The organism is Ruegeria sp. AH12 (genome assembly GCF_056541465.1).
In genome coordinates, this window is record NZ_JBQFYL010000018.1 from 1 (window position 1) to 57,671 (window position 57,671).

A 57,671-nucleotide genomic window follows, 5' to 3' on the forward strand; every position below is an offset into this window, starting at 1 on the left:
CAACGCCAGAAAATCCCAAACAGCCCGCATCTCTACAAACAACCCACTGGATCAATCGCTGAACGATCAAACATCGGCGTTAGCAGGGTTTGTATGCACGTGATCGTAAGACTCGACTCTGCAAAGGGAGAAACTTAAAAAGAACAAAAAGAGAACGCGGAAGCTAAAATGTTCGATGAGATGCAGCGGCGCATCATTTCATTGTGGTTTCCCCGGTTGGCGACTGACCGGGTTTTGCGTCAGTGCTCGATGGACGGACCTTTTGTTCTGACCCTCAAGCAACGGAATGCCAATCGCATTTACTGCATGAATCTCGCGGCGGCAGAGCAAGGGCTGCATAAGGGTATGGCGTATGCGGATGCGCGTGCTTTTTGCCCGACCCTGCAAAGCGGTATCGCTGATCCTCAATCAGACTTGCGCTTTTTACATATTCTGCGCCGATGGGCGACGCGATATTGCCCTTGGGTGGGGCTGGAAGGTGACGACGGGCTGGTGCTGGATATCACCGGGTCGGCGCATCTGTTTGGCGGTGAGACAGCGATGCTGGCCGATATACGCGGGCGGCTGGCACGCGCGGGGCTGTCGGTGCAGATCGGGGTCGGCGATACGCGGGGTGCGGCTTGGGCGCTGGCTCATTACGGTGAGGGGCAGGCACCTGTCGGTGATATGTTGGGGGCTTTGGCCCTATTACCCGTGGCGGCTTTGCGTCTGAATGAAGAGACATCGGTTACTTTGCAGCGTATGGGATTGCGTACAATCGGCGCGCTGGTCGCTGACCCGCGCGCACCACTGGCGCGCCGCTTTGGGGCCGGAGTGCTGCTCCGGCTGGATCAGGCCTTAGGAGCGCAGCCGGAAGAAATTACACCACTGACCGAACCGTCCCGTTATGCCGTGCGCATGACCCTGCCAGAGCCGATCGGGTTGCTGACCGATGTTATGGCCGGGGCCGAACGGCTGTTGGTGCAGCTCTGCGCCAAGCTGAATGCGCAAGAGATGGGCGCGCGCAGGCTGTGCATGACATTGCGTCGGGTAGATCAGGGGTATCAGCAGGTTGAGCTACGTTTGGCCCGACCCTTACGTGACCCTCATCGTATCCTACCGCTGTTCGAACGCGGGCTAGGGGAAATAGATGCGGGGTTTGGCATCGATCAGCTGCGGCTGGAGGCTGTGGAGGTCGAAGACCTACCCGTGCAACAGCTCAGCCATGCTGTGGGGTGGGGGCAGGGTCAGTTAGAGGACCTGATCACCCGGCTGGGCACTCGGGTTGGGCTCGAGAATATTCAGCGGTTTTTACCGGCGGACAGCCACATCCCCGAGCGTAGCTTTATCATTGCGGCAGCCGCCTATTGTGAAGCCTCAAGGGGGTGGAGCAGCCAGCACCCGCGCCCCCTTTGCCTGTTCCCACCCGAGCCGATTGCTGCAACAGGTCCACAGCCACCCAGGCGTTTCCGCTGGCGGCGCATGTCGTTGACAGCAAGCCGCGCGACTGGACCAGAGCGCATTGCCCCTGAATGGTGGTTGGCCGATGAAAACTGGCGCTCTGGCCTGCGCGATTACTGGCGGGTGGAAACCCTGCAAGGGCGCAGGCTCTGGCTGTTTTATACGCCGCAGAATCCGGGATGGTTTGTGCAGGGAGAGTTCGCATGATCGAAGTGAACCGCACCCACCGCCCGGTAGAGGCCTTTCGCCGTGATATGCTGGAGGCCCATGCGCAGGGCGCCGGGTATGCCGAACTGTGCGTCACCACGAATTTCACTTTTCTGACTGGGGCGTCACATCCCGAAGAACTGGTGCTGCGCGCGGCTGAACTGGGGCTGTCTGCGATTGCTGTGACAGATCACAATTCTCTGGCAGGTGTCGTTCGCGCGTGGTCTGCACTGAAAGAGTTGAAGCGGCAGACGGGGCAGCCGTTGCAGATTCAGTCTGAGCAATGTGTGGATTCATCGTCGCGGCAGGCAGTTGGGCACAGGCAAGCCCTTGCTCGGCCAGACTGCACGGTATTGCCTAAGCTGATCGTTGGCTGCCGGCTGGTGCTACGGGACAGTTCATTGGACTGGGTGGCGCTGCCCTGTGATCTGGCAGCTTACAAGCGGCTCAGCCGATTGCTGACCTTGGGCAAGCGACGCGCGGATAAAGGGGACTGTGAGCTGTATACGCAGGATCTGCTGGCAGCGTGCAAGGGCATGATGCTGATTGCGCTGCCTCAGAGCAGCTTGCAGAAGGCTGCAGCGGATATACAGACCATGCGGCGGCATTTTCCCAATCACGTCTTTCTGGGTGCGGTGCCACGCTACGATGGCAGCGATCAGGCCTATTTGGCCGAATGCGCCCGGCTGGCGCTAAGAGCCTGCGCGCCGATGGTGGCGGTGGGGGATGTGCTGATGCACCGCGCCAGCCGTAGGCAATTGGCCGATGTGCTGACCTGTATGCGCGAACATATTACGATTGATCAAATAGGAACGCGCGCCTTGCGCAATGGGGAACGGCGGCTGAAGGCAGGCGCCGATATGGCGCGTGTCTTTCGGGATCATCCTGCCGCGCTGCACCGCACATTGGAGATTGCAAGCCGCTGCAGCTTTGATCTGAGCGAACTGTCCTACGAATACCCGGATGAGATCGCAACGGACGAGCCACCTCAAACCCGGTTGGAACGGCTGGCGCGCGAAGGGCTAAAACGCCGCTATCCCGATGGGCCGCCCGATACGGTGGTCGAGCTGATGAACAAGGAACTGGCGGTGGTCGCTGATCTTCAGTTTCCCGCGTATTTCCTGACCGTGCATGACATTGTGCAGTTTGCCCGCTCACAAGGCATTCTCTGCCAGGGGCGCGGGTCGGCGGCCAATTCGGTGCTGTGTTACCTCTTGAGGATTACAGATGTTCCCCCGGGCCAGATTGCCATGGTTTTTGAACGGTTTGTGTCAAAATACCGAGGCGAGCCGCCGGATATTGACGTCGATTTCGAACATGAGCGGCGCGAAGAAGTGATCCAGTGGATCTATGAAAAATACACTCGCCATCGCGCTGGCCTATGCGCCACCGTGATCCATTTCCGTACCCGCGCGGCGATCCGCGAGGTTGGAAAGGTGATGGGGTTGTCGCAGGATGTGACCGCAGGGCTATCCGGTCAGATCTGGGGCATGACCAATGGCGGCGTTGACCTGGACCGTGTGCGAGAGCTGGGGCTGGACCCTGACGACCGCCGCCTGATGCAAACGCTCCGCCTGATAGGCGAGATCATCGGCTTTCCGCGCCATTTGTCCCAGCATGTCGGCGGTTTCGTGATCACCAAGGGGCGTCTGGATGAGCTGTGCCCGATTGAGAATGCCGCGATGGAGGATCGCACTGTCATCTGTTGGGACAAGGATGATATTGACGCGCTCAACATCCTGAAGGTCGATGTTCTCGGGCTAGGCATGCTCAGCTGTCTGCGTAAGTCCTTCGATCTTTTGCAAGCGCATGAGGGTGAGGACCTGAGCATCGCCAAGGTGCCGCAGGGCGACACGGCCACATATGACATGCTCTGCCGCGCGGATGCGGTCGGCGTTTTTCAGGTCGAAAGCCGGGCGCAAATGAACTTTCTGCCCCGGATGCGACCGCGCGAGTTTTATGATCTGGTGATCGAGGTTGCCATTGTCCGTCCCGGACCCATTCAGGGGGATATGGTGCGGCCCTACATTCGGCGGCGCAACAAGCTGGAAAAATCGGAACCCTTTGGCCCGGAACTGGAACAGGTGACAGCACGCACATTGGGGGTGCCCCTGTTTCAGGAACAGGCGATGCAGATCGCGGTGGTCGGGGCAGGCTTTACAGCGGAAGAGGCTGACCATTTGCGCCGTTCTTTGGCGTCGTTCCGGCGGATGGGTACAATCGGCACATTCCGGGATAAATTTATCAAGGGGATGCTGAACAAAGGCTATGACATGGAGGTGGCAGAGCGCTGTTTCTCGCAGATCGAAGGCTTTGCCGATTATGGGTTTCCCGAAAGTCACGCAGCCGCTTTTGCCATGCTGGCCTATGTTTCGGCCTGGCTGAAATGTCATCACCCGGCGATCTTTGCTTGTGCGCTGCTGAACTCTCAGCCCATGGGGTTTTATGCCCCTGCCCAGATCGTGCGCGACGCGCGTGAGCACGGGGTCGAGGTGCGGCCCATCTGCGTCAATCATTCGGAATGGGACAATATTCTGGAACGCCGCCCCGATGGCGCGCTGGCCCTGCGGCTGGGGTTCCGCCAGATCAAGGGGTTCAGGAAAGAAGACGCAGGTTGGATTGTGGCCGCGCGTGGCAATGGCTACCCGGACCCAGAGGCACTTTGGCTGCGTGCCGGGCTTCGTCCGGATGTGCTGACGCGGCTGGCCGAGGCGGATGCCTTTTCTGATATGGGCCTGACCCGGCGCGATGCACTCTGGCAGGTCAAGGCGATTCAAAGCCCGAAACCTCTGCCGTTGTTCAACGATCCAATTGACGGAGAAATGGTTCACGAACCGCAGGTCAATCTGCCGGTCATGCAATTGGGTGAAGAGGTGGTCGAGGATTATGTCTCAACCCGTCTGACCTTGCGGGCGCATCCTATGGAACTGCTGCGCCCCTCATTGCCGGGATTGGTCACACATGCCTCTTTGCAACAGGTGCCGCTGGGGCGGTACAGCGTGTGTGGCCTTGTCATCACCCGCCAGCGGCCCGGCACGGCCTCGGGTGTTATTTTCCTGACGTTGGAGGATGAGACCGGGGTCAGCAATGTGGTGGTCTGGCCCAAGGTTTATGACCGCTTCCGTCGTATTGTGATGGGGGGGCGTTTGCTGCGGGTGACAGGATATCTGCAACGCGAAGGGATCGTCGTGCACTTGATTGCTCAGGACATTGAGGACTTATCGCATAAGCTGTCCGAATTGGGGCATCCACAGCCAGAGGCCCTGAGCACCGAAGCTGCCCGCACGGATGATACGCTCAAACGATCCCGCTATCCCGCGCGGGCAATGCACCCAAGGGATCAGGCAAAGCGATTGTTCCCAAGCCGGGATTTTCATTAATCGGCCATTTGTAGCGACTGTGGTATTCAGCACTTCTTTTGCATAAAGCTTGGAGGAAGGGAAAATTGTTGCGAAATTGAGAACAATTCCGGCTGTGTTTCACATTCCATGTAGAATTTTGAAAGCACAGGTGATCTTAAGGCAGCTCTTAATCAAGGCAAAAAACGGTGAATTTCCCGCTGCCTGAGATGCGTGACAAACAATCACAGATTGAGCACCCAAGTGGAATTGCGAAGTGTGTTAACACTTAATTAACTTGATCCTTGGAAAAGCGCGGCTCACTGGCTAGGGTTAGACAGTAACCAGTCCAAAGAAATTGTCTCCCGTGCCCAAAAATCAAAGCCTGTTGGCTCCGCTTCGCAAATCTAATCTTCTTTTGACCTCATCCATGGCGCTTGCCGTCGTCGGCGCATATGGCCGCGCTGCGTATGGCGGCAGTTGCACGCCGTCGGGGGGTGGAACCTATTCCTGCTCGGGTCCAGCAACCGGTGGTGACGCAACCATTACGCTGAATTCAGGCGCATCCCCTCTGACAGTGACAACGCAGCCAGGATTTGGGCATACGGTCTCTAGCGGGAATGCGCTCAATCTGCGTTCCAGTGAGAGCATTTCGTTTACGGATGCAAATAGCTCGGTCATCACGGGGTCGAACTTGGGGATTTACTCGCGCAACACGGGAACGGGCGCGATGACAATCACGGTCACAGGTGTTGTGACCGGGACAGGCGGTACAGGGGTGTACGCGAACAATGCCGGAACGGCGACCGATATGACAATTTCTGCCGTTGACACAAACGGTGGAAGTTTCGGCATCACGGCGCGTAACAATGGCACAGGCGCTTTGACGATCACGTCCACAGGCACGGCTTCAGGCACCTCTCAGGATGGGATCAATGGGCGGAATGCGGGGACTGACCTAACAATTACCGCAGTCAACGCCAACGGCGGGCGCACGGGTATATTTGCGCAGAACACGGGCTCGGGTTCGATTGCCATCACCACATCAGGCGCAGTAACTGGCGGCACAGGGGCGGGCATTGCAACGCAGGCCGGTTCTGGCACCGCAGTCAATATCACCCTGAATTCTGGCAGCACCGTCAGTGCCACATCTGGTACGGCGATCACCAATGACCAATCTGACGCCACAGTGACCGTAAACTCGGGCGCTGCGGTCACCGGGGCTATAACCTTGGGCGATGGCAGCGACACGTTAGACTTCACCGGCGGTGATTTCAGCGGCGTTACCCTGTTTGACGGTGGCGACGACTCCTCAAGTGGGGACGGCTTTGTCGACACTTTGCGCTTTGGCAGCAGCGGTGCATTGGCTGGGGCAAATGTGACCAACTTCGAAGTGATCGAGATTACCAATAATTCCACGATCACACTGACCGACAACAGCCTGACTGCGGGTGATGGCGGTGCCGGAACCGGGCTTACAGTTCAATCAGGCGGCAGCTTGCGTCTGAACACCGGAGCGACCAGCCTGACCGGGAATATCACCAATGGCGGTATGCTCTCGGCACAGAACGGATCGGTGGGCGATGTCATCACTGTCAGTGGTAACTTTGTCGGCACAGGCGGAACGATCCTGCTGGATGTCGAACTTGGTGGTGACGGGTCGGCCACAGACATGCTTCAGATCGCAGGCGACACCTCGGGCACGACCTTTGTGTCGGTCAACAATATCGGTGGTGCCGGGGCAGAAACCATCAATGGGATTGAAATTATCCAAGTCGGTGGAGCGTCAAATGGAATCTTCACGCTGAATGGAACGTCTCAGACAGCCACCGGCGAACAAATTGTGGTTGCGGGTCCGTTTGGCTATCGTCTTGTCGACACTGGCAGCGGCAGTTTTGTGCTGTCCAGCCTGGATGCGTCCGGCAATCCGATCCTTGTTGGATCTAGCATCGCCTCATTTGAGGCTTTGCCTTCAATCCTGCAATCAGTGAACCGTGTCCGCGGTTTTCAGGCGCGTACTGCCGCAAGAACCGCTGTAGCACCTTCTGGGGACGCGACCAGACAGCGGGTTCGTGATTTTGGCACCGATGGCGATGTCTTGTCCTACCCGGATACCCCGGTCTGGCTGGAACTCACCGGACGACGTAGCGAAATCGCGCCGGTTCGGTCGGACGCAGGGATCAACACAGTGCGGACGGACACCTATACGATAGCGGTAGGGGCAGATACGCTGCTGTCCGAATTCGCCAATGGGGCGCTCTACGGTGGGGTGGCGATCAGCTATGACGATGTCTCAAGCACGGTGCGGACCGATCAGGGCAACAGTGATATCGACACGACATCGCTGGGCCTGACCCTTAGCGCCACCTGGCTGGACGCGCGTGGCTTTTATGTCGACACACAGCTTCAGTACAACGACAACTCCAGCGATACGCGCGACCCTGCCACGGGGCTAGAACAGAACGACATCGACTCGGATCAGTACGCGATTTCGGTTGAGGTTGGTCGCCCTTACGAGTTGAAGCCGGGCCTCGTTCTGATTCCTCAGGCGCAGCTGACCTATGCCTCGCTGGATGTGGACGACTTCACCGACAGTTCGGGCAACAATGTTGTCTTTGACGATGCCGACAGCGTACTGGCGCGGCTCGGCCTGTCCGCAAACAAATGGTTTGCCAACAGTCGCGGCACTGGCAGCTATTTTGGTGTCGTAAACCTTTATCACGAGTTTGACCCGACCACCCGGATCTCAGCCGGAGGGATGGAGTTCAACGAGGAGATCGACGATACCGGCATTGAACTGGGCCTTGGCGCGCGTATGATCCTGAACGAACGTTACGAGCTTTCTGGTTCGCTGAACTACCTGACGGGTCTTGATGATCTTGGGGATAGCTACGAACTGGAAGCCACATTGGGTTTGCAGGTTCGGTTCTGAATGATCAACATATCCAGGGTTCTGGCGTGGGGCGGGGCCGCTCTTGTTACGGTGTCGGGCATGGGCTCGGCACAGACGACAGAAACAACATCCACGCAATATCAAAGCTGGACAGTGAACTGCACCCAAGAGGCGGATCAACGGCAATGCGCCATGAGCCAAAGCCTGAACCTGCAGAACCAGTCCGGTCTATTGCTGCGGGTTGAGCTGCAACGAAACGCCGAAGGCGCGGCCTCGGGTATTGTGATCGTGCCATTTGGGTTGGACATCACCAAAGGTATTTCGCTGTCGATCGACGGCGGCCCCCGGTGGAATCTTCCGATGCGAACCTGTCAGAATTTCGGGTGTGTGGTACCCCTGACACTTGGGCCGGGGATTGTGGATCAGATGAAACAGAGTAACACGGTGCAAATCTCGCTCTATACGCTGGATGGTGGACAAACGCTTGAAGTACCTGTTTCATTAGCGGGTTTCACGGCCGCCTTTGATGCGCTTTGATCCGTTGTAGCTGACGCCAATCAATCAGATACGGATCCCCTGACACTTCTTCAGAGCCCTATATGATCATGAGGCGTGACGCATAGTTCATCGGCGGCATCCTTGAAACTCAGATGCCGGCAGGCCGCTTCGAAGGCCTGAACGCTCTTTAACGACGGTATCTTCGCCATGACGCGCGGCTTTGCTCTCCTGATGCGACGCTATTTCGTCGCTCTACTCTAACCCGATTGCCAGTTCATATGTGGGCGAAATTCTCAGCCGTGAGGTGAAAACATCTAATTTGAGAAGATAGGCGGCCAAGGTAGAGCATTCGGTTCTTCATGTCTGAAATCTCCTGCGTGCGGACTGTGTCAGCAGTGCGGGACAAAGCGAAACTTCGCCGCACGCGCACCAACGACCGATTTGGTGCTGCAGCTAATCCAGAAAATGGATTGCAAAAGAAGAGGGAGATGCGCCGTGAAGGTCCGTGGAATAAAGCAATGCGATTTACTCACTTGCTTATCTTCACTTCGGAGACCAAGCCACCTAAACGTTTCGATGTTCCGAGTTCTAACTTCGCGCCGTAGGCGGCCAATAAATCCACGCAAATAGAGAGGCCCAAACCAGTTCCCTTTACAGAAGTGTCCAAGCGACTGCCGGAACGAAGAATCTCAAGCCATTGGTCTTCTGGAACTCCGGGCCCGTCATCTTCAACGCAAATTTCGATACCCCTATCTGTGCGTTTTGCTGTGATTTGGAATGTTTTTCGGCTCCACTTGAGCGCATTGTCGAGGAGATTTCCGATCACTTCCTCAATGTCCTGAGGGTCAATTCGGACGTGAAGACCGGTCTCACAATCTGAAATAAGCGTTTTTCCCTCGCGTTCGGCCATAACCGAGAACAGACGGGACAGTCGTTCGACTGAGTTCGACAGGTCCGTCCTGGAATGCGTTAACTCTCCAGTGTTTGATGCACGCATGCGCGCGAGTGAACGGCCAAGCTGAGCGTCAATTCGGGACAACGCCTCTTCTGCAGGCTCTGTGTGTACGCCGGCGTCAGACAGATCCGCCAATTCGTTTCGTAAGATGGCTGTCGGCGTTTTCAGAGCGTGCGCCAAATCCGCTGCCTGCCTTCGCGAACCGGAGACGATCTCTCGGTTTCGATGCAGCAGTTTATTGAGATCTTCTACTAGAGGCGAAACCTCATCCGGGTAGTCTGCGGGCACCAATTCATCACCCCGATCCCAGCGATGAGCGACATCGGCACGCAACTTCCTGAGGGGGCCAATAATGGCGGACATCAACAAAAGTGAACTGGCCACTCCGATCAAACCGATCAATCCGAAAACCGAGAGCAGGTATCTTTGTGCGGCACTGCGTTCGTTGATCAGTTGGCTCCTGCTTTCGGCGACAGTTACACCCCACTCCGTTCCGTCTTCGAACGTAATTTTTTGATAGGCGCTGCGAACGGCCTCGTTGTCCGGACCTGTAGTGTTCCAAATGATTGTTTCGCCACTTGCGCGCGGAGGTTCGGAAATCGTTTCGTCAAAAAGCGAGGCAGAGGTATAGATGGCGCCAGTACCGTCTGTTACTTGCCAATACCGCCCTGAGTAGGGCGTACCATAGGCCGGGTCGAATACAAACTGCCGCAAGGTTTCAGGGTCATCCGTGGTCGCACTTAGGCCAATGACAACTTGCGTATGATGGTCTTGCAGCGCACGGTCGAACTGATCCAGAACGCGCGTATTGATATAGGAAAACACCACCAGCGTACCAACGCCTACAGACAACGCAGCCGAGGCGATACCTCCGAGCAAGGCCCGTTGGCGTAACGACAGCATTAGGCAGGATCAATCATATAGCCGCGTCCCCTGACGGTTGTGATCAAATCAGAGCCCAGTTTTTTGCGCAGACGCGTAACAAATACGGCGATCGTGTTGGAATCCCTGTCGCCGTCATATTCGTAGATGTGTTCGGACAATTCTGTACGCGACACCATCCGACCAATATTATGTGCAAGATAAGTGAGCACCGCGATTTCTTGCGCAGTCAGATCGACAGGGATGCCTCCGACGCTGACCCGACCGTTTCTGGTATCTAACACCACATCCCCCATTTCGATTACAGGGTTCAGCTGACCGCTTTGCCTGCGCAAGATCGCCCGCACCCGTGCGGCCAGTTCAGGCATGTGAAATGGCTTTGTCATATAGTCATCTGCGCCCGCATCCAGACCGTCGACACGTTCGCTCCAGCCATCTCGGGCCGTCAGGATCAAGACCGGGGTTTTGACGCCCGCGTTACGCCATTCCCGCAGGACCGAGATACCGTCGCGTTCGGGCAGGCCGATGTCGAGGATAATCATGTCATAAGGTTCAGTCGACCCAAGATGCAGGGCATCCGTACCATTGTTTGCCACGTCGACCACGCGGCCCTCGGAGCCCAGAAGCTTTTTGACTTGTTCACAAAGCTGGGGTTCATCTTCAGCAAGGAGAATTCGCATATTCGGAGACTATAGTTAAAACTCGATCAGCTTCACTCTATTTTTTATCGGCTATTGCCGTTTCCGCCGCCGTTGCCATTGCCATTGCCGCCACCGTTGGCATTGCCGTTGCCGCCACCGTTGCCATTGCCGTTTCCACCGCCATTGCCATTGCCGTTTCCACCGCCGTTGCCGTTACCGCCACCGTTGCCGTTTCCACCGCCATTGCCACCGCCGTTTCCGCCACCGTTGCCGTTTGCAACGGTGTTAGAAACGCTTTGACCAACACTGTTATTGGTTTTGGCGGCTTCAGAGATTTCGCGTCCGATGCTTGAATTGTTCGACACGACGGTGCCGGTTTGGGCATTCACAATCACACTGACGATCTTTCCGCCCGGCTTTTTGACCAGAATGCGATAGTAAATCTTGTCGGCTTGGAATGCGCGTGCATCAACGGGGGTCCCACCGATGGCTTTTTCCACACCTTTGATGACGCGTTTCAACCGGATTGCGCTTCCCGACAGAGTTGCCATACGCAGTTCAGACTGTTTGAGTTCGCGCGCATCGGCCGCCGCTTGTCCTCCGGACAAGGCGCTCAGCAACGCAGCAACCAACAATAAAGTTTTGGTCTGCATGGAACCCTCATACTCTTGGGCCAAGACTACAAGGCCGGATGTGAACCGACGATGAACAAGCAGTTAGCCCTGCGTTCAAGGGCGCTCAAGTTAAATGAAGTCCAGCCTTGTTGATTCGAACATGGATCAAACGGCCAGAACACGGCGTCTAGGTTCAGTTTTTCGATAGCTGTTGCTGTGGGTTTTTTAGGAGATTGAGATGAACATCACCAAGTGCGGACTGTTGAAAGCCTCGAAAATAGCGATTGCCCTTTTGGGTTCGACGGCCATTGTGACCACTGTTGCAGCTCCTGATTTTGCCTATGCCCAGCAAGGCAATGGCAACGGCAATGGTGGTGGGAACGGCAACGGTAATGGCGGTGGGAACGGCAACGGGGCGAAGGGATCTGGCGGAGATCACAGCGCGGTTGGCAAGGACGCCAGCGGAAGCAAGGCCGGAAAATCCAGAGCAGGAAAAACAAAGTCTCGCTCTGCCGGGGTTGGTCAGAAAAAAGGCGGTGGGTTCTCTCTGAAAGATCTGTTCAGTGGGAAAAAGAAAGCCCGTAAAACAGAAGCCGCCGCGACGGGTGCTAACAAAACGCACGGGACCCGTAAGACCAAGGCACCAAAATCCGCAGCGCAGACTGTCATTGTGGACGTGTCAAAGCGCCCCGTATCTCGTGCCAAGGGCAATCGTATGGCCGCGTTGCTTGGTGCCCATCCATCGGAACTGGGCGCTCTGAATGCGGCCAATGCCAGCCCCACTGCACTGGCCAATGCTGCGCCGAATTCGCGCGTTGGTAGAATAGCCACCTACCGAGACACGGTGTTGGCCGGTGAACCCTTGCGTGAGGATCTGGTCGAGCAGCTAGAGGTTTTAGCAGGGCTGGAGCCACCGGAGCGCCCGTTGCAAGATATAGAAGATGATTTGGAGACTGCGCTGACTGAAGTTCAAGAAAACCGGGACAAAGTACAAGAGCTTGAACAGGCCTTGGCTGACGCAGGCGGAGCAGATCCCGATATCGAAGCGCAGCTTGAAGAGGCTCAGGCCGCTTTGGATGCCTCAATTGATGAAGCGCAAGATCTGGACGACGAAAGACAGGCTGCCATCGACTACAATGACGCGGTCGAAGAGGTGGAAGAACTGACAGAGCTTGTTGAAGAACAGGACCTGGCCGAGCGCGAAGCGTTGGAAGCGGCGGCCAACAAACCTGTAACTGACGCCGTCGAAGAACAGGTCAAAGCCCTGTTGGGATTATAACCCGAAGCCTTTAGGCCCTTGTTGATCTACACTTTGGGCGTGCCGACCGCAGGCGCGCCCAGGGATGTTTTGACGATTTCTGAAGCTGAAACTCGTTTTCTGGTGATAGCGTCGCCCATCCAAAACAAATCCCACCCCAAATGATGGGGTGGGATCGGGGGACAATTCTGATGTTTAGGGTGAATATCGAGAATTGTTCGGGGGGGTCAACTGATCTGCCTTCAGGCGTTCTGACGAGCCTCGGAGAGTCGCAAGCTTTTGGTGATCTCGACTAGTGCATTTTCGATAGGAGGGAAGCGACCACTGCTCGAATTGATCAAGGTTTGCAGACGCTCGTCGGCAGCTTTGCCGGAGGTCTGCATCGCAGCTGGTTTGCCACTGTCTTTAGTCACAAAGGCAGGCTTGACCATGTTGTTCCCCTTGTTTTTGCCAAACGATACACATGTCGTTCGATCTAATTCAGGGACTATGACTCAGCGTGGTTGAACGCACCGAGAATATGCTGTTCACGTTCGGTTAATGTTGTTTACGGAATAAAAACAAATGAATTCTCTGGTCGTGGGACCGTTCGATTGCCACCTTTTAACTTGACGGTTTGGAAGGTCGCTAGGTGAGGATGACGCATCAGTCGAACCATCGCCTCAGATCCGAAGATGCTAGCCGCAAGCCAGTCTCCGCCTATGGGTTAGGCACACCGTGACCGGAAGCATACTTAAAATTTGAAAGCAAATGAGGCCCCAAAAGATGAAAACAACTTTAGTAATCGCAGCAACACTATCTGCCATTCAGACTGCGCCGGTTGCGGGTGCGAGTTTTGACTTACAGACCCTTGGGCTTGGACAACTTATCAATTCACATAGAGCAGTGCAGCCTGTTCTCGTGAAATCGAAGGCGGGACATTGTCCACCTGGCTTGGCCAAAAAAGCAATTCCATGCGTGCCGCCAGGCCAAGTAAAACGATATCGGGTTGGGGACTACATCTACGATGGGTACGTACCTATCGACAATCCCAGCCGATATGGACTGCGGCGAAACGGCTACTATGTGCGTGCTGGAGACTATGTTTATCAGGTGAACCAAGAGACGCACGAGGTGTTGAACCTGATAGGCGCCATAGCTGATATTCTTAACTAGCTACCTTCATCATTGACAAAGCATCGCTCGGTTTTCTGCCGTTCGGACGCAAATCGTAAACGGGGCAACAGGGCTCACAAAAGCCGTTGGACGTCGGTCGGCGGTTGTGTCAAGTTCTGGCATGACAGGTCTAACAAAGGTGCAGTGCGCAGTTTGCGGGAAGAAGTGAACCTTCGCCGCGACTGCACCGATAACTGGTTTTTGGAAGCGACAGAAACTCGGGGCTAGCTCTCCATCCAGTTTTCCAGCAAACTTTGCACCACCAGCCTCTACCGCTCATGCATCCACAGTCGGAATAGCTTTACCGCTCTCAATACAAGACACCCGCACGTTTGGCGGCGTCTCGGAAGGTCCGGCCAACCGGTATGGTGCTACCATCTGTCAACCGTAACCGCGTCGCGCGATCCACCGTGAGGCGGCCTATGACGGCATCTCTGGCCACCCAGTGTGACCGATGCACCTGAGAACCGGCGATGGGGGCGGCCTCTGTGATCGCATCACGCAGTCGCATGGCCACCAGCGCACGACCGTGATCAGTCACTACCTCAACATAGTGATCCTGCGCCGTCATCCTGATCAGGGTACCGCGGCACGCACCGGGCAACCGGTTCATCAACAAAGTGGCTTGGTGTTCCCGGTCCTCGGCCGCAGGTGCCCCCGATGCCAATTGTGCAATTGTCGTAATTGCAAGTATCACCAGAGAACACTGCAGATAGAGCTCGCCCACTGCCGTTAGTTCGATTTGCGATCCGAATATGCGAGATACCATGTAGACCACAATCGTTGCCGGAACCGAGGCACTTAGGCAGGCAAGGGATGTCCACGCGATGTACCTGAAACCGCGCGAAACCGCATAGCGATCGAACGCGGCAAGCACGAAGTGGACCGGCATCACCGTGGCGAACACGATCAGCGTCCAATAGACGAGGCGGGCCCAGATGTCATAGCTGATCGCGGTGCCGAACGGGCCGGTGAGTCCCGCCAGAAATGCGATTGCAACAAGGGCAGCAAGGCTCCTGCGTGTGCTCAGCAGTTCAATCGAGGAATCCAGCATTCCGGATTTGGCGACGTTGTTGACGAGGAATATGCGCATTTCACGAAACCAGACTTGCAGACAGTATGAGCGACAATTCATGCCGAAGTGACCAGACCAATGAAAGCGGCCACAAAGCGAGTATATCATGGAGATCAGCGAGCGCAGTAAACCCAGAAAAACATCGCGTTTATGGACGCTGACAACAGCAGCTTGGGCTCTGCCTGCCGCAGCAATTGCCTGCTCAACATTGGCGATTGGACCAGGAGACGCTCCAATGATCGCCTACAGCTATGACACATCCGCGACAGGCGCAGGCTATGTCGTTATCAACCCCGTAGGTGCGACGCGTGCGTCAATCGTGGACCTCAGTACGGCAAGCTGGAAGAGCCGTTATGGAAGCGTCAGCTTCAACCAGATGGGGCCGGGTATGCCGACTGCGGGCATGAACACCGCCGGGCTGTTCATTTCGCTGATGTGGAATGACGCGGTCCAGTTTCCAAAAGCGGCGGACAGTGACATCGTCAATGAACTCGAACTGATCCAGCGTGTGCTTGACCAGACAGCAATGGTTGAGGATGCCGTGCGCCTCGTTCAGAATGCAAGTGTTCAAGCCTGGAGCCGCATTCATTACTTTATTGCGGACAGTACCGGACGGACTGCCGCCCTCCTGCCAACAGCCAACGGCCTGGTCGTCCGCGTTGATGAGAATATGCCGATACGCGCACTCACCAATTCCAGCTATGACGACCTGCTGGAGGCATTATCCAACTATGCGAGTTTCGGCGGGACGGAACCGCTACCAACGCGTGTGGAAACGCCAAATCCCAACAGCCTTGAACGGTTCATCTTTGCGGCGTCGGCGTCCCGGAATAACGCGCCGGTCGACACCCGGGACGGGTTTGCGGCCCTGGAGGCTGTAGAGAACCCGGAAACACGCTGGCAGATTGTCGGCGAACCGGGCAAAGGCGTGATTGCGTTCCGACTGCCCGGCGGCGATCAGCAGTGGCGCATTAACACGGCGGAGATCGACTATTCCTGCATGCCAACGCCACTCGCGCAGAGTCTGGGCAACCTTTCGGCCTCGGACATGGAAGTACGTTTCCAACCGCTTGATAGGGATCAGTTGACGGAAACGCTTGCTGAAGTGTTGGAGGGTTTCTCGGACACAATTGGCTTACCCCTGGAACTGGCCCGGCCCATCGCTAATGCGCAGTTCAATGCGTTGGTTTGTAGCGACTGAGGAGACAGAACGTAGCAAGGCAGTCGAGATCAGTGACGGGTTGTCGAAGGCGCACTCTTGGTAGTGCAGCCATTGACACAACTTGCAGTATCGGTCACGTCGGGCTCTGAGTGGTCGCTGGGCCAACTGCAGCATCGCCTTCACCACGCAGTCTATCTTTCGACCCATTGACGTAGTCGTCTCTATGACAACGGAGACTTGGACCAATCACTGGTCTTCCGACAAACCTATTGCCGCGATCAATGCGATAAGCTTCCACTTATCGCTTTGGAATATTGAACGTCCGCTTATCGGCTGCCTAGTGTGGGTCTCGCCTGCGCAGGCGAAGCCGGGCTCGCACCTGGTTTGGGAATGGAATGGGCGCACCTATCAGGTTGAAGTGATCGACGGTGGCTATGTCATGGATGGAAAGGTGTGGCGGTCCCTGTCTGCCATAGCCCGGCACATCACAGGCGCCCGGTGGTCTGGGCCGCGCTTCTTTGGGGTTCAGTGATGCGACGGATCCGCTGTGCCATCTATACCCGCAAGAGCTCGGAGGACGGGCTGGAGCAGGACTTCAACTCGCTGGATGCCCAGCGAGTGGCGTGTGAGGCCTATATCGCCAGCCAGAAACATGAGGGCTGGGAATTGTTGCCGGATCACTATGATGACGGAGGCATATCGGGCGGTCATCTGGAGCGCCCGGCGCTTCAGCGTCTGATGCAGGCTGTGGACGGGAAACGCGTCGATCAGATCGTGGTTTACAAGATCGACCGCCTGACACGTTCTCTGGCCGACTTTGCCAAGCTGGTTGACCGACTGGCTGCGGCTGAGACATCTTTCGTATCTGTCACGCAAAGCTTTAACACCGCCACCAGCATGGGGCGCCTGACCTTGAACATGCTGCTCAGCTTTGCCCAATTTGAGGTCGGATATAGAAAGCCTCCTAAAAACACGAGGCTCAGAAAGGGACAATCAGGCAACCCCAAAGGCCGTCCAAAGGGGGCGAGGGGGCTGAAAACCGATCTCAGAGCAGAGCTGTCCGAGCGCGTAACAATCACAGAAGACGGCCGCCGTAAGACCCTGACCAAGCAGCAGCTGGTGGTCAAGCAGCTCACTGGCCGGGCCGTCAAAGGGGATATACGGGCAATCAGCAAACTGGCGGAACTGGCCATTGCATTGCTGAGTCCGGAGGATGACGCCTCTCAGGCTGAAGACAAGCTTTCGGAGGAAGACGAGGCTATTCTTCAAAGCTTTTTGGAGCGAAACGCGGGGGAGCAGGGCAATGAGCAGTGACAGGGCCGTTTTACATGCCGCTTTGCGACAGAAATTCCCGAGCTTCTTGAAGAAGGCTTTCCCAACAGTCTCCGGGGGAGAGCAGTTTGTTGAGAATTGGCATCATGACGCGATCGGACATCAGCTACAGCGCGTGGCTGACGGTGAGAACAGACGCCTCATCGTGACAATGCCGCCGCGCTATCTGAAATCCATCACGATCTCGGTGGCCTGGGTGGCCTGGATTCTGGGGCGGGATCCGACACTGAAGTTTGTATGCGTGAGCTATTCAGGTGATCTGGCGCAGAAGCACGCCAGCGACTGTCGCGCCATCATGCAATCTGAATGATACCGGCGTATTTTCTCGAACACGCGCATTCAGCGGGGCGGCAACTCCGAAATGGATTTCCGGACAACAAAAGGTGGGGGCCGCTTGTCGACATCCGTCGGTGGCACGCTGACGGGCCGTGGTGGCGATATCATCATCATCGATGATCCCATAAAGCCGGAAGATGCGATGTCGGAGACCGTCCGAAAACGTGCAATCAACTGGTATGCGAATACCCTGTCGTCGCGCCTGAACGACAAGGCGAAGGGTTCAATTCTTCTGGTGATGCAAAGACTGCATGAAGATGATCTGGCCGGCCATCTCCTTGCTTCAGGAGGGTGGGAACATCTCAGCCTGCCTGCAATTGCCGAAAACGACGAACGGGTTGCGCTGAGTAATGGCAAGACCCACGAGCGCCGGCGCGGTGAGGCGCTCCAGCCGGAACGGGAACGCGTTGCCGATCTCGAACTCCTGAGGTCCGTAATGGGGACTGCCGTGTTCTCTGCTCAGTATCAGCAATCCCCGGTGCCTGCGGAAGGGCTCCATATCAAGACGGCATGGATCAAACGGTACTCCAACCCACCCGAGAAAATCACCGGAGACCGGATCGTTCAAAGCTGGGACACGGCCAGCAAGGACGGCGTTTTTAGCGACTATTCCGTCTGTGTCACAGCTTTGCTGCGCAAGCGGGATGTCTATATACTGGATGTTTTTCGGGACAAGCTGCAGTTTCCCGAACTTCGGCGCAAGGTGATTGAGCAGGCCCACCGCTATGACATCAATGCGTTGCTGATTGAGGACGCCGCCAGTGGCCAGCAGCTCATTCAGGTCCTTCGGGACAACGCGCCCAATCACATGCCGAGGCCTATTGCGCGCAAGCCTCAGGGAGACAAGCAAACCAGGTTTTTGGCACAGAGCCACCGTATCGAGGCCGGAGAATTGTGGTTGCCAGAGGCGGCCCCTTGGCTAGCCGAGTTTGAGCGCGAACTCCTTGGCTTCCCCAATCTGAAACATGATGATCAGGTCGATGCACTGACCCAACTGCTTGGCTGGTCCCTGCCAAACTATGGTAACAGACCCTACATACCGGGTGACATTCCCGGAATAATGGGGCCGGGTCTGTACAATGGTTATGGACGTATTGAATGAAGCCGCTCGGGTAACAGTGAAGGCACAGCTCTTATTCGTCTGATGTTTTCTGTGATCCGCGTATAGACGTGTCGGTTTGGCGAGAGAGTGTCTTCAGCATCTGAAGTCGGGCCTCAGCGTGGGTCAGCAGGGCCTCAATCGACACTACAAGCTCATCGGTTTCCGCCGGGTGCTGCCACCGGTTCTGGCCCTGCACGGCCAGAGTTGTTGCGTCCTCCAGCGTGCCCGTGAGCTTTGCAAAAACAAAACTGAGCTGTTCCCGGGTTGTGTCGTCCATACAAGCAGTACTGCTCGACAGGATAAGGAAGTCGAGCGAATTCGGTGATGCCTTCGGAAGCGCCGCCAAATTCGCCATTGCGGGGCAATTTCCCAGTTGTCTGGCATGTTATGTCGGCCCATAGCCGACCTTGAGCAGGGTTTTCAAGTGCTGCAGTTGCAGCCCAATTAGCTGCCGTTAGCGCAGCAACTTATAATACGCGAAGGCACTCCCCCGCTAACGAAAATTCGACAGCTGGTGCGACTTGGATTATCGAGTGCCAGAAGTGAAATTACGGCCTCTCGTCAGCGCCCAAACGGTCCGGCGGGCGTAACTGGAGATAACGAATAATGGACATCGATCCACGAGACATATCGAATGACGCTTCACATCGGGCGATCAATTTTGGTCCGCCAGATTTTGAAATCAGGACTGCGGATGACATAAATCGATATCTCGACTACCTCTTGTCGCTCATTAAAGGCGCAGAAGCTCTTTTTGCTGCGGGGCATTTTAATCTCGCGGCATTCGCATCAATCACTGCCATCGAAGAAACCAGTCGCGCGCATCTGACTGCGTTTAGGAATGCGGATGTGGACCGGAAGAAAGGACGTGATCCGCTTCGAGATCATCATCTCAAGCAAAAAGCCGCGGTAACCGTTGTGTTCATGGGAGAGAGAATACACGAAATACTGGGCGGCGAAGAAGCAGCCAAGGATTTCCATCAGAAGATCAATGATGGGTACCTCAACGAGGTGCGAGAGAAGTGTCTCTATTGCTTCGCTGGTGATGAAGGCTTCGTCCGGCCCACAGACTTCGTGGACATTGAGACGGCACGCGTCATTTTGCTAGTCGCCATTGAAACCGTCGATGACACATTTTGCGGAATGACTAACCACAGCTATCAGGTGTCCAAGGAGTTCGATGCAATGTTTGAAGACATTCGCAGCGACGGATAACCATTTCCTGCCGCGCAAACGGGTATCCACAGTATGCAAGATCCAGAGCCGTCAATCTGCGTATCTCAAATGGCAACGTCACAGCATGGTGTAAGCGGACGTTCCCTAGGCGGATTGGACTTCGAGGCGCCTCAGAACTTTTGGTTTTGATCAGTCACAATTGGCACTGAACTCAAAGTGATTTGAGTTATGATTTTCGTCAAACGGAGGCAGTTGTACATGTACGATCCACATGACGAAGGAGGACATGAGCTTGACGCCAAGTTTTCCGTCGAAACGGTAGGAAGTGGTTTTGACCTGATCATTGAATCGCAGGGCGGAGCATCTGGCGGCCGACCGCCAAGGAATTCCGACTATCCGAAAGCTCTAGTGATGCATCTAAGGCGGATGGCAGATCTAGGCATGGTGCTGGAAGATCTTCAGGTTGCCAGTAGCAATGCTGTGCAACTTCCAGAAATCGATCGCCAGATTCGCCCTGAGGGCTATCGAATTCCGCTGGAGCTTTCAGCGGTCGCGGACTTTGAAGAACTTAGGCTTGCGATTGGACGGGTCTGCGCCGCTTTCGGAAGACATGGCAAAACCGGGGGCAACCCAACCAAGAGACTGAGGTTTCGAATCCGCTGGCCAGATTCATCCGGTATGTCGGCCGATTCAATAGCCAACCTGCTGGCGCATCCAGTACGTTTGGAAAAACCTACAGCCGATCCAGAAGAACTAGCCGAACGGGTTGAGCGTGCACGCAAACGGATCGGTAAAGGACAAGCGATGCCGCCGAAAGGGAAAGATATGCCTCTAAGGTCGTCCGCCCAGACTGGCCGCTTTGTGCGCGATCCGGAGGTTATTGCATGGGTGCTCGAGAACGCTGCTGGGAGATGCGAGCATTGCAAAAATCCGGCACCTTTCAAAGGGAAAGGCGGATTGCCGTTTCTCGAGGTGCATCATGTCAGATCACTTGGAGAAGGAGGACCAGATACAATCGAAAACGCTGTGGCTTGCTGCCCAAACTGTCATAGGCAGTTGCACCACGATCAAGCCAGGGAAAGCTTGCGTCTAACGTTGATTTCATCAATCAAACGGCTGGATGACTTCCCTCGAAGAGCGTAGCTCGGCAGGTACTCAAGTGTGTTGTAGACGAGCGTTCTCTATCAATGGGATCTATACCTAAAAGGCGCCGCCTTGGTTTGTCCAAAGCAGAACTGGGGCTTGCAGCCAACCCCAACGAAACTTAGCCTGACGCTGTTTTTAAGGTATGCAATCCGCCGCTCAGACTGTAGTGTCTTCACTACGTGCTACTATATATAACCGTTTTTGAATTAAGTGCCACAAAATATGGATGAAAGCGACCATCTCGTCTCGGCCACACCCTTATGTGCTGAAATGCTGAGTCTGTTTTGTGGCTGTGGCGGCCTCGACCTTGGTTTCGCTCAAGCGGGCTTCATCACGTCGCTAGCATACGATCGGCGCACTTCGAGCTTAGCATCTTGGAACCACAATTTCGTTGAGGGCAAGGCGTTAAACCGCGACATCGAAGAGTTAACACTCGAACAGATGGACTCTGATTTCGGCGGTGAGTTCCGCCCTTCGGCTGTTATCGGCGGACCGCCATGTCAGGGATTCTCGTTGGCAAATCGTTCAGGCGCAATTAACGATCCTCGGAACCGACTTGTCGAGCGCTTCATAGATTTGGCGATCCAGCTTGACGCACGATCGCCACTTGACTTTGTGGTAATGGAGAATGTTCCGGCAGTCGTTGGTAAACGTGGTGGCGAAATCATCGCCAACCAGACAAAGAAATTGAAGCGACAAGGCTTCCAGGTCTCGCAAGTAGTTCTCGATGCTATGCACTTTGGCGTGCCACAATCGCGTCGTCGTTTCTTTCTGGTGGCAATCAAGGAATCCAGATTGGCGACCAGCTCATGGTCTGAACCCAAACCATGGAATACTACTGTCTCTGTAAAGCAAGCAATTGGAGGGCTGCCCGGCCCCACCTACTTTGATCGTAAGCTGAAACGGAGCGATATTCATTTTCATCCAAACCATTGGTGTATGCAGCCTAAATCACCCAAATTCACATCCGGGGAGTTGCACCAAGGATACGTACAGAAGCGTAGCTTCAAGACACTGAAGTGGGACGAGCCAAGCTACACAGCGGCCTACGGGAACCGCGAAGTACACATTCATCCAGATTGCACGAGACGCCTTAGTGTGCTGGAAGCCATGATAATCCAAGGCTTCCCGGTGAGCTTTGAGCTACTTGGCACATTGTCCGAGCAGGTAACCCAAGTCAGCGAAGCGGTTCCACCGCCATTGGCGAAAGCAGTAGCAACCTCTATCCAGAGATGCATCTTGGACAGAAGTGAGATGAGCCTTCACTCGAACCCTGCGATCCAGGCGTCATACCCGCTTGTTGGATCGTCAACTGGGTAGCCGGCGCTCCGCAGCATTCCTTTTGTATCCTCAACTAGCGTTGCTTTTAGATCTTCATCTCCGTTCAGTAACTCATCTATATTTTCCATAGATATAGATCTTCGGAGAGCCCTGATGTGGTCCGAGATCGGAGGAGTTCCAACGGGATTGGGCTCCTGGTTCGCCGTCAGCCCGGTTTCGTCGGTGATCTGCGGTTTTGAAGGTTCAAACAGAAAGCACAGCGATAACATGTTTGGCTCGTACGGTGGCTTCTGGAAAATCGAGTAACTGAAGGAAGTCATGATTTTGACCCTAAAGTTGACTTGTTCGCTCAAGTGAATGAGCCACTTAGCCAATCCAAGTGTCACCAATGAAAGAAGTTCACTGCCATTCTGTTCCGTCCAACGATGCATAAACGCCGCAAGATCTTCCCCATCAGCGAATTGCCCGCCGATCTCATGTGCGAATTCGTCATCGCTCTGCGAATTCTGTTCAATCTGACCGAGCAAAGCACCCAAACTCTCATCCGAAATAGTGTCAACCTGGACAGGAGTCGTCAGAAAGAGCACCCAGGGTGCTCGGCGATTGGCAATCTGATACTCGGTCAAACAGCGTATTGAATCGATAAGTCTGCCGGTAGCATTCTTGTCTTCTTTTGCGATCGGATCGCATGCATCGATATTGACGGCATCAAACGTCCCGGTCCTTTTCAAGGATACGTATGCTTGCGAATTCTGTCTTTGCACGTCCTCCAAAGGCGCAAGAACTACGCCGGAGCTTGGAGCAATATCCTTTGACCGCGCTATGCCGAATTCATTTACGTTGCGCCGCAGTCTCCGGCTGTTCTGCTCGTCTGTCTGACAGAAACCCAAATACTGAAGCCTCGCATCATTATTTCCACAGAGGTCAGCGACCAGCTTCACATCCAGAAGGTCCGGTCCCGGCAATGTGAGGTATCGGAACGGACGGTCTCCATTGAGATCCCCGCTCTCCCTTAACTTTTCGATAACACCTTGAATGTGCCGCATCCACTGTTCCCGGCGAACGTATTGCTTGCGAGGCTTGTGCCATGGGGCAAAGCTCAACGGCTCCGGTGTTGCCAACTCTTGGGGCTCAGGTGGTTGAACGAGGGCTTCGAGCTCCTCTTCAGAATCGGCACTCATGAATCGGGCTCAAATACTCTTATCAAGTCGAAAATTAGTTCGGCCCGGCCAACTTCGTCCAAGCCCTCGAGAACGCCATGTGCTTCGAGCACTACCGTAACAGCTTCAATTAGTTGGGTGTTTTCAGATTGCTTGGAAGCTGTCTTTTGAGCATTCCAGCTAATTGGGTTGGACCCGACCATCTTCGGCACAGAAATCCCTGTGCCGGAGTCTTCAAATTCAACAGATGGAGCTTCGATCGTGTCACCACGCATCTTGGTCCAGACTTCGTCCGCATGTTCCTGGAGTTTAGACGACGCCTCTGCATGCTTCGCGCTAGCACGTTCTTGGCGAGCAATTGCACCGAGCTTCTTGTGTTGCGTGGCGAATTGTCTAAATGCGCTGTGCAGCCATTTTTGAATGTAGAGATAGTGTGGATGGCTGGTATTGAACGATTCACGGTCAATGTTTAGTGCGCCGTCTAGTCCGCTATTCACATAGATCTCGGCCGTCACTTGACGCTTTCTAGTTTGCTCCGAAACTTGATATCCTAGGAATTCAGGATCAAAGAGCGTACCGCTAGCGCCGTTGACCCGGATCAAAGCGCCTACACTCTCTTTTGGAACAATTTTCGAATTCCAATAGAGGTAAGCTTCGAAGGCCAACTCACCACCGGATCGATCGGGGGAAGACCCACCAAAATCGGTCCTGACTTTACCTATAAACATCAATGGCCTCCCAATTTGAGAGGCTGCATTCAGTTCTTTTGGAAGCACGATGGGCCGACGCAGTTCAACTCCGTCAATGTGAACGATAAACTTTCCCAGTGGGTCAGCTGATCCTGCAACTAAACCTAGTCGTTCCCTGAGCGTCGCATCGTCCGAAAAATCTACCGTTTTGGCCGACCCTTTGGGGGCTTTCGACAATTCAAAAACACCAATCTTATCTTCTGGTTTGATGTCAAAAGGGTGGCCCCTCAGGTACTCAACGGGACATGCAAGGCTCAGACGCCAAAGCATTTGGAGATAATTGTCAAAATGACTGAGATTTGCCTGCTCACGGGCACTTCTGCTCACATTTACCGCAGCATCGACCAACTTCTCGAACTTTTCCAACGGCGGATCATCAGGCGACCAAGGTAACGAAGGAGAGTCTACGAGCTCTAGTTCCCGGTTTACCCGACCAATGTGAAACTTAGGTTGGGGAACCAGATCAAGCATTCCGATCTCGGGATCGTCGGTTGCATCATCTATTGCAGACCAAACGTCCTCGTTCTGTAGTTTTTGACGTATGGCAGGCCTAATGGAGGTCAGGACTATCGTCGTGCCATGTGTTTCGGTCTCACCCGTGTCTTCAGCAAGTACCTTGTATGAGCCGCTTATGCTCTCACCGTCCGCATCATCGATTAATGTGTCTTCTTGATAAGTTCGCAGTTGGATCGTGGCTGAAATTCTCTTGGAGTCACCCTTCCGTTTACTGATGATTTGGAACTGCTGCGTCAACTGAGCAACTGCAAAGAGCCCAATGCCAATTTTCCCGATAAGACGCCGACCTGAAGGACTCAGCGTTGCATCATCGGCACTCGCCGTGCCTAACTCCTTTCCTTTTGCTGTCCTCTTGGAACTCCCGCCAATGTGCTCGAGCAAATGCTCAAAAATGGCCGGGTCCATTCCTAGACCGTTATCTGAAATCCTGATTTCCTTAAAAAACGGATAGTCGCAATCAATCGAAACGTTGGTTGCGTCGGCATCATATGCGTTGGATACGAGTTCCCGGAATGCAGACCATGGTTCGCGATAGATCCCGTCCGTCACACGCGCAATAATCCGATCATCCGTGCGCAGCTCTCCATCGACCGGAACCCCGGTGGCGGCGCTGGCCTCTATCTCTTCGGAAAGGTTTGTCTGTTGATCGATCAATCGCTGTTTCCAAATTCGTACTTGCAACCAGCCTAGACCCAAGTTCCCAAAAACAAAACTAAAGAGTCCAAACGCCAACGATTATCTAAGTGCCGTTGTTTGTTGGCGCCTCTTGTGACCTGTCCTGTCCGATCATTTAATGTCGGCTTTCAGCCCAAAGCCGACCTTGAACTCGGTCATCGAATGCTGCGATTGCAGCCCGCATAGCGGACTTTGGTCGCGCGAGCTCGGCTCACTCTTCTGGATGACCGTGAAGCGGGACTTTGCTGCCGTTTTAAGCCTTGCGGCGAATGTCAGCTTTCGGAAACTCAACGGAAACAACACCCACTCGTTGCCGGGTCGTGATTCTTGCGTCACGACCGCAGGGAAAGTATCAATTGCTCTATGCGTTTATACCGTGTTTCTGAACGTCTCGCAGTGTTGACCGTAAGAAGGAGGCTCCGTTGTTTGCCGGGGGTCAAAGCTGACCACGCATCACTCGCCATCGCGGCACGTATCGCCAACATCACGTCATCTGGCACTTCCACCAAATCCAGATCAGCTTTGCGCAAACGAACCTCTATTTGTTCACCCGTTGATATAGCCGCTGCGAGAAGGATGGTTTTTCCTGGGTAAACGAAGGTGCCGGAAAACGCTGGGGATTTGGTAAGTGCCATGTTGAAGGGGTGGTCATTCAACTCTATTTCAACGCGTCTGGCACCATTGGACGTTAGCCTTTCGGCTATCTTTTTCGGGATTGGCAAGACGGTATAGGCGCTTTTGCCCCATTCCATAGTTTCTACGCGGCCGATGAAAGTCTGCCATGTACACACGGTCAAATCCTTTGATTTCCTTGTGCCAACGTAAGTCGGCTCTTGTTCCGGATGCCGCATTACATCTGTGGTATCTTGATGCCTTTGTCTGTTGCTTCAACCGTTTTCGCGATCCGTTTGCTTCGCGTGGCATCTGTCTTGGCGAGTTTGATCCAACGCAATACGTTTCGCTTGTAAGAAGGAGCTAAGCTTTCCCACTTGTCCAAGTTAATCACGCTTTGCAGATCGGGTGGCACAATCAACGCATCGACATCCGCAAAAAAGTCCCACAGGCCTGACGCACGACTGTTTGCCACAGCGACTTCGCCGGCTGGATGCATGAGCTCCTCTTTTCGCAGGCGCGTGACCCGATCCTTGTAGCTTTTTGACCAGGCCTGTTGTTTGTGTTGCGATATGAGCTGCGCAGTCCTGTTTTTATCAACAACAAACCGGCGTCCATCGACCCAACCAAAAGCAATGATCGCATCAAGTACATCCTCTGTGCTGACGTACTTTTGCGGGTGCAATGCCTTCCAAGTGATGAGGCGGACGCTCTCCGTTTGGGCATGGTTGCTGTTTAGCCAAGCCCAAAGCTCTTGCTTGCAAAAAATCTCCAATTCTTCCACAGGCGTGAGATAGAGCTGAAGCTCCGACGGTCATCAGTTTCTTGACCTCTAGTCCGCCAAAGTCGTCATTTGTAGTTACACAGCATCCGACATAATGGGCGCGAAGCCGTCATCTGACACTTTTGGTCAGCCTAACTTGCGCGTCTGACCACCAGCCAAGTTCGGTTAGGCGGGGCAAAGCCGCCGTTACAGAATCTGTACCAAAAGTCAGCGTTAGTGTCTGTACGCACACCCGAATTACGTTAGAATGATCGGCGGAACAAAAGCCTCAATGGTCGGGTCGGCATCGTATCGTTCAAGTGCAACAAGGCATGAATGCGCGACGGGGCCCTGGGCTAGTTCGGACGTCCCCGCATCGCGGGTGACGAGATTGGGGTTTCCATGGCGGCACAGCAATGTCCCATCGCTCTGCTCGACGGCATCAAGCCAAGCTCCGGTGCTCATCCTAACAACACCAGGCAACAGACCCGGATCAAGGGCTACAGTTGCAAGACAGGCACCACGCGCATTGTGAATGCGCACACAGTCATTCTCCGATAGACCCAATCGACGTGCATCGGCGGGATGAATGTAAAGCGGCGTGCGACTATTCAGCTTCGCAATGCGACTGATACGCCCGTGATCCAGTTGCGAATGAAGTTTATCTGCGGGTTGACCGGAAATCAGATGAAATGGCAGGGCATCCGTTGCTGCGCCAAGCCATTCCTCTGGTTCATACCAGGCCGGATGAGGCAAGATCCGGCCCGTCGAAAAGGACGCAATCGAGTCGCATGTGATTTCGATCTTACCGCTCCTGGTTTTTAAAGGTGCCAGGTCCGGAGCGTTGCGGAAGGCAGTGAAAGCGTCCCAGGGCGCATCCGGCAATTCTGTCTCGAACACACCCGTTTCCAAAAATGTATCGTAGGGCGGTAACTCTATCCCCGCGTCCAGAGCTAGTTCACAGCTTTGCTTATACAGATGTTCCAACCATTCGCCGTTGCTGCGATTTTCGGAAAACAGTGTTTCTACACCTAGTTTTCGGCTAATGCCACGCAGAATATCGTGATCATTCCGTGCCTCTCCAACAGGGGATATGGCGGCTTTCATGGCAACGATGAAGCGATCGCGCGGCGAGATCATGAGATCATCACGCTCCAGTGCTGTCGTGCACGGCAGCACTATGTCAGCACGCTTGGTTAGCGCATTCCAGCACCAGTCATGCGCAATCACGGTTTCTGGTTTCTGCCATGCTCTGCAAAGTCGGCTGAGGTCTTGATGATGGTGAAAGGGATTGCCCCCCGCCCAGTAGACGAGGTGAATATCGGGATAGTGATGGGTTTCACCATTGAAGCGGAACTCTGCACCGGGATTCAGCAGCATGTCGCTGATCCGGGCCACAGGGATGAGGTTTTTCACCGGGTTTGTGAGCTGCGGAAGGGCGGCGTAACGCACATTCCGCCGTTCGTTCCCAACCGAGTTTGAAGCGCCATACCCAAAGGCAACGCCGCCACCGGGAAGGCCGATCTGCCCCAGCATTGCCGCTAATGTAGTGGCCATCCAAAAAGGTTGCTCGCCGTGCTCTTGCCGAGTCAGCGACCAACTGACTGTGATCATGGTTCGGCTCTCGGCCATGCGCTTGGCAAGCGCTGTAATGTCTTGCGCGGGAATTTGTGCGATTTCAGCTGCCCATTGCGGCGTCCTGGTGACCCCGTCGGTTTCCCCATTCAGATACGAGGCGAATTGCTCGAAACCGCTTGTATACCTATCCAAAAAGCTCAGATCATGCCAATTATTGCGCAGAATTTCATGGGCCAGGCCCAACATAATAGCCACATCACTGCCAGGACGAGCGGGCAACCATTTAGCACCGAGACCTTCCTCAACATCGCTTCGGACGGGCGAGATATTGACGAACTGAACACCCGCGTCACGGGCCTGCCTCAGCGCCTCTCCGGTGCGGTGATGTCCAGTGCCACCTGCGCTGATCTGGCTGTTGCGCACTGACATACCCCCGAAAGCCACAATCAGGCGGGAATGGTCAATCACCGATTGCCACGGAGGGGGTGCATGTATGAAAGGGGTCGCGTCGCCCAAGATATGCGACAGGATCACCTCGCCCGCCGCAAGTGAGTAAGAATTCACGGACCGGGTGTACCCGCCGATGCAGTTTAAGAACCGATGCAACTGACTTTGGGCGTGATGGAAACGCCCAGCAGAGGCCCAGCCATACGACCCGCCATAGATGGCCTGATTTCCATGGGTCTTGCGGACCCTGTCGAGTTCTTCCGCCACCAAATCCTCTGCCTGGTCCCAGGAGATCTTGACAAAAGAGCAATTTCCGTCGCGGTGCTGCGGATCATCGCGGCTGCCCTCCAGCCATGCCTTGCGCACCATCGGAGCCTTAATGCGCAAGGGGCTGTCAATCGTGTCCAGATAACCTTGCATAATGGGTGACGGCGCAGGGTCATGCTCGAAGGGATGGAACGCCTTGATCCGACCATCGACAACTTCGGTTCTATAGACGCCCCAATGTGCGGCAGTCAGAGGGAATTCGCGACGATCGACCATCTTTTAGGCCGCGTTGAAACTGTCGATCATGCCGTCCCAGACTGGCACCAGATCAAGAAGGCCATCCCAGAAAGATTGATCTCGGCGCCGGTCGAAATCCTCTAACGTGATGCCTTGTTGTTCGACCCAGGTATAGTAGCCCAAGTTGAATACCCGCTCGCGGTCGGGTCGAGTCATCTCGATCATATTGTCGGTTGTGGCACCAAGGATCGAACGACCAAAGGCTTCGGCGGCAAGCACCGTGTCGAACCCGTCTGCATAGTACTTTTTCTCGGCGATCTGTAGTTCGGTCTGATACATGTTCGCGCCATCAGTTGCGACCGTCATGACCACATCGTCGCTGCCGAGATCCATGTATTTGGCGTATTTGATCGCCCCAATGATGTTGGCCAAGGCCGACAGCCCGAAATGACCAAGCTCTGCAATCGCTTGTTGCCCAATGCCGCGATACTTGGACAGGTACTTGCGCCCGGCGGTGGTGTTCGCAACCATGTTCATACCGTCGCTGGCACTGTCCGAAACACCGATCACGAAATCCGCGTTCATCACGTTGTGGATCAGCGGGACATGTTTGTCGCCGATGCCCTGGATGTTGTGCTCGCCATAGCCATTGAGCAAAAGGGTTGGGCATTCCAGCGCTTCGATCGCGCCGATCTGGGCACCCAGCGATGCCTTGAGATGGTCGCCCGCAGCAATCGTACCAGCCGAACCGGTGGCTGAGACAAAGGCGCGCGCAGTCAGATTGCCGTAGGAATTTAAGTGGTGAAAGATACGTTCCATTGCCGGACCCGTCACAGCGCGGTGGATGATGTAGTTTCCATATTCGGCGAACTGATTGAGGATCAGGTTTTCCGGGTCTTTGTCCAACTCGTGACAGGCGTCGTATATTTCCTTGACGTTGCTTTCCGTGCCCGGGGTTCGGTAGATATCGTTTGGATCGGTCAGCCATGCGTTCAACCAATCAAAACGCTCCCGGCTCATCCCTTCGGGCAGAACTGCGACGGACCGGCATCCCAAGAGGTTGGCAATCGCCACCCCGCCGCGACAATAATTGCCGGTCGAAGGCCAGACAGCACGGTGTTTGGTGGCATCAAAGACTCCCGACATCAAACGCGGTATCAGACAGCCATAGGCCGCAAGCACTTTGTGGCAGTCGATCATCGGGAAACGATTGCCCAGCGCCATTACGATCTTGGCTTTGACGCCAGTTAGCTTTTCATCCAGCACGACATGCACCGGGACTTCGGTCAAGTTCCTACGGTCCTGCGCATTGTGCCAGTGGACCCGAAACAGGTTAGCCGGATCGGCAGCATTGGGGTCGGCCTCGGAAATCCGGTCCATCCTGCGGGTAATATGCGTTGTGGGATCAGCGAGTTCAGCGATCCTTGGTAAAACGACACCGCGTCGGCGGAGGTGTTCCACGTTGCGCTGATAGGCATCACGATCGACAATAGTATTCTCAAGTCCTGGCGTCATGGCACCGGCCTTTCTTTTAGGTCCAAGGGCCCGGCGGTTCAGCAGGGCACGATTTTGCTGCAATCAGTTGGCGTCCAACACGGCGTGCAGGAACTGTTTGGTTCTTTCGTTTTGCGGATCGCCGAACAGCTGATCAGGTGTTCCTTGCTCGGCAATTTTTCCTTCGTAGAAAAAGCAGACCCTATCGGAAATCTCGCGTGCGAAACCCATCTGGTGGGTCACCATGATCATGGTCAAGTTGTGCTCGCTGTTGAGCGAACGAATGACATTCAGCACTTCACCGATCACCTCGGGGTCAAGGGCCGAGGTTACTTCATCCAGCAACATCACCTGAGGCCGCATAGCGAGTGCGCGGGCAATCGCGACCCTTTGTTGTTGCCCACCGGACAGACGGGATGGATGTTGGTCTTTTTTGGCACTCATACCAACCATATCCAGTAAGTTTAGCGCCCTTTCCTCGGCCTCTTCGCGGCTCAGGCCAAGCACTTGCATTGGGGCCTCGACACAGTTCTGCAGGGCCGTCATATGCGGAAACAGATTGAACTGTTGAAACACCATCCCGATTTTTGAACGCCGATCGTGCAGGTGCTTTTCATTTGCGACCACCAGACCATTGCCTTTGGGCATATGAGTCAGCGGCTCACCATCCACATAGATTACGCCATCGTTGATCCCTTCCAGGGTCATCAAAACACGCAGGACGGTGGTTTTCCCCGAGCCAGAAGGCCCGATGATCGAGACCATTTCGTTTTGCGCGATATCAAGATTGAGCTGATCCAGAACCGTAAGAGACCCGTATCTTTTGGTCACGTCGGCAAATCGCACCAGAGGGCCACCCTCGGGAAGTGATTGGGGATGTAGAGTGTCAATTGTCATTATATGCCTAAGTGCGTTCTCTTGCCCTGCGCCCGGTTAACGGCGGCTTCGAGGCGTCTGAGCCCCATGGCGGTTGGCAGTGAGATGATCAGGAAGATAAACCCGACCATCGTGTAAGGTTCCAGGTATCGATAGGTTTCAGCACCCAGCGCGTTTGCGGTGTGCATCAATTCAGCCACGCCAATCGTGGCCAGAAGCGGCGTATCTTTGAAAATGCCCACCAGATAGTTCCCCATCCCGGGCAGCGCGATCGGGAAAGCCTGCGGCAGAACGATCCGACGATATATGTAACTGGATGAGAAGTTCAGCGCTTTACAAGCTTCCCATTGCGACTTTGGAACGCCCTCCAGTGCGCCGCGATAGACTTCTGATAGGTAGGTGCCGAAATGCAAACCAATCGTCAGCATGCCGGCCGTCCAAGCCGAGAGTTTTATTCCAAACTGCGGAGCTACAAAGAACACAAAAAAGAGTTGCACCAGCAGCGGAGTAGACCGCACAAATTCGACGATCTCACGCACTACGAAGTTGACGATGTTGTAGGGGGTCCTCTGTCCAAGCATCAACACAAGGCCAACGACGACTGCGATCAGATACCCGACACCCGCGGCCAACAACGTGTTGCCTGTTGCCCAAAGCATCCGAGGCAAAATTTCCCAAGCGAATTCCCAACGCCATTCCATCACAGCCTCCTTACGCTTTTCCGACCATGCGGGCAGCGAGAAGCTCTAGCCATCGCAGGAACGGGATCAGCGCGAAGCGCGCCATGACATAGTAAACGACCAATGCCGTTCCAAACACCTGTGCCGAAAGCCAGGTCGTTGCATTGATCTGTTTGGCGACAAACATCAGGTCGACCACGGTGATCAACGCGACAAGAGCCGTCGCCTTTAGCAACTCGACTGTCAGGTTGGCTGCTGGGGGTAGGATCAGCGGAAAGGTTTGTGGAATGATGATCCGACGCATACGCGTTGCCGGAGACATATTCAGAGCTAACGCCGCTTCATACTGTCCACGTGGTACAGATTGAATACCACCCCTGACGATTTCGGCGCCATAAGCTCCGAAATTCAGACCCAAGGCCAGCACCCCGGACACAAACGGTGTCAGCGTAATGCCCATCAGCGGCAGAACATAGTAGATCCAGTAAAGCTGCACCAACAGCGATGTGCCGCGGAAGAACTCGATGTAAACCGTCGCAGTTCCTTGAATGGCAACATTTGACGACAGGCGCATCAGCCCAAAAATCATCGAGATCACAACCGCAACAAGCGTCGCACAGATCATGACCATGATAGTCGTGCCTGCACCGCTCGCGAGTTTTGGAAGGAACTCGGACAAAAACTCTATGTAGTTCAAAGATCGTCTCCAGCAGTGGGCACCGAGCAGGGGGAGTAACCACCCGGTGCCCGCCTCACGAAAAACTTAGCGGTTTGCGCAAGCGTATTCGGTAGAGGCGTCATCGCCCGGCAACTGGAATTCCGTGTACCCATAGGGTTCAACGGCTTCCATCCACTTTTCCCCACCGATCACCTTGGCCATCGCCTCGTTAAAGGCTGCCAAGAAATCGGTGTCAGAGTGGCGCATGCCAATACCAACCCAGTTCTGGGTCCATTCGGGCATGTCGGCGGGGTCGGTCACTTCGAACTGGCCGTTCGATTTGTCGACATGTTCTTTCGCGCCAAAGAAGGTTTGCACGGCAGCGTCGGCCCGGCCCGCTTTCATCGCGGCAAGGATTTCGACTTCACCAGCGACCAGCATCATCTGCCCATCTGGCACGCCCTCTTTCTTGGCGGCCTCAACTGTGTTGAACCCAGCACCCGTCACCAGTGTCGCACCTGTATTGATCACGTCTTGATAATTGTTGATGCCTTGTGGATTTCCAGCTGGAACAAGCATCGCATCCCCGAACAGACCAATCGGATCGGAAAAGTTGATGTTCTCACAACGGCTTTTCAGGATGTACATGCCTCCGGTGATGATATCATACCGGTTGGCCTGAAGTCCGGGGATCAAACCAGCCCATTCATTGACAGATGTTTCGTAATTGGTGATGCCCATCTCTTTGAGAACAACCAGCGTCAGCGCATTTACAAATCCTAATGGTTCACCATTTTCGCCGGGATAGGCCCAGGGGATCGCAGTTGCAAATCCCAGCCTTATTGGCTCGCCGGAGTTGATACGATCAGTAAGCTCGTCCGCTGATGCGGTTGAGGCTATTGACATGATCGCCACCGCCCCTATCGCGGAAAGTGCTTTGGATTTCAGGTTAAACTTCATCTCTTTTCCTCTCTGGTTGGCTCAGTTCTGATACGCTCTTTGGCTGGGTCACTTTGTTCGTGACTTTCTTTTCTATCTTTACGCCAACACCCGCCTTTATTTTTTTCATAGTTTGCATCATTATGATGTATACAACTCAAAAAAGCAAAAAATCTAATGCCAAAAGATCATCAAGACCTGTTACCGGTGGATCGCGCGATCCTGCGAATCCTGCAAAAGGACGCCAGTTGCCGTTTGGCCGAGATCGCAGAAGAGGCCGGAGCATCGATTGCAACCGTCCAGCGGCGCGTGCGGTATCTGCGGGAAAACGGTGTGATCGATGGTGAGACAATTCTGGTCAACCCACAAAGTGTTGGTCAGGATATGACCTTTCTCATCCTCATCGAACTGGAAAGAGAACGCATCGACATACTTGACGCATTTCGTCGCAAAATCGCTGCCGAACCCCAAATCCAGCAATGCTACTACATCACCGGTGAAGCAGACTTTGCATTGATCGCGCTGGCAAAGGACATGGACGAATACCAAGCCTTGATCCAGAGGCTGTTATTTGACGACAAAAACATAAAACGCTTCAGGACATCGGTGGTTATGGATCGCAGCAAAGTATCGCTGAACGTAAAGGTTTGATCGCTTATCTAATACGATAAGCCAAGGGTCGCCCGCAGGAGGCGCAAGGGTGCCTGGGCATTAGCCATTCGACAAGCAATTTAATGCTGGTTTCTGGTTTCCTCTAGGCGCATACCCAGCCCTTCCAGAATACGCCTCCGAGCCATAAAAACATGGTTTCTCGCAGCCAAACCCAGCCCAATTGGGTCTTCTAACTGTATCAGGCGTCTCAGTTCATCCAACTCATTTGACACCGCAACGATCACCTCTTCCCAATCAAGCGCAGGTAGCGAAACGAGCCACATGCGGGAGGTTTGAAAGAACAACTTGAGCATCGTCTCGCGCAATGTGCGATTGGTGATCAGGTCTGTCAGTCCAGTATAATATTGGTTGTTGGCGCGGCCAAACCCAACCACATCACCGGCTGAAACAGATTGAAAGCAGGCTTTGTATTCGTCGAATTCCTCTGCCGCTCCATTGGGAAATGGAGACACAAAAAAGTCCCCTGCTGACTGCCAGAGGATCATCCGAACCGTAAATATCTCTACCAGTTCACGGGGTTCTATTTCCGAGACGATGTTGCCGACGCCGTGTTTGACAACCAGAAATCCATCATGTTCCAAGGTTGTCAGAACATGCCGAATTGGCGTCCGGCTAGTGTTGAACTCTTCGGCGAGTTCTGTCTCGCGCAAGACACTGCCGGGCGGATACTCAATCGAGCAGATTCTATCTCGAAGTTTCTGATAGATCATTTCCTTGCGCGAATGCGCAGGTCCGGAATTTAAGTCAGATTTGAAGGAGGCCATCTTTGTGTTCTGCGTCTGGTTTTTCTGTTACTCGTGCCAATTGGGGTAGCCGCGCAATTTGTATCGCATTCATTGCATCATGCCGTAGACACGACAAGATGTATACCTCGTATACTGATCAAACTGTCGCCGCGCACCAAAAGGCCCAACCTGGCAGTTACAGAACGGCCCATGATAAGCGGCCATTCGTGCAAATTGCAGCATCCGTCAGAATGGGCTCGGTGCAGACCTTAACCGCAAGGTGCCCCTATGGCCGAAAGGCGCAGGAAGCGGTCATGTCCCCAATTTTGGACAGGGTCCGCTTCGGAAATCGGCGCTAAATTGACTTCTCCATATAGACGCGAACGAAATTGTCGCGACCATGTTTCGGCTGACCTTTGCGAGCGATCTCGAATCCATGCTTGTGATAGAGCCGCAGCAAATCAGTCATCATTTCAGCAGTGTCGAGTTCCAATGTGATAACGCCCGCTTCTTTTGCATCTCGCTCGATCGTGTGGATCAATGCGCTGCCAATACCATGGCCCTGATTGCCGGGTTGCACCGCAACTTGCTCGATGGTCCAAGTGCTTCCACTCGGTGAGTGAATAGCGACACCTTGAATCCGCGAGTTGTCGACAGCGACCAAAACGCGATTCTCTGAGATGGCTTTAATGAGCCAAGAATACGCGTGTTCTGTCTGTTCGCGACCAAGCCGACGCACATAGTCTCCGAACGCAGCGCGCAAGACGTTTTCGCATTCGTTCGCTTCACGCGCAGTTGCCGCCCTGATCTCCATGTGAGGACCATAGCGGACCTTCGTGCAGCGCGCAGCACTTGGACGGTATGGGCTCCTTACGGACCTTATCCACCAGGCGCTTGGGAGGGCGTAGAGCGAGACTCTTCGGTCATTTTTCAAAGCTCCGCTTTCGGAGCTCCGGCGATAGTTTGATGTCTCAATTGCCCTCACCGTCGTTGTGGCAGACAACCTCCAGCTTAATCCCGTGCGGGTCGAGCCAATAAGTCGCGTAGTGCGTCCCGTATTGAGGAAACTCTTGAGGTTCCTCCAGAATATGTGAGTTCCGTGAGATTGCCCAATGATACGCCTCAAGCACGATCTCGCGGTTTTCAACCGAGAATGCCAAGTGCTGCAACCCAGTGGCATGGCGCGAGTAGTGTCCGTTGTCGTTCGCTTGGTAGAAGAATAGCTGCGTTCCGAGTATCCCATCCGGTCCGTAGTTGAATTCTGGTTCAGTCTTGAACCACTCCTTGAGACCAAGGATTGGCATTAGCTCATCATAGTAGGCCTTCGCCGCCGCAAGATCCGGCACCGCGATTCCGATATGATCTATGAACCCCTTTCTGTGCATGAGTGCTCCACAGTTTTTTGGTCTCATGGCACCAACTTTGTGCCGTGATCAGCGAGCTGATTATTGCTCTTGGTTTCGATATCGAAGCTACGTCGGGTATTCGCCAAGATGCAAAAGTCGATAGGCTTGTGCTCATTCCAGGCCCCAGTTGCGTGGCCGCCAGTGTGTTGCATTCTGTTTGCTATGCCTGTCTGTTACTAACCTCGACCAGATTGTCGTCCGGGTCGCGGAAGTAGACAGATAGCAGCTTTCCGACGGCGCCCAGTTTCTCAGCAGGCCCTTCGACGATCGTGATGTCATGCGCGCGAAGCGTCTCGGTGATCTCTTCGATTGGCGTGTCTGTCAACAGGCAGAAGTTACCGCTTCCGGGCACCGTTTTCTTCGCCAGATTTGGTGCTGTGCCTGCATCTTGGAGACTGATTTTGTTCGACCCGAAGTGAAGGGACCACTTGCCAGGGCGTTCCTCTCGCGGGGTCATACCGAGCACTCGTTGATAAAACTCAAGTGTTGAGTCGACGTTGTGGACGCAGAGAACGATGTGATCGAAGCCGTAGATGTTCATGGAGAAAACATACCTTCTTCCACTTTCGCCGCAAACCGTGAGTGTCGCGACCCCGGTCAGACAAAGCTACCCGCCTAGTCGGTCCTGAATCTGCGTGTCCGTCAGAGATACAATCGTCTTGCTCAGTATCCACGCATGCCCGAACGGGTCGAGAACGCGGCCCTCTCGCTTGCCATATGGTCGATCCTCGATCTCGATAACAACTTCCCCGCCGAGGTCCACTATCGTCTTGGCGATTTCATCCGGGTTTGGCACTGTGAGGTGCAGCAGTACCGAAGCGCCCAAATCCCCGCTCGGCGCAGTGAGCCCCCAGCCAGCGACGGCTTGCGCCATTGTGAAGACGGATTGTCCGATTTGCATCGCCGCGTGAACGACACGTCCATCGTGGTCGGTAAACCGCTCCAGCCGTGTGGCCCCCATTGCAGCCGAGTAATACTCCAGCGCGGCATCAACATCGCTGATGATCAGACGTGGCTCCAGCGAGATGTGTTCATTTGAGTCAGCCATGAAGCGAGATTACGCCGCGCTCACGTCGTCGTATTGAAGAAAATTCAAGTGCCGACAGCGACGTGGTTTTGCTGGTCCGTGGCATGCAAAGCGTACTCAGTCGGCGATAGGCCAGCAAAGCACCTGAACTCCCGGACCATGTGGGATTGATCGGAATAGCCAGCGTCCAATGCCGCCTCAGACCAGGATGTCGTGTAACGCTGGTTCCGAAGAAGACGTTGAAACCGCTCGATCCGAGAGAACGTCTTGGGCGTCAGCCCAGTCCGTTCCCGAAAACGGTGAATGAGTGTTTGGTGCGAAACATCAAAATGTTCTGCCACTTTATGGACGCGAGCGCCGTTTTGCAGCATTGCGCTTGCCTGATGCACTATGTCATCCCAACGGGTAGAAACAGGTGGTTGCTCAAGAAATGCCGCTTCCAGCAGATCCAGGCGAGTGGCTGGATCGTTCGCCTTGACCAAACCTTCATGCAACGCTGATTGATCAACCCAAGAGAGCATGTTGAGATCAACGAGCTCCGAGACGATGTCGGAGACCGCACCGCCAAAAAATGCAAAAGCTCCACCGGCAGAGAATGAGACGCCGCAAAGCCTTCGCTGTTCTTCGGGGTTCAGTGATGCGACGTATCCGCTGTGCCATTTACACGCGAAAAAGCTCGGAGGAGGGGCTGGAGCAGGATTTCAATTCACTCGATGCCCAGCGGGAAGCTTGTGAAGCCTATGTTGCCAGTCAGAAGCATGAGGGATGGGAATTGCTGCCAGATCACTATGACGATGGCGGTATCTCGGGTGGGCATCTTGACCGCCCGGCGCTGCAGCGGCTGATGCAGGATGTTGACCAGAAACGCGTGGATCAGATTGTTGTCTATAAGATTGACCGGCTGACGCGCTCGCTGGCTGACTTCGCCAAACTGGTCGACCGTCTCGACGCGGCAGATGCATCATTCGTGTCGGTCACACAATCCTTCAATACGTCCACCAGCATGGGCCGCCTGACGCTCAATGTGTTGCTTAGCTTCGCTCAGTTCGAACGGGAAGTCACCGCTGAACGTATCCGGGACAAGATCGCCGCCTCGAAGCGCAAGGGTCTTTGGATGGGCGGGAACGTTCCGCTTGGATATCAGGCAGACGGCCGGACGCTTAAAGTCGACGAAGAAGAAGCTAAGATCATCAGGACACTCTACGATCTCTATCTGGAGCATCAGACCATTCTCGATGTGAAAGAGCAGGCGGAGGCACTGGGGCTTCGGTCCCGGAGACGGGAACGCCCGGGTGGACGCGTGACAGGTGGCACGTTCTTTGACCGCGGACACATCCATCACATGCTCAGCAATCCAATCTATGCTGGCCGCATTCGACACAAGGGTCAGATTTATGAGGGGCAGCATCCTGCCATCATCGACCCGGCGGTTTGGGAGCGGGTGCAGCAGCTATTGACGGATGGCGCGGCAAGGGAGCGCGGCGTTAAGCAGAAAGCAAAGCGATCAGCACTGGCCGGAAAGCTCTTTGATGAGACCGGAGATCGGCTGGCGCCCAGTCATAGCCGAAAAAAAGGAAAGCGTCTGCGGTACTATATCTCTGGTCGTCTGGTGACTGATCGCAGTCAGAAGCATCCGGATGCGTGGCGGCTGCCGGCAGAGCAACTTGAAAACCTTCTGGCCAAAGTGGTCAGACAACATCTGAGCCGACCGAACACGGTGACATCAATGGTACAGGATATGTCTGCGGCCGAGATTGCTTCAGCAGCGGAGCATCTCAGAGATTGCCAGTCCGTCAGGACATGCCTCGGCCTGATTGCGCGGGCAGATTTGCGACAGGGGTCCCTGAATGTGAAACTGGATGTCCAAGCACTCGCCCGAACGATGGAGTGCAGGGCGGATCAGGTCGATACCGAGGAACTAAAGATCAAAGCACCATTCCGGATGCGCCGCAGAGGTGTGGAGCTGAAACTGCATCTTGGCGATGCACCGCCTGAGATCGATCGAACACTTGTCCGCAACATCATCAAGGCGCGCCATTGGTTGGCGATGATCATAGATGGCAGAACGTTCTCTGAAATCGCTGAGGCGGAAGGCACCTCCAAACGCCGCGTTCAGGATGTGGTTGATCTCGCAATGCTGGCGCCTGACATTCTGGATGCCATCGCTGCAGGCGAGCAACCTGACGACCTGACCACGGACTACCTAATCAAGTCCGGCTTCCCGGCGATCTGGTCAGATCAGCGCCAGCAGTTCGCTGCGCTCTGATCTACAGACTTTTCCAAACACCCCAAACTCGTACCGTCGGAATCGCGAACTGAGACTGCGGCCGGAAATCGGCTATTGTTGCGCTCACCTTCGCGTCTCAGCTCAAATCGTCAAAAGCTAAGTCCCTGAAAATTAGCCACAATCTGCGACCAATTAGTCAATGTGTGAGTTAATGGAAAGCCATGGCTGGGGTGGTAGGATTCGAACCTACGATACACGGTACCAAAAACCGCTGCCTTACCACTTGGCTACACCCCAACGGTGAGCGGCTGTCTACGATTGTTGTTGGCGGGGTTCAAGAGGTTTTTGGGCAAAAAAACCGGCTCCTCCAAAAAATATATCCGTCGTATGCATCATCGCGTTTCCAGCAAGACGGCTCCGCTGCGGCGGCCGGCTTGGACAAGATCGTGGGCCTGTGCGCAGTCGGTTAGAGGCAGCACGTCTTGAATGGGGCATTTCAAAGCATCATCCGTAAGTGCCGTGTGCAATTGTTTGATCGCTGCGGTGCGGAGTTTGTGGGGGAGCAGGTAGATCAGAACGACCTCCAGCGTGACTGCTTTGAACATCAATGGGTAGAAGGGCAGTGTTGGGGTCATATCTTTGGCAGAGCCGAAGGCATTGATGCGGCCGTTTTCGGAAATGACGGCTATGTTGGTTTTAACGTTCTGGCCGAACTCGACATCGACAATGCGATCTATCGGCTGGCCGTTGTTTGCATCAAGGATGTGTTCAGCAATATCGGCGTCGGCATAGTCGATCACGGTGTCGGCGCCTGCTGATTGTACCCTGTCAAAATCGCGGGGGTTTGCGGTGCTTATGACCTTGGCACCACCCCATTTTGCCAGCTGAACGGCCAGGTAACCCACGGTTCCTGCACCACCGTGTATCAGCACGGTTTGGCCTGAGATTTCTCCGCCCGAGAACACCGCATGGCTGGCGGTCAACCCGGGTATACCCAACACAGCGCCGGTTTGAAACGAGACAGAATCGGGCAGTGGTACCGCCTGGTCTGCGGGCAGAGTGATCTGCGTAGCCGCAGTCCCATAAGGGCGCTGCCACTGGCCGTTCCAGACCCAGACCCGCTGCCCGATGCGCGTGGTGGGCACGCCGTCTCCGACCGCGGAAATGATACCAGCCCCATCGCTATGGGGCACGATCTTAGGATAGGGCGGTTTGGTCACGCCCGGTCTGGCACCGGCCCGCGCTTTGATGTCGGACGGGTTCACCCCGGAATAGGCCAGATCGACTGTGACGTCTCCGGGCTGCGGTGCCTCAGGCGGTAGATCCTCTAGCTTCAGCACATCTTCGGCTGGTCCGAAGGCGGAATAGGTAATGGCTTTCACGGTGATTCCTCTGACTTTGGGGCAGCTTAGCCGCGCTAGATCAGAGTTCCAGAGGATTCCCTTTGACAGGTGCCAAGCTAAGCCCACTGGAAGTGGCCTAGCTATTCCCTGATCTCGGCGGGATCGACGCCCCAAAGGTTCGATTTCAGTGTCCAGCCGCGATAGCCACCTGCGGAAATTCGGCACCAATCCAGCGAACAACTGCCAAGGCGCGCAACCACGCCGGTTTCGAAATGGGCGTTGATGGGGGCGTTGGGGTCGGGTCGGGCGTATACGGGCAACATCTCGGATTCGATCAGTACAGTGCGCACGCCAGACAGCAGCGCATAGTGAACCCAGCCGCCCGCACCGTCGCGGTCCTGGACCTTGCGCCAGTTTCCATATTCCGCCGTGATTTGCAGGGGCATCCCACGCCGTTTGAAGACCCAGTCGATGCGGTGGGTCAGCGACGGACCCCGACGGACATTGCCTTCGGCTGCTTTCATCGAGACATAACGGGGCAGGGGCAGATTCGTAACCTGGCCGCGATTGTCCTCTGCGGCGGCCACAATGGGACTGAGCGCTACGAGGAACGCGGTTAGGATCGCCAAACAACGGCGTTTCACCGGTAGAGGACCACTCACTGACTGCCTGCTCTTGTGCCTGTTGATCTGCTTTCGAAAAAAGGTCGACTGAATGCCTTAGGGGTTCTTGTGCCCCGTCTTATCCTGCGCCACGATGCCATGGAGCGCGCGCGAATGCAAAGCAGTGGGAGGGCCGAGGTGCCAAGTGAACGTCTGAGTGTTGTTGTAACGCGACGGTTGCCCGAAGCGGTCGAGACCCGGCTGAGTGAGCTGTTCGATGTCCGCTTGCGCGATGATGATACGCCTATGACCCGGGATGATCTTGTGGCAGCCGTGAAAGTGGCGGATGTGCTGGTGCCCACCGTAACCGACACGATCGATGGCGGTGTATTGGGGCAGGCGGGGGATCAGCTGCGACTGATTGCGAATTATGGTGCCGGTGTTGATAATATTGATGTGGCGACTGCCCGTCAGCGCGGCATCCTGGTGTCGAACACGCCAGGTGTTCTGACCGACGATACCGCTGACATGACCATGGCGCTGATTCTAGCGGTCACACGGCGCATTCCCGAGGGTCTGGGCGTAATGCAAAAGGGAGATTGGGCAGGCTGGGCCCCGACGGCCCTGCTGGGTGGTCGGATCGGCGGTCGGCGTCTTGGCATTCTGGGCATGGGCCGTATCGGGCAGGCGGTTGCGCGCCGCGCCGGTGCCTTTGGGATGCAGGTGCATTATCACAATCGCCGCCGCCTACGGCCCGAGACCGAACAGGCGCTGGAGGCGACATATTGGGAAAGCCTGGACCAGATGGTGGCGCGGATGGATGTGATCTCGGTCAATTGTCCGTCGACGCCATCTACCTTTCATCTGATGAACGCGAGGCGTTTGAAACTGATGAAACCTTCTGCGGTGATCGTGAATACCTCTCGGGGTGAGGTGATCGATGAAAACGCCCTGACCCGTATGATCCGCGCGGGCGAGATCGCCGGGGCTGGGCTGGATGTCTATGAACACGGAACCGATGTGAACCCGCGTTTGCGGCAATTGCCGAATGTTGTCCTGCTGCCGCACATGGGTTCGGCCACGTTGGAAGGGCGGATCGAGATGGGCGAGAAGGTGATCATCAACATCAAGACCTTCGAGGATGGGCACCGTCCGCCGGATCAGGTTGTGCCCGCGATGCTATGAGGTTTTGGAGGTTGGCAAGTGACCGAGGTTTATAAAGCCGGTTGCCGCTGTGGCGCGGTGCGGGTCATTGCCAAGGGTCCACCGCTGCGGGTTGGTTTATGTCATTGCCTTGATTGCCGAAAGCATCATGGTGCCTTGTTCTACGCCGCTGTTATTTTTCACCATGATTGTGTGCAGATCAGCGGAGAAACTTGCAGCTACGAAGGGCGCTTTTTTTGCCCGATCTGTGGGTCGCCGGTGTTTGCCAAAACAGATGACGAGGTAGAGTTGCACCTGGGCAGCTTTGATGAGGTCAATCAGTTCAAACCAAGCTATGAATGCTGGGCGATCCGGCGTGAAAGCTGGCTGCCAGAATTTGAGGGCTTGCAGCGATACGACAGGGATCGCGTGGATGTTGGTTCGGATTGACAAGACCTGATACGGCGGAACTCTGCCGTTGGTTTGTGCGATATCAACCTTTGGTTGCGGCTTTCCGGTCGTCTGTACAGTGTTGAAAGCAATAGTAGAATTGGAGGATAAGATGCGTTTCGGTCGAATTTCAGGGCTCGTTGTTTCAACGTTTGCGTTCACGGCGCCTGCTTTTGCGCAGGAAACGGCAGATGCAGTTGCGCCCGAAGGGGCGTCAGAAGGGCAGGTTCAGGCATTAACCGAGGAGGTCATCGCAGCCGTCGAGGCGAAACTGGCCGGTGTTCCGGTACAATCCGAAAACTGGATGGTTGCTGCTGCTAATCCGCTGGCGGTTGAGGCCGGGGCCAAGATCTTGCGTGCCGGAGGGTCGGCAGCCGATGCCATGGTCGCAGTGCAAGTTGTGCTGGGACTGGTCGAGCCGCAGTCATCGGGTCTGGGCGGCGGGGCCTTCTTGGTTTGGTACGATGCAGCCTCGGGTCAGATGACCACCTTGGACGGGCGCGAAACGGCACCGCTGGCGGCAACGCCAAGACTGTTTCACGACGAAAACGGCGAGCCCCTAAAATTCTTTGATGCGGTTGTCGGCGGGCTATCTGTTGGCACACCAGGAACGCCGGCGCTGCTGGAAGAGGCGCATCGCCGCTGGGGGCGGTCACCCTGGCCGGGGCTGTTTACCGATGGCATCCGATTGGCGGATGAAGGGTTCCTGGTCTCGCCGCGCCTTGCCGCGTTGGCTGCCAATGACGCTGAACGATTGGCACGTTTTCCTTCAACGGCAGAATACTTCTTGCCGGGTGGTGAACCGTTGCAGCAAGGGCACCGGCTGATGAACCCCGACTATGCTGAAACGCTGCGGGTGCTGGCCGCTGACGGGGCAGCAGGGTTCTATGGTGGTGATATTGCGGCAGGGATTGTGAACACTGTCCGGACTGCCCCGGGGAATCCGGGTGTTCTGTCGGGCACTGATCTGGCGCTCTATCAGGTGATCGCGCGTGAACCCGTTTGCGCCACATATCGCTCTTACGAGGTATGCGGCATGGGGCCGCCGTCATCCGGAGCACTGACCGTTGGGCAAATCCTGGGCATGCTGGACAGTTATGATCTGGCGGCGATGGGGCCAGAAAGTGTCGAAGCCTGGCGGCTGATCGGTGAAGCCTCACGCCTCGCCTTTGCAGATCGGGGGCGTTACATGGCCGACAGCGATTTTGTCCCGATGCCAACCGAAGGTCTGGTTGATCCAGCCTATCTGGCTGAACGTGCCGATCTGCTGAATGCCGAGAGCGCGTTGATTGATGTTGCCCCGGGGAACCCCGCGTTTGATCACGCGTCGAACTGGGCGGATGATGTTTCGCTGGAATTGCCCTCGACCTCGCATATCTCGATTGTGGACAGCTATGGCAATGTTTTGTCGATGACTACGACCATCGAAAACGGCTTTGGCTCGCGCTTGATGACCAACGGTTTCCTGCTCAATAACGAACTGACGGATTTCTCGTTCAGAACTCATAACAACGGTGTTCCCATCGCTAACCGGTTGGAGCCTGGCAAGCGTCCGCGCTCGTCCATGAGCCCGACCATTGTGATGCAGGACGGTGCCCCGGTTCTGGCCATCGGATCACCCGGCGGCAGCCGGATTATCGGCTATGTGGCCAAATCGATCATTGCCTGGGCTGATTGGGGAATGGACGTACAACAGGCGGTGTCCCTACCGCATCTGGTCAACCGGTTCGGCACTTATGATGTGGAATTGGGCACTGTAGCCGAGGGATATGTGGACGCCCTTACCACATTGGGATTCGAAGTGAACCCGCGTGACCTGACCTCGGGCCTGCATGCGATCGAGATCGGCGAGCAACTGAGCGGTGGTGCGGATCCACGGCGCGAAGGGATTGCGCTGGGCGAATAAGCTAGGGGCTTGTGCGGATCATTCAGGCCTTTTAGTCATGGCTAAAAGGCCTGAATGCCTTTTCATGAGAAGGGGTTGGATATGGTACAGGCGACAGCTTTGCCGCGCAACGAAGCTGGTATTGAAACCGCAGTTGGAATTCTGAAACAACGATTTGGCGACCGGCTGCAAACAGGGGCCGCGATCCGCGAACAGCATGGTCACACCACGACCTGGATCGTCAATCAGAGCCCAGATGCGGTGGTCTTTCCCACCTCAACGGCTGAAGTATCCGAAATCGTCACGATTTGCGCCACGCACAAAGTGCCCGTGATCCCCTTCGGCACCGGCACCTCGCTGGAAGGGCATGTGAATGCGCCTGCAGGTGGGGTTTGCGTGGACCTGATGCAGATGAACAAGGTGATCGCCGTCAATGCCGGTGATCTGGATTGCGTTGTTCAGCCGGGCGTAACCCGTGAAGACCTGAATACCCATCTGCGTGATCAGGGCTTGTTTTTCCCAATAGATCCGGGGGCCAATGCCTCGCTTGGTGGTATGGCTGCAACACGCGCTTCTGGCACAAATGCGGTGCGCTATGGCACGATGCGAGATAATGTGCTGAGCCTTGAGGCGGTTATGTCTGACGGGCAGGTGATCCGAACCGGCAATCGCGCTAAAAAGTCTTCCGCAGGCTATGATCTGGCCCGATTGCTGATTGGGGCGGAAGGGACGTTAGGCATCATCACCGAACTCACCCTGCGCCTGCATGGCATCCCCGAGGCGATCAGCTCGGCCCGCTGTTCCTTTCCAAGTGTTGATGCCGCGTGTCAGGCCGTAATGATGACCATCCAATACGGCATCCCGGTTGCGCGTATCGAATTGCTGGACGAGATGTCCGTTCGTGCAGCCAACGCCTATTCCGGCCTGACCCTGCCTGAAACACCCCTGTTGTTGCTCGAATTCCATGGCTCAGAAAACGGGGCTGCCGAACAGGCGGCGACCTTCGGTGACATCGCAGGCGAATTTGGTGGCGTGGACTTTGCGGCAACGTCCACAACCGAAGAACGCAACAAACTATGGCAGGCGCGACATGATATGTACTGGGCCTGCTTGCAATTGCGCCCTGGCGCACAAGGCATATCAACAGATGTTTGCGTTCCGATCTCTCGGCTGGCCGAGGCGGTTGGCGCAGCACAGGACAAGGCGGCTGAACTTGGTCTGATCGCCCCGATTGTTGGCCATGTTGGTGATGGGAACTTCCACACCCTTCCTTTGATCGACATGGACAATCAGGCCGAAGTTGCCAATGCCGATCAATTTGTCAGTTGGCTGAACGACCTGGCAATTTCGATGGACGGCACCTGCACCGGTGAGCATGGGATCGGGCAGGGCAAACGCCCCTACCTGGTCAAGGAACTTGGGGCTGCAACGCATTACATGACAGCGATCAAAGCTGCGCTGGACCCAGACGACATCATGAACCCCGGAAAGATTGTTCCGGGCAGGTAAGTGGATTGACGCCCGGTTGGTGGCCCAGCCTTAGGGACGGATAGCGGTTTTTCGACCTTGAATTGATCTGCGGGTCGTTTTTTTCTTATCACCGGTCGGATGAATGTCGCGCTGCCCCCCTGAACTGCGCCATATGGTGTCAACTGAATTCAAGGGGAGACGCCCGGTTATGAAAACCCAAGTCAAAGCACTGGTTGTTGGCGGCGGCGCCGTTGGGACCTCGATCGCCTATCACCTGGCCAAAGCAGGCTGGGACGATGTCATGCTGATCGAACGGGACGAGCTGACCTCGGGCTCGACTTGGCACGCGGCTGGCCTGCTGCCGCTGTTCAACATGTCCTATGCGACGACCCACATCCACAAATACTCGGTCGATTTCTACAAGACGCTTGAGGAAGAGACCGGCCTGAACGCCGGCTTCGCTGTGGTTGGCAACCTGCGCATGGCGCAGACGCAGGAGCGTATGGATGAATATATGCTCTATGCCTCGACCGCCGAGACCTGCGATGTCGCCTATGAATGGCTAACCCCCGGGCAGATCAAGGAACGCTGGCCGCTGATCGAAACTTCGGATCTGAAAGGTGCGATTTATCACACTGAAGATGGCTACATTAACCCGGCCGACGTGACTCAGGCCATGGCCAAGGGTGCCCGTCAGCGCGGCGTGGACATCGTGCGCAAGATGCAAGCCGACGCCTTCCACTGGAACGGCACCCACTGGGAAGTCACGTGCACCAAAATGGTCGAGAAGGGCGGTAACCTCATTCCTTCGGACGAGCAGGTGGTTATCACCGCTGAGCATGTCGTGACCGCATCGGGCAACCACGCGCAACGCACCGCCAAGATGCTGGGCATCAAGATGCCCGCGATCCCGGTCGAGCATACCTTCATCGTCATGGACAAAGACCCCGAACTGGTCAAATGGCGTGAAGCGGGCAACCCGGAGCACCCCGTTGTCCGTGACGCCGACAATGAATCCTACGCGCGCGAAGAACGCGGCGGCTGGATTCTGGGTATCTACGAACATGGCGCACCCGCGCAATTCGAACATGGTGTGCCGGACAGCTTCCGTGCAGACCTGTTCCCGCTGGATCTGGACCGGATCGCGGACCAGTACATGGCGATGGCCGAACGCGTACCGTCTTGCGCCGAATCCGGTCTGAAGGACGATTTCAATGGTCCGATCTGCTACACGCCCGACGGCAACCCTCTGGTTGGTCCGGCTCCGGGTCTGCGCAACATGTGGCTGGCCGAGGGTTTCTCGTTTGGTATCACTGCCGCAGGCGGTACCGGATACTATCTGGCGCAGATGATGGTCGATGGCGAAGCCGAGATCGACATGGCCTCGCTGGACCCCAAACGCTACAGCAGCAACTGGATGACCACCGAATTCGCGGCGCGCAAGAACGAAGAGTGCTATGAGCACGTCTATATCCTGCACCACCCGGATGAAGAGCGTGAGGCCTGCCGTCCGCTGCGTACCGTTCCGGCCTATGACCGTCAGAAAGCGCGTGGCGCACAGTTTGGTTGGGTGAATGGCTGGGAACGTCCGAACTACTTTGGACCACTGGACGCGCGGGATAATTTCGACAAGGAAAGCCGTTCGTTCCGCCGTGGTGGCTGGTGGCAATATGCCGTCGAAGAAGCCAAAGCAGTCCGTGAAGGCGTTGGCCTGATCGATGCGTCGGCCTTCACCAAGCATGTCGTCAAAGGCCCCGGTGCCACCCAGTTCCTGGATTGGTTCACCTGCAACAAGTTGCCCAAGGTCGGACGCATCAACCTGACCTATGCGCTGACCTCGCACGGCACCACCCGCACCGAATACACCATCGTCCGCAATGGCGAGAATAATTACTACATCGTCTCTGCCGGTGCGTGGACCGAGTATGACGCCGACTACCTGCGCAAGGCGGCCGAGGACAAGATGGAGGAGTTCGGTTACATCGAGATCCAAGACGTGACCACTCAGTGGGGCGTTTTCGCCATCGCCGGGCCCAAGTCGCGTGACGTGCTGAAAGAGGTCATCAAAGACGCCGATCCGGAAACCGCTCTGTCCAACAAACGCTTCCCGTGGCTGTCGGCGCGTCAGATCGAACTGGGTATGTGCCCGGTTAATGCGATCCGCGTGGCCTATACCGGTGAGCTGGGTTGGGAATTGCACCACCCGATCGAAATGCAGAACTACCTATTCGACCTGCTGGAAAAGGCGGGTGAGAAGCACGGTATGAAGCTGGTCGGCGCGCGCGCCCAGAACTGGTTGCGGCAGGAGAAATCCTATCGCGCCTTCGGTACCGAACTGGGACGCGATGCGACCCCGTTGGAAGCCGACCTGCCGCGCTTTGTCGATCTGTCGAAAGACTTCTATGGCAAAGCCAAGCTGGAAGAGACCGGCGTACGCGTGAAATGCTGCACCCTGCTGATCGACGGACCAGACGACGCCGATCCGTGGGGCCGCGAAGCACTGTACACACCTGAAGGTGAGCGCGTGGGTCGTTTGACCTCGGGTGGTTACTCGGTCGCGTTCGAGAAATCCATCGGTATGGGTTATGTGACGCCTGAACTGGCGGTCGAAGGCACCAAGCTGCAGGTCAAGATGCAGGACAAGCTGTGGGATGCGGTCGTGACCTGTGACAGCCCCTATGACCCGAAGAACGAAACCATCCGCAAGGACAGCTGAGCGGTCGAAGAAGAATGGGGCGCCTTCAGCGCCCCATGCCTCCGGCGGAGGTATTTTTGAACAGAAGAAGCGGGGGGGTGGCCAAGATCCAGCCCCCCTTTGTTAATTTCAGGGGGGCCTTCTCCTGTTGCGGTCATCGGCGCCGCCGCCTGTACCGCAGAGTGAGCTTCACCGATCAGAGTTAACGATCCGTTACTTCTTCTGTTCAAAAATACCTCCGCCGGAGGCAAGCCTGCGTCAGCAGGCTTTCAGGCCGATCTACTTGATCATTCGGCCTGTTTTTGAGCGACAAAAGCCAGGTTATTGGCGGGCATTTCTGTCACTTCGATCAGGTTCAGGCCGCTCACCGCAAGCAAGCGCTCGATATCGGTGTCGTTTTTGTACCCAACCTCGGGGTCCTGCTGAACAAGCGCTTCGTGAAACCGTTTGTCTCCATCGCTTGTCAGCATGCCATCCCGCATAAAGGGGCCGTAGAGAATAAACCTGCCGTTTGATGAGAGCGTCTTGGCTGTCTCAGAGACAAGCGTCACGGTTTCTTCCCAACTGATTAGGTGCAGCAGGTTGATCGAAACGATCAGGTCCTTTGGCCTAAATTGCTGATGCCATCCGGAGCTGGCCGCGTCCAAATGTTGGGCGGGCTGAATGTTCGGTTGATCACTGGCATAGGCATCTATGCTCTGACGCCGTTCCGCGTCGATCTCTGTCGGCTGCCATGACAGCTGAGGTAGCTTCTGCGCAAACGCGCGTACATGCTGACCCGTGCCGCTGGCGATCTCCATGGCCCGGCCTTGCGGCGGTGCCCAACGCGAAACCAGCTCACATAGGACGGCAGCGTTGCGACTGGCAGCGGGTGCAACCAGCTTGCCATCGGTTGATGGCGCGGCGACGCTGGCATTGGGGGGTGGTGTACGTTTGCTCATTTGCGCAGCCGATCCGGTGTTAGCATGTCGATAATCGCCTGCTCGAACGCGGGTCTGTTTCCAACAACAAGTTCGGCCACAAACTCAGACGCGCCTGGCGCGCTTTGGAAACCGTATCCGCCTTGTCCGGCGCACCAGATAAAAGACCTGTCCTGCGGATCAGGACCCAGCACCAAAGTTCCATCCGGTGAAAAACTACGCAGCCCGGCCCAGTTTGTTTCAACCCGCGTCACCGGTTCGCTGACCATCTCTTCATAGCGGGCCAAGCCCTCGGCCAGCACCATATCGTCGGCATAGGCATCATGCGGGGCAACCAGGTCGGCATCTGCCGGAGATACAAGCAACTTCCCCGCATCCGGTTTGGCATACCAAGTCTCACCAGCACCAATCATCATAGGCCAATCTGAAATGACATGTCCGCCCGGCGCTGGTATGCGTGCCATTGATCTGCGGCGGGGTTGCAGGCCGATTGGCGCTATCCCGGCCAGTTGTGCGACCTCGTCCGCCCAGGCACCGGCCGCGTTGATCACGTGTCGTGCTCCAAAAACATCCCGCGCTTCGACCTGCCAGTTGTTGGCTTTGGTGATCGCAGTCACCGAGGATTTAGTGTGAACAACCCCGCCATTCCTGCGAATGGTTTGCGCAAAATCCTGCAGGAGGCGGTCGGTGTCGATGTCAAAGGCATCGTGGCTGATCCCAGCATAGCCCAGCCGCTTGGGATGCAGGATCGGGATCAATCTGCGCGCATGGCCAACCGATATCTCTTGCATATCCAGGCTGTTGAGGTCTGCCTTGAACATATCGTGCTGATCGGTGCTTGCGACCAGCATCAAGCCGCGTTTTTGCAGATAGCCGCCATCCTGAAGAAACTGACTGCCTGCCTGGTTTAACGCGACCACTGATCGGGGACCGTAGTTTTCCTCGAACAAAGCTGCGGATCGACCTGAGGCGTGATAGCCCAGCCCGTCTTCAGCTTCGAGCACAGTAACCGATCCATGCGCGGACAGTCTTGCACCAGCGCTCAGCCCGGCGATCCCGCCGCCGATGACGAGGAAATCAATCATGCTCTGCTTTCTAACAAAAGCGGGATCATTGCGGGCTTGGGGGAATTCATGGGCACTCCTTAAGTTCCAACGCGTCTCGTTGTCAGTTCCATGGACTATAAGCAGCCTTGAATTTGTGCTTCAACCCGGTCAAAGAAGTATCAAAATGAAAAGGAGGGCACAGTGACTGCAGCGGATCTTCATCCAATGGCCACAGGGCATATCCCCCGATATGTCGTCGCAGCTGACGGGAGCGACTATCTGTTCTCTGCCATGGTCGTGTTCTTTGTGATCATCGTGGTGCTGATTGGCGTGGGGTATCTGACTCTGCATTCGGTTCCGGAAAAAATGGCGCATGAAAACAACCACCCTCAGTTCCAGTTGGTTGGTATTCTGGCGCTGCTTGCACTTTTCACGCATAACGGGTTGTTCTGGATCGCGGCCATTTTGGTTGCAGGGTTCCAGTTCCCGGATTTTGCAACGCCGATGAAGAACATCGCAGATGCCATCCGGTCTTTGGGCCGGTCACCGGTGCCGGACGCTGTGCCCGAAGCTGTGCAACCCGAAGCACCCGTTGCAGAATCCATCGAAACGCGGGAGCAGTAGGCAATGATCGAAACAATGCTTTGCGCCCTGATCACGGTGCTGCCTGATTATCTGTTCCGTCGCTTTGTGCAAGGCAAACGCATCGGGCATGAAATCACCCTGTTCACCATGTGGTACGAACTGCGCTGGGGCTTGACCACCTGCGCCATTCTCGCCCTGACAGTGATTACTACGCTATTCTACTTTCATCCGGCCAGTTCCAATGCCGCTTCCTACTTCCGGACGGTTACCATCCTGCCGCAACTGGGCGGTCGTGTGGCAGAAGTTTACGTGCGCAACAATGAACTGGTGACTGCGGGTCAGCCGATTTTCCGGATCGAGGATTTCACTCAGCAAGCTCAGGTTCAGTCGGCGCATGCGCAAGTGGCTCAGGTCCAGGCCTCGCTTAAGGTGGCAGAAACCGACCTGGCAGAAGCCGATGCAGGTATTGCCGGGGCCCGCGCGGCGCTGGCGCAATCGCTGGAAGATCTTGAGCGCAACACCACGCTGCGCGACGAAGGCTCAAGCGCGGTTCGATTGGCCGAGATTGAGCGGTTAGAAAATCTCGTGGCCGAGCGCGAAGCGCAGGTAACAGCAGCCCAATCCAAGCGGGCAGCAGTTGTTCAACAAATCGAAGAACTGATCCCGGCCCAACTTGCCAGCGCAAATGCGCAGTTGGATGCCGCGATGACGGAACTGGACAAGACCGTGATCAACGCCGGTGTCACCGGGCGGGTCGAACAGTTTGGGTTGCAGGTGGGGGATTATGTCAGCCCGCTGTTGCGACCCGCAGGTATTCTCGTGCCGTCCCATTCCGGGCATGATCGGTTTCAGGCCGCATTCAACCAGCTATCCGCGCAGGTTATCAAACCGGGCATGATCGGAGAGCTGGGGTGCATGACCAAGCCCTTCACGGTGATCCCCACCGTTGTGGTTGAAGTTCAGGACGTTATCCCCTCAGGTCAAATCAGACCTTCGGATGAGCTGCGCGATGTGCAGAACAACAAGGTTCCCGGGTCCATACTGGTCTATATGGAGCCGCTTTACAAAGGCATGGCCGACGACATTCCGCCAGGCAGCAACTGTCTGGCGAATGTCTACACGGACAATCATGAGCGGCTTGAGAACGAAGACCTCGGGTTCTGGGAAGGCGCGTTTTTGCATGTCGTCGACACTATTGGTGTGGTGCATGCGGCGGGGCTGCGCCTGCGATTGATCCTGATGCCGGTCAACACCCTGGTTCTGACAGGGCACTGAGCCTAGTCCAGCCCCGGATCGCCGGTTACTAAGGACCCCAAATCGGCCCAGCCTTTGAAGAAGTAAGCAGGGCTGGAGTCGATCACGATGTAGCCTGTCGGTCAGAGATTGTACATTGGGGCCTTCCAGAACCGTCTAGCTGAAACTGATGTTCTCATCCGACTGTTTGGGGTCGGTCAACTCGACATTGATCGAAACGGGTTTCCCATCTGACTGCCCAACAAGTGCCGCGTTCGGTGGATCGTCAGCAAAGCTGTCCTGACCTTCTGCCCAAGCCTTCAACAGGTCAGCACTGGGAACAGCCGCCGCAATACGATGGCGTCGATCCGTGTTTGCATCCGCATCTTCCAGCGTCAGCGTGCCATCCGCCATAGTTGCCGTGCCGACCTGTTGAACAAACAAAAAGGTCTAGGCGTCGGGTTTTTCGTCAGCCGGCGCTGATAATGGAATGGCAGCTATTGTGAACACAATCAATGAGGATCGAAGAGAATAGTTCATTGGTTTCATCACCTTGTTGCAATTTTATTGAAAGATCGCTGGATTCATACAGTGAATCCCATAAGCCTAGTCGGGGTTCAACGAATCGCCCTTATACCCAAAATCCGCCAAGGGATTAGCCACTGTCAGCAGCGGAGTACCGTTCTGACCAGTAGCATCGTCACCTACACCTATAACAGTATCTAGATCTCCCCACCAAGTTTCATCTATGACCACATAACTCTTCTCAATTTTAACGGCCTCCTGACCCTCCAAAATGACGTAGTTAAACGTAAGATTGCCATCGGCCAATTGGGGATTGGTGATCTCCACAATCAATGACGTTGCTTTGCCGTCAACTTCTCCGATAATTACAGCATTGGGCGGGTCTTCAGCAAAGTCATCGTTGCCCTTGTTCCATATCTCGATCAGGCTTGCGGTAGGAATGGCCAGGGTTGCCCGCATTGGGCGATCTGAAAAGGCAATCATATGTTTGTCGATACCTTCGAGTGTCAGCGTTCCATCCGATAGTGTTGCAGATGTTGCGTGCTGAACGAACAGCGCCTTCGCCTCGCTTTCAGCCGACTCTGCAATGGCATAGGTCGCCATGCTGGCTAGTGCCGAAACCAAAACGGTGCCTTTGAGTAACGTGTTCATGGCTTTCCCTTCTCTGGATATCAATTTGTTTGATCCGGATCCATCAACTCTCTGTTGTATCGACACGCGATCGAGCTGTGTGTTTCTGTTCCATACTTCGTCAGTAAATGACACTTTACAAGCCGGTATTAACAAATCTTAACTTAGCGCAAAGGCAGAGATGAATTACTGGAGGGTAGAGACATTTTCAGCTGGGCGTTGCTCTAGAAGGCTTAAGGTGCTTACACTTTGGTTAACAACCTGAAATTGCGTTGTGCGCCCTGTAAAGAACAATCTGACGCTTTGACGTCGATCAGAAACAGACACTGAACTGCAGGAGATAAAAGGTGAAAAAACTTCTATTGTCATTTGTTGGAGTAGGCGCGTTGACTGCGTCTGTGGCGCTGGCCGACGACACCGTGCAGAAAAATTATCTGTTCGTTGAATCGGCGGACAAGGTCGAGCTGGTGGATGGCAAGCTTGTCCTGCACGGCGTGGATGATCAGGTGTCTGTCTTTGCAGACCGTCCCTATCGTGATGCGGGCGTTATCTCGATGGCTCACTTCCTAGATGTATGGACGTTTGGTGACGACAGCTTTGAGGCGGACCCACCAAATGCCGCACTGTCGGGTGAAATCGATGGTAAATCTCATGTCGTCATCGTCGAGATTTCCGCGCCCAAGGTAAACGGTGATAAACTCGAATATGCCTACAAAGTCATCGAAGGCGAAGACATCGGAACTATGGACAACGCAGTGATGTTCATCGATGGGTGGTGGAGTGAGTCTTATACTGGTCCCTTTGGCGGCTTGCCGGGAACGGGGGGGTGAACCCATAGCAGACGCCCGAATGGTGGCAGGTCAAATTTGCGTTGCGCCGCTGCAACCCGATGTGAATAGTGGTTGAATGAAAACTCATCTACGAAGTGTCGCGAACCACACGAAGCAAGCTGCCCGAGGTCTTCTGGCGCTTGCTTTCGTCGGCACTACAAGTTCTGCATTTGCTCAATCGCAAACCTCTGCGCCGCCGCCGAGCGTGGTGGTTGCCACAGCAAAACTTGAGGATCTACAAAAACAGGATGAGTTTGTGGGCCGGGTCGTCGCTGATCAAAGTGTCGACCTTCAGGCCAGAGTGGATGGCGTTCTGCAGGAGGTCAACTTCACCGAAGGTGGGTCTGTCAAAAAGGGCGATGTGCTGTTCCGCATTGAGAAAAGGAAATATGCGGCGGGTGTCGATAGCGCTCAGGCTGCTTTGAAAAGCGCTCAGGCTTCTGCACTGAGCGCCAAAACGGAACTCGACCGGCAACAGACACTTTTTGACAAAGGCGATGCTCCCAAATCCGTTCTGGACACAGCCAAGGCGACGTTTGATGAGGCTCAGGCCTCAGTGGATGAAGCACAGGCCGAACTTGAAATCGCGCAAATCAATCTGGACTATACAGAGATCGTTAGCCCTCTGGACGGGCGGATCGGGTTGTCAGTTGTCGACGAAGGCAACATCGTAGACTCTGACAGTGGTGTTCTGGCAACCGTCGCAAGCGTTGATCCCATGCTTGTTAGCTTTTTTGTCAGTGAGCCCGTATTGCTGCGCGAACGACGCAATGGATCGATCTCGCCCCAGGGCATCAAACTGGCGACACAGATCACTCTGGCCGACGGTCAGACCTACGATACGGAAGGCAAAGTGATCTATGTGGGCGACAGCGTCAGCCAAGACACCGATACTATCGAGCTAAGGGCAACATTCTCTAATCCTGACGGATTTCTTATTCCTGGTCAGTTTGTCATCGTCACGCTCAGTGGCTCGGATGACACCAAAGTTTTGACCGTGCCACGCAATGCGGTTCAGTTCGACAAGCAAGGCCATTTTGTATTCTCGGTGGATGACAAAAACACCGTTCACCGAAAAGATATTGAAATCGGCACTCAGACCGCGACCAGAGCCCAAGTGAATTCTGGCCTGAAAGATGGTGATCGGGTGGTCGTTCAGGGGCTGCAGAAAATTCACGACGGATTGGTCGTGCAACCTGTCGATAGTCAGAGTTAGGTCTTGGCTTGATCTCTCACTATTTCATCAATCGCCCGCATTTTGCCGCCGTCGTTGCGATTTTGATGGTACTTTTTGGGGCGGTCTGCGTCCGGCTCATGCCGATCTCGGAATATCCGAACATTACACCACCGCAGATATATGTGACCGCGACCTACCCGGGCGCAGATGCGCAAGTCATTCAAGAATCCGTGGCCACGCCCATTGAAGAACGCGTGAATGGGATCGACGGCATGTTGTACATGCAGTCCACAAGTTCGAATGATGGCAGCTATGAACTGAGTGTTTCGTTCGACTTGGGAACAGACCCCAATGTTGCGGCGGTGGAGGTGCAAAACCGCATTGCCCTGGCCAGCGCTGAATTGCCATCCGTTGTGCAACAGCAAGGTATCGAGGTTACCAAACAATCCGGAAACATGATCCTGGTGATCAACCTGACATCGCCTGATGGGTCGCGGGATGAGTTGTACCTCAGCAATTACGCAGCCGACTTTTTGCACGATCCTTTGCAGCGTCTACCGGGGGTCGGTGGTGTATCTCAGTTCGGCCAGTTGGAATACAGCATGCGGGTGTGGATCAACCCTGTTCGCATGGCCGCGCTGAATATCACCGCCTCAGAGATTGCGGATGCGATTGAAAGCCAAAACGTTGTAGCAGCCGCTGGACAAGTCGGGGCCCCGCCATTTGGCGATGCCCGCACGGATTTTCAATTCAAGCTTAGAGCCGAAGGTTTGCTGCGGGATGCAGAAGAATTTGGTCGGATCATCATTTCTACAAGCGACGACGGATCGATCACCCGACTGGAGGATGTGGCACGGATTGAGCTTGGTTCAGCAACCTACGCTGGGTCCTCTCAATTGAACGGCAAGGATACGGCGGCGATTGCGGTGCATCAGGAA

At 55.3% G+C, this 57,671-nt stretch carries 53 protein-coding genes and 1 tRNA gene (1 of these 54 running past the window's edge); 25 read left to right on the plus strand and 29 right to left on the minus strand.

Translation table 11 applies throughout. The features are described 5' to 3' along the window. The first annotated feature begins 168 nt into the window (after positions 1–168). The 4 genes from ACR0EL_RS19000 to ACR0EL_RS19015 all read left to right on the plus strand — a co-directional run bounded on the left by ACR0EL_RS19000 (position 169) and on the right by ACR0EL_RS19015 (position 8,415). Complete coding sequence (locus ACR0EL_RS19000) at positions 169–1,647, plus strand: Y-family DNA polymerase (protein WP_480501598.1); 1,479 nt, start codon at positions 169–171, stop codon at positions 1,645–1,647. Next, positions 1,644–5,027, plus strand: a complete 3,384-nt coding sequence (locus ACR0EL_RS19005; RefSeq protein WP_480501599.1) for an error-prone DNA polymerase — start codon at positions 1,644–1,646, stop codon at positions 5,025–5,027. The genes ACR0EL_RS19000 and ACR0EL_RS19005 overlap by 4 nt, the downstream gene beginning before the upstream one ends. A 388-nt stretch (positions 5,028–5,415) precedes the next feature. Beyond that, entirely contained in the window at positions 5,416–7,917 is a 2,502-nt protein-coding gene (locus ACR0EL_RS19010; RefSeq protein ID WP_480501600.1) for an autotransporter family protein, read from the plus strand. Then, positions 7,918–8,415 carry an invasion associated locus B family protein gene (locus ACR0EL_RS19015; RefSeq protein WP_480501601.1) on the plus strand — a complete coding sequence of 166 codons (498 nt, stop codon included), beginning with the start codon at positions 7,918–7,920 and terminating at the stop codon, positions 8,413–8,415. 490 nt (positions 8,416–8,905) lie between these two features. Here ACR0EL_RS19015 and ACR0EL_RS19020 read toward each other — a convergent pair whose 3' ends face one another. From ACR0EL_RS19020 to ACR0EL_RS19030, 3 genes are read right to left on the minus strand one after another with little or no spacing between them, the layout of a single operon-like run. After that, the gene (locus ACR0EL_RS19020; protein ID WP_480501602.1) at positions 8,906–10,234 is read right to left on the minus strand and encodes an ATP-binding protein; all 1,329 of its coding nucleotides are present in this window, start codon (positions 10,232–10,234) and stop codon (positions 8,906–8,908) included. Continuing rightward, complete coding sequence (locus ACR0EL_RS19025; RefSeq protein WP_480479393.1) at positions 10,234–10,893, minus strand: response regulator transcription factor; 660 nt, start codon at positions 10,891–10,893, stop codon at positions 10,234–10,236. Before ACR0EL_RS19025 ends, ACR0EL_RS19020 begins: the two co-directional genes overlap by 1 nt. Before the next feature lie 44 nt (positions 10,894–10,937). Beyond that, on the minus strand, positions 10,938–11,507 hold the full coding sequence (locus ACR0EL_RS19030) for a PepSY domain-containing protein (protein ID WP_480501603.1): 570 nt from the start codon (positions 11,505–11,507) through the stop codon (positions 10,938–10,940). A 199-nt stretch (positions 11,508–11,706) separates the two neighbouring features. On the opposite strand from ACR0EL_RS19030, the gene ACR0EL_RS19035 reads away from it, so the two are divergent. Next, positions 11,707–12,747 carry a hypothetical protein gene (locus ACR0EL_RS19035; RefSeq protein ID WP_480501604.1) on the plus strand — a complete coding sequence of 347 codons (1,041 nt, stop codon included), beginning with the start codon at positions 11,707–11,709 and terminating at the stop codon, positions 12,745–12,747. Between the two features lie 221 nt (positions 12,748–12,968). Here the strand turns inward: ACR0EL_RS19035 and ACR0EL_RS19040 are convergent, their stop codons facing one another. Both ACR0EL_RS19040 and ACR0EL_RS19045 read right to left on the minus strand, forming a co-directional pair. Beyond that, complete coding sequence (locus ACR0EL_RS19040) at positions 12,969–13,157, minus strand: hypothetical protein (RefSeq protein WP_480501605.1); 189 nt, start codon at positions 13,155–13,157, stop codon at positions 12,969–12,971. Positions 13,158–14,191: 1,034 nt separating this feature from the next. After that, a complete protein-coding gene (locus ACR0EL_RS19045) occupies positions 14,192–14,974 on the minus strand; it encodes a LytTR family DNA-binding domain-containing protein (RefSeq protein ID WP_480501606.1) in 783 nt (260 codons plus the stop codon). Positions 14,975–15,191: 217 nt separating this feature from the next. Between ACR0EL_RS19045 and ACR0EL_RS19050 the strand changes: the two genes are divergently transcribed. The 5 genes from ACR0EL_RS19050 (at position 15,192) to terL (ending at position 18,888) form a co-directional block, all read left to right on the plus strand. Beyond that, positions 15,192–16,157 carry a linear amide C-N hydrolase gene (locus tag ACR0EL_RS19050; protein ID WP_480501607.1) on the plus strand — a complete coding sequence of 322 codons (966 nt, stop codon included), beginning with the start codon at positions 15,192–15,194 and terminating at the stop codon, positions 16,155–16,157. Between the two features lie 184 nt (positions 16,158–16,341). Then, positions 16,342–16,650, plus strand: coding sequence for a DUF2924 domain-containing protein (locus ACR0EL_RS19055; RefSeq protein WP_480501608.1), 309 nt, complete (start codon positions 16,342–16,344; stop codon positions 16,648–16,650). Continuing rightward, a complete protein-coding gene (locus tag ACR0EL_RS19060) occupies positions 16,650–17,432 on the plus strand; it encodes a recombinase family protein (protein WP_480501609.1) in 783 nt (260 codons plus the stop codon). Before ACR0EL_RS19055 ends, ACR0EL_RS19060 begins: the two co-directional genes overlap by 1 nt. Further along, entirely contained in the window at positions 17,422–17,760 is a 339-nt protein-coding gene (locus ACR0EL_RS19065) for a hypothetical protein (RefSeq protein ID WP_480501610.1), read from the plus strand. Before ACR0EL_RS19060 ends, ACR0EL_RS19065 begins: the two co-directional genes overlap by 11 nt. Before the next feature lie 84 nt (positions 17,761–17,844). After that, entirely contained in the window at positions 17,845–18,888 is a 1,044-nt protein-coding gene (terL, locus tag ACR0EL_RS19070; protein WP_480501611.1) for a phage terminase large subunit, read from the plus strand. Between the two features lie 31 nt (positions 18,889–18,919). Here the strand turns inward: terL and ACR0EL_RS19075 are convergent, their stop codons facing one another. Continuing rightward, a complete protein-coding gene (locus tag ACR0EL_RS19075) occupies positions 18,920–19,165 on the minus strand; it encodes a hypothetical protein (protein WP_480501612.1) in 246 nt (81 codons plus the stop codon). Positions 19,166–19,494: 329 nt separating this feature from the next. Here ACR0EL_RS19075 and ACR0EL_RS19080 point away from each other — a divergent pair, with 329 nt between their 5' ends. From ACR0EL_RS19080 to ACR0EL_RS19090, 3 genes are all read left to right on the plus strand, one after another. After that, positions 19,495–20,103, plus strand: coding sequence for an AbiV family abortive infection protein (locus tag ACR0EL_RS19080; protein WP_480501613.1), 609 nt, complete (start codon positions 19,495–19,497; stop codon positions 20,101–20,103). 189 nt (positions 20,104–20,292) lie between these two features. Further along, a complete protein-coding gene (locus tag ACR0EL_RS19085) occupies positions 20,293–21,207 on the plus strand; it encodes an HNH endonuclease (RefSeq protein ID WP_480501614.1) in 915 nt (304 codons plus the stop codon). A gap of 225 nt (positions 21,208–21,432) precedes the next feature. Further along, a complete protein-coding gene (locus ACR0EL_RS19090; protein WP_480501615.1) occupies positions 21,433–22,530 on the plus strand; it encodes a DNA cytosine methyltransferase in 1,098 nt (365 codons plus the stop codon). On the opposite strand, the gene ACR0EL_RS19095 is transcribed toward ACR0EL_RS19090, so the two are convergent. The 10 genes from ACR0EL_RS19095 to ACR0EL_RS19140 all read right to left on the minus strand — a co-directional run bounded on the left by ACR0EL_RS19095 (position 22,473) and on the right by ACR0EL_RS19140 (position 34,163). Then, on the minus strand, positions 22,473–23,672 hold the full coding sequence (locus tag ACR0EL_RS19095) for a PP_RS20740 family protein (protein ID WP_480501616.1): 1,200 nt from the start codon (positions 23,670–23,672) through the stop codon (positions 22,473–22,475). The genes ACR0EL_RS19090 and ACR0EL_RS19095 overlap by 58 nt on opposite strands. Then, the gene (locus ACR0EL_RS19100) at positions 23,669–25,570 is read right to left on the minus strand and encodes an ATP-binding protein (protein WP_480501617.1); all 1,902 of its coding nucleotides are present in this window, start codon (positions 25,568–25,570) and stop codon (positions 23,669–23,671) included. Before ACR0EL_RS19100 ends, ACR0EL_RS19095 begins: the two co-directional genes overlap by 4 nt. Positions 25,571–25,923: 353 nt before the next feature. After that, a complete protein-coding gene (locus ACR0EL_RS19105; RefSeq protein WP_480501618.1) occupies positions 25,924–26,382 on the minus strand; it encodes a YdeI/OmpD-associated family protein in 459 nt (152 codons plus the stop codon). Positions 26,383–26,441: 59 nt separating this feature from the next. Then, the gene (locus tag ACR0EL_RS19110) at positions 26,442–26,987 is read right to left on the minus strand and encodes a YdeI/OmpD-associated family protein (RefSeq protein ID WP_480501619.1); all 546 of its coding nucleotides are present in this window, start codon (positions 26,985–26,987) and stop codon (positions 26,442–26,444) included. Between the two features lie 237 nt (positions 26,988–27,224). After that, entirely contained in the window at positions 27,225–29,534 is a 2,310-nt protein-coding gene (locus ACR0EL_RS19115) for a molybdopterin-dependent oxidoreductase (RefSeq protein WP_480501620.1), read from the minus strand. 3 nt (positions 29,535–29,537) lie between these two features. Next, positions 29,538–31,010, minus strand: coding sequence for a pyridoxal-5'-phosphate-dependent protein subunit beta (locus tag ACR0EL_RS19120; protein ID WP_480501621.1), 1,473 nt, complete (start codon positions 31,008–31,010; stop codon positions 29,538–29,540). Between the two features lie 63 nt (positions 31,011–31,073). Continuing rightward, positions 31,074–31,886 carry an ectoine/hydroxyectoine ABC transporter ATP-binding protein EhuA gene (gene ehuA / locus ACR0EL_RS19125; protein ID WP_480501622.1) on the minus strand — a complete coding sequence of 271 codons (813 nt, stop codon included), beginning with the start codon at positions 31,884–31,886 and terminating at the stop codon, positions 31,074–31,076. Further along, on the minus strand, positions 31,886–32,566 hold the full coding sequence (gene ehuD, locus ACR0EL_RS19130) for an ectoine/hydroxyectoine ABC transporter permease subunit EhuD (protein WP_480501623.1): 681 nt from the start codon (positions 32,564–32,566) through the stop codon (positions 31,886–31,888). Before ehuD ends, ehuA begins: the two co-directional genes overlap by 1 nt. Positions 32,567–32,576: 10 nt before the next feature. Beyond that, a complete protein-coding gene (gene ehuC, locus ACR0EL_RS19135) occupies positions 32,577–33,242 on the minus strand; it encodes an ectoine/hydroxyectoine ABC transporter permease subunit EhuC (RefSeq protein ID WP_480501624.1) in 666 nt (221 codons plus the stop codon). A gap of 66 nt (positions 33,243–33,308) precedes the next feature. Then, positions 33,309–34,163, minus strand: a complete 855-nt coding sequence (locus ACR0EL_RS19140; RefSeq protein WP_480501625.1) for a transporter substrate-binding domain-containing protein — start codon at positions 34,161–34,163, stop codon at positions 33,309–33,311. A gap of 156 nt (positions 34,164–34,319) precedes the next feature. Here ACR0EL_RS19140 and ACR0EL_RS19145 point away from each other — a divergent pair, with 156 nt between their 5' ends. Then, on the plus strand, positions 34,320–34,793 hold the full coding sequence (locus tag ACR0EL_RS19145; RefSeq protein ID WP_480501626.1) for an Lrp/AsnC family transcriptional regulator: 474 nt from the start codon (positions 34,320–34,322) through the stop codon (positions 34,791–34,793). Between the two features lie 80 nt (positions 34,794–34,873). Here ACR0EL_RS19145 and ACR0EL_RS19150 read toward each other — a convergent pair whose 3' ends face one another. The 6 genes from ACR0EL_RS19150 to ACR0EL_RS19175 all read right to left on the minus strand — a co-directional run bounded on the left by ACR0EL_RS19150 (position 34,874) and on the right by ACR0EL_RS19175 (position 38,493). Then, positions 34,874–35,578, minus strand: a complete 705-nt coding sequence (locus ACR0EL_RS19150) for a GntR family transcriptional regulator (protein WP_480501627.1) — start codon at positions 35,576–35,578, stop codon at positions 34,874–34,876. 316 nt (positions 35,579–35,894) lie between these two features. Continuing rightward, positions 35,895–36,353: a GNAT family N-acetyltransferase gene (locus tag ACR0EL_RS19155; protein WP_480501628.1), complete on the minus strand. Its 459-nt coding sequence runs from the start codon at positions 36,351–36,353 to the stop codon at positions 35,895–35,897. 157 nt (positions 36,354–36,510) lie between these two features. Next, a complete protein-coding gene (locus ACR0EL_RS19160) occupies positions 36,511–36,924 on the minus strand; it encodes a VOC family protein (RefSeq protein ID WP_480501629.1) in 414 nt (137 codons plus the stop codon). A gap of 181 nt (positions 36,925–37,105) precedes the next feature. Then, entirely contained in the window at positions 37,106–37,486 is a 381-nt protein-coding gene (locus ACR0EL_RS19165; RefSeq protein ID WP_480501630.1) for a VOC family protein, read from the minus strand. Positions 37,487–37,552: 66 nt separating this feature from the next. After that, positions 37,553–37,993, minus strand: coding sequence for a VOC family protein (locus ACR0EL_RS19170; protein ID WP_480501631.1), 441 nt, complete (start codon positions 37,991–37,993; stop codon positions 37,553–37,555). A gap of 44 nt (positions 37,994–38,037) precedes the next feature. After that, entirely contained in the window at positions 38,038–38,493 is a 456-nt protein-coding gene (locus ACR0EL_RS19175; protein WP_480501632.1) for a helix-turn-helix domain-containing protein, read from the minus strand. 116 nt (positions 38,494–38,609) lie between these two features. Here ACR0EL_RS19175 and ACR0EL_RS19180 point away from each other — a divergent pair, with 116 nt between their 5' ends. Then, positions 38,610–40,238 (plus strand): recombinase family protein, encoded by a 1,629-nt coding sequence (locus tag ACR0EL_RS19180; RefSeq protein ID WP_480501633.1) that lies wholly within the window; start codon positions 38,610–38,612, stop codon positions 40,236–40,238. Positions 40,239–40,421: 183 nt separating this feature from the next. On the opposite strand, the gene ACR0EL_RS19185 is transcribed toward ACR0EL_RS19180, so the two are convergent. The 3 genes from ACR0EL_RS19185 to ACR0EL_RS19195 all read right to left on the minus strand — a co-directional run bounded on the left by ACR0EL_RS19185 (position 40,422) and on the right by ACR0EL_RS19195 (position 42,165). After that, positions 40,422–40,496 (minus strand) — tRNA-Gln (locus tag ACR0EL_RS19185). A 95-nt stretch (positions 40,497–40,591) separates the two neighbouring features. Then, complete coding sequence (locus ACR0EL_RS19190) at positions 40,592–41,581, minus strand: NADPH:quinone reductase (RefSeq protein ID WP_480501634.1); 990 nt, start codon at positions 41,579–41,581, stop codon at positions 40,592–40,594. 101 nt (positions 41,582–41,682) lie between these two features. Next, positions 41,683–42,165, minus strand: coding sequence for an SH3 domain-containing protein (locus ACR0EL_RS19195; RefSeq protein WP_417750406.1), 483 nt, complete (start codon positions 42,163–42,165; stop codon positions 41,683–41,685). A gap of 177 nt (positions 42,166–42,342) precedes the next feature. On the opposite strand from ACR0EL_RS19195, the gene ACR0EL_RS19200 reads away from it, so the two are divergent. From ACR0EL_RS19200 to ACR0EL_RS19220, 5 genes are all read left to right on the plus strand, one after another. Continuing rightward, positions 42,343–43,329: a 2-hydroxyacid dehydrogenase gene (locus ACR0EL_RS19200; protein WP_480501652.1), complete on the plus strand. Its 987-nt coding sequence runs from the start codon at positions 42,343–42,345 to the stop codon at positions 43,327–43,329. An 18-nt stretch (positions 43,330–43,347) separates the two neighbouring features. Continuing rightward, positions 43,348–43,737: a GFA family protein gene (locus tag ACR0EL_RS19205; protein ID WP_480501635.1), complete on the plus strand. Its 390-nt coding sequence runs from the start codon at positions 43,348–43,350 to the stop codon at positions 43,735–43,737. 112 nt (positions 43,738–43,849) lie between these two features. Next, entirely contained in the window at positions 43,850–45,643 is a 1,794-nt protein-coding gene (gene ggt, locus ACR0EL_RS19210; RefSeq protein ID WP_480501636.1) for a gamma-glutamyltransferase, read from the plus strand. 81 nt (positions 45,644–45,724) lie between these two features. Next, positions 45,725–47,131, plus strand: coding sequence for an FAD-binding oxidoreductase (locus ACR0EL_RS19215; RefSeq protein ID WP_480501653.1), 1,407 nt, complete (start codon positions 45,725–45,727; stop codon positions 47,129–47,131). Positions 47,132–47,300: 169 nt separating this feature from the next. Then, positions 47,301–49,808 carry a GcvT family protein gene (locus tag ACR0EL_RS19220; RefSeq protein WP_480501637.1) on the plus strand — a complete coding sequence of 836 codons (2,508 nt, stop codon included), beginning with the start codon at positions 47,301–47,303 and terminating at the stop codon, positions 49,806–49,808. Between the two features lie 266 nt (positions 49,809–50,074). Here ACR0EL_RS19220 and ACR0EL_RS19225 read toward each other — a convergent pair whose 3' ends face one another. After that, the gene (locus ACR0EL_RS19225; RefSeq protein WP_480501638.1) at positions 50,075–50,728 is read right to left on the minus strand and encodes a DUF938 domain-containing protein; all 654 of its coding nucleotides are present in this window, start codon (positions 50,726–50,728) and stop codon (positions 50,075–50,077) included. Continuing rightward, positions 50,725–51,792, minus strand: coding sequence for an NAD(P)/FAD-dependent oxidoreductase (locus ACR0EL_RS19230; RefSeq protein ID WP_480501639.1), 1,068 nt, complete (start codon positions 51,790–51,792; stop codon positions 50,725–50,727). The genes ACR0EL_RS19225 and ACR0EL_RS19230 overlap by 4 nt, the downstream gene beginning before the upstream one ends. Positions 51,793–51,954: 162 nt before the next feature. Here ACR0EL_RS19230 and ACR0EL_RS19235 point away from each other — a divergent pair, with 162 nt between their 5' ends. Both ACR0EL_RS19235 and ACR0EL_RS19240 read left to right on the plus strand, forming a co-directional pair. Further along, positions 51,955–52,377, plus strand: a complete 423-nt coding sequence (locus tag ACR0EL_RS19235) for a hypothetical protein (RefSeq protein ID WP_480501640.1) — start codon at positions 51,955–51,957, stop codon at positions 52,375–52,377. A 3-nt stretch (positions 52,378–52,380) separates the two neighbouring features. Beyond that, complete coding sequence (locus ACR0EL_RS19240) at positions 52,381–53,613, plus strand: HlyD family secretion protein (RefSeq protein ID WP_480501641.1); 1,233 nt, start codon at positions 52,381–52,383, stop codon at positions 53,611–53,613. A 135-nt stretch (positions 53,614–53,748) separates the two neighbouring features. Here ACR0EL_RS19240 and ACR0EL_RS19245 read toward each other — a convergent pair whose 3' ends face one another. Continuing rightward, on the minus strand, positions 53,749–53,985 hold the full coding sequence (locus tag ACR0EL_RS19245) for a hypothetical protein (protein WP_480501642.1): 237 nt from the start codon (positions 53,983–53,985) through the stop codon (positions 53,749–53,751). A gap of 192 nt (positions 53,986–54,177) precedes the next feature. Next, positions 54,178–54,747, minus strand: a complete 570-nt coding sequence (locus ACR0EL_RS19250; protein WP_480501643.1) for a hypothetical protein — start codon at positions 54,745–54,747, stop codon at positions 54,178–54,180. 326 nt (positions 54,748–55,073) lie between these two features. On the opposite strand from ACR0EL_RS19250, the gene ACR0EL_RS19255 reads away from it, so the two are divergent. From ACR0EL_RS19255 to ACR0EL_RS19265, 3 genes are all read left to right on the plus strand, one after another. After that, positions 55,074–55,556 carry a hypothetical protein gene (locus ACR0EL_RS19255; protein ID WP_353011578.1) on the plus strand — a complete coding sequence of 161 codons (483 nt, stop codon included), beginning with the start codon at positions 55,074–55,076 and terminating at the stop codon, positions 55,554–55,556. A gap of 76 nt (positions 55,557–55,632) precedes the next feature. Next, entirely contained in the window at positions 55,633–56,772 is a 1,140-nt protein-coding gene (locus ACR0EL_RS19260; RefSeq protein WP_480501644.1) for an efflux RND transporter periplasmic adaptor subunit, read from the plus strand. 8 nt (positions 56,773–56,780) lie between these two features. Next, positions 56,781–57,671: the 5' end (the start) of an efflux RND transporter permease subunit gene (locus ACR0EL_RS19265; protein WP_480501645.1), read on the plus strand. 2,229 nt of this gene lie beyond the right edge of the window; the window shows 891 of its 3,120 coding nt (coding positions 1–891); it begins with the start codon at positions 56,781–56,783; its stop codon lies off the right edge, out of view.

Bases quoted from the DNA above. Each gene is read 5' to 3' on its own strand.
- ACR0EL_RS19000 (WP_480501598.1), top strand. From the start codon at position 169: ATGTTCGATGAGATGCAGCGGCGCATCATTTCATTGTGGTTTCCCCGG.
- ACR0EL_RS19005 (WP_480501599.1), top strand. From the start codon at position 1,644: ATGATCGAAGTGAACCGCACCCACCGCCCGGTAGAGGCCTTTCGCCGT.
- ACR0EL_RS19010 (WP_480501600.1), top strand. From the start codon at position 5,416: ATGGCGCTTGCCGTCGTCGGCGCATATGGCCGCGCTGCGTATGGCGGC.
- ACR0EL_RS19015 (WP_480501601.1), top strand. From the start codon at position 7,918: ATGATCAACATATCCAGGGTTCTGGCGTGGGGCGGGGCCGCTCTTGTT.
- ACR0EL_RS19020 (WP_480501602.1), bottom strand. From the start codon at position 10,234: ATGCTGTCGTTACGCCAACGGGCCTTGCTCGGAGGTATCGCCTCGGCT.
- ACR0EL_RS19025 (WP_480479393.1), bottom strand. From the start codon at position 10,893: ATGCGAATTCTCCTTGCTGAAGATGAACCCCAGCTTTGTGAACAAGTC.
- ACR0EL_RS19030 (WP_480501603.1), bottom strand. From the start codon at position 11,507: ATGCAGACCAAAACTTTATTGTTGGTTGCTGCGTTGCTGAGCGCCTTG.
- ACR0EL_RS19035 (WP_480501604.1), top strand. From the start codon at position 11,707: ATGAACATCACCAAGTGCGGACTGTTGAAAGCCTCGAAAATAGCGATT.
- ACR0EL_RS19040 (WP_480501605.1), bottom strand. From the start codon at position 13,157: ATGGTCAAGCCTGCCTTTGTGACTAAAGACAGTGGCAAACCAGCTGCG.
- ACR0EL_RS19045 (WP_480501606.1), bottom strand. From the start codon at position 14,974: ATGCGCATATTCCTCGTCAACAACGTCGCCAAATCCGGAATGCTGGAT.
- ACR0EL_RS19050 (WP_480501607.1), top strand. From the start codon at position 15,192: ATGATCGCCTACAGCTATGACACATCCGCGACAGGCGCAGGCTATGTC.
- ACR0EL_RS19055 (WP_480501608.1), top strand. From the start codon at position 16,342: ATGACAACGGAGACTTGGACCAATCACTGGTCTTCCGACAAACCTATT.
- ACR0EL_RS19060 (WP_480501609.1), top strand. From the start codon at position 16,650: ATGCGACGGATCCGCTGTGCCATCTATACCCGCAAGAGCTCGGAGGAC.
- ACR0EL_RS19065 (WP_480501610.1), top strand. From the start codon at position 17,422: ATGAGCAGTGACAGGGCCGTTTTACATGCCGCTTTGCGACAGAAATTC.
- ACR0EL_RS19075 (WP_480501612.1), bottom strand. From the start codon at position 19,165: ATGGACGACACAACCCGGGAACAGCTCAGTTTTGTTTTTGCAAAGCTC.
- ACR0EL_RS19080 (WP_480501613.1), top strand. From the start codon at position 19,495: ATGGACATCGATCCACGAGACATATCGAATGACGCTTCACATCGGGCG.
- ACR0EL_RS19085 (WP_480501614.1), top strand. From the start codon at position 20,293: ATGATTTTCGTCAAACGGAGGCAGTTGTACATGTACGATCCACATGAC.
- ACR0EL_RS19090 (WP_480501615.1), top strand. From the start codon at position 21,433: ATGGATGAAAGCGACCATCTCGTCTCGGCCACACCCTTATGTGCTGAA.
- ACR0EL_RS19095 (WP_480501616.1), bottom strand. From the start codon at position 23,672: ATGAGTGCCGATTCTGAAGAGGAGCTCGAAGCCCTCGTTCAACCACCT.
- ACR0EL_RS19115 (WP_480501620.1), bottom strand. From the start codon at position 29,534: ATGGTCGATCGTCGCGAATTCCCTCTGACTGCCGCACATTGGGGCGTC.
- ACR0EL_RS19120 (WP_480501621.1), bottom strand. From the start codon at position 31,010: ATGACGCCAGGACTTGAGAATACTATTGTCGATCGTGATGCCTATCAG.
- ehuA (WP_480501622.1), bottom strand. From the start codon at position 31,886: ATGACAATTGACACTCTACATCCCCAATCACTTCCCGAGGGTGGCCCT.
- ehuD (WP_480501623.1), bottom strand. From the start codon at position 32,566: ATGGAATGGCGTTGGGAATTCGCTTGGGAAATTTTGCCTCGGATGCTT.
- ACR0EL_RS19140 (WP_480501625.1), bottom strand. From the start codon at position 34,163: ATGAAGTTTAACCTGAAATCCAAAGCACTTTCCGCGATAGGGGCGGTG.
- ACR0EL_RS19145 (WP_480501626.1), top strand. From the start codon at position 34,320: ATGCCAAAAGATCATCAAGACCTGTTACCGGTGGATCGCGCGATCCTG.
- ACR0EL_RS19150 (WP_480501627.1), bottom strand. From the start codon at position 35,578: ATGGCCTCCTTCAAATCTGACTTAAATTCCGGACCTGCGCATTCGCGC.
- ACR0EL_RS19155 (WP_480501628.1), bottom strand. From the start codon at position 36,353: ATGGAGATCAGGGCGGCAACTGCGCGTGAAGCGAACGAATGCGAAAAC.
- ACR0EL_RS19160 (WP_480501629.1), bottom strand. From the start codon at position 36,924: ATGCACAGAAAGGGGTTCATAGATCATATCGGAATCGCGGTGCCGGAT.
- ACR0EL_RS19165 (WP_480501630.1), bottom strand. From the start codon at position 37,486: ATGAACATCTACGGCTTCGATCACATCGTTCTCTGCGTCCACAACGTC.
- ACR0EL_RS19170 (WP_480501631.1), bottom strand. From the start codon at position 37,993: ATGGCTGACTCAAATGAACACATCTCGCTGGAGCCACGTCTGATCATC.
- ACR0EL_RS19175 (WP_480501632.1), bottom strand. From the start codon at position 38,493: ATGCTCTCTTGGGTTGATCAATCAGCGTTGCATGAAGGTTTGGTCAAG.
- ACR0EL_RS19180 (WP_480501633.1), top strand. From the start codon at position 38,610: ATGCGACGTATCCGCTGTGCCATTTACACGCGAAAAAGCTCGGAGGAG.
- ggt (WP_480501636.1), top strand. From the start codon at position 43,850: ATGCGTTTCGGTCGAATTTCAGGGCTCGTTGTTTCAACGTTTGCGTTC.
- ACR0EL_RS19215 (WP_480501653.1), top strand. From the start codon at position 45,725: ATGGTACAGGCGACAGCTTTGCCGCGCAACGAAGCTGGTATTGAAACC.
- ACR0EL_RS19220 (WP_480501637.1), top strand. From the start codon at position 47,301: ATGAAAACCCAAGTCAAAGCACTGGTTGTTGGCGGCGGCGCCGTTGGG.
- ACR0EL_RS19225 (WP_480501638.1), bottom strand. From the start codon at position 50,728: ATGAGCAAACGTACACCACCCCCCAATGCCAGCGTCGCCGCGCCATCA.
- ACR0EL_RS19230 (WP_480501639.1), bottom strand. From the start codon at position 51,792: ATGATTGATTTCCTCGTCATCGGCGGCGGGATCGCCGGGCTGAGCGCT.
- ACR0EL_RS19240 (WP_480501641.1), top strand. From the start codon at position 52,381: ATGATCGAAACAATGCTTTGCGCCCTGATCACGGTGCTGCCTGATTAT.
- ACR0EL_RS19245 (WP_480501642.1), bottom strand. From the start codon at position 53,985: ATGGCGGATGGCACGCTGACGCTGGAAGATGCGGATGCAAACACGGAT.
- ACR0EL_RS19250 (WP_480501643.1), bottom strand. From the start codon at position 54,747: ATGAACACGTTACTCAAAGGCACCGTTTTGGTTTCGGCACTAGCCAGC.
- ACR0EL_RS19260 (WP_480501644.1), top strand. From the start codon at position 55,633: ATGAAAACTCATCTACGAAGTGTCGCGAACCACACGAAGCAAGCTGCC.